This window comes from Halorubrum rutilum, assembly GCF_024494565.1.
The window spans coordinates 57,672-115,342 of the sequence record NZ_JANHDN010000006.1; the positions used below are offsets into that span (position 1 = coordinate 57,672).

At 56.9% G+C, this 57,671-nt stretch carries 51 protein-coding genes and 5 pseudogenes (2 of these 56 cut by a window edge); 26 read left to right on the plus strand and 30 right to left on the minus strand.

Annotated elements, in window-relative coordinates:
* From NO900_RS13230 to NO900_RS13245, 4 genes are all read right to left on the minus strand, one after another.
* On the minus strand, positions 1-300 hold the 5' portion of the coding sequence (locus NO900_RS13230) for a PAS domain S-box protein (RefSeq protein ID WP_256409691.1). 2,256 nt of this gene lie to the left of the window's left edge; the window shows 300 of its 2,556 coding nt (coding positions 1-300); the start codon lies at positions 298-300; its stop codon lies off the left edge, out of view.
* A 343-nt stretch (positions 301-643) separates the two neighbouring features.
* Positions 644-1,120, minus strand: coding sequence for an SHOCT domain-containing protein (locus NO900_RS13235; RefSeq protein WP_256409692.1), 477 nt, complete (start codon positions 1,118-1,120; stop codon positions 644-646).
* Positions 1,121-1,405: 285 nt separating this feature from the next.
* Positions 1,406-1,843 (minus strand): TRAM domain-containing protein, encoded by a 438-nt coding sequence (locus tag NO900_RS13240; RefSeq protein WP_256409693.1) that lies wholly within the window; start codon positions 1,841-1,843, stop codon positions 1,406-1,408.
* A gap of 101 nt (positions 1,844-1,944) precedes the next feature.
* Complete coding sequence (locus tag NO900_RS13245) at positions 1,945-2,238, minus strand: hypothetical protein (RefSeq protein WP_256409694.1); 294 nt, start codon at positions 2,236-2,238, stop codon at positions 1,945-1,947.
* A 197-nt stretch (positions 2,239-2,435) separates the two neighbouring features.
* On the opposite strand from NO900_RS13245, the gene NO900_RS13250 reads away from it, so the two are divergent.
* Positions 2,436-3,674 carry a hypothetical protein gene (locus NO900_RS13250; protein WP_256409695.1) on the plus strand — a complete coding sequence of 413 codons (1,239 nt, stop codon included), beginning with the start codon at positions 2,436-2,438 and terminating at the stop codon, positions 3,672-3,674.
* Between the two features lie 93 nt (positions 3,675-3,767).
* Here NO900_RS13250 and NO900_RS13255 read toward each other — a convergent pair whose 3' ends face one another.
* Positions 3,768-4,901, minus strand: coding sequence for a serine hydrolase domain-containing protein (locus NO900_RS13255; protein WP_256409696.1), 1,134 nt, complete (start codon positions 4,899-4,901; stop codon positions 3,768-3,770).
* Between the two features lie 190 nt (positions 4,902-5,091).
* Positions 5,092-5,322, minus strand: a pseudogene (locus NO900_RS13260) (7-cyano-7-deazaguanine synthase); the annotation flags it as partial.
* Between the two features lie 287 nt (positions 5,323-5,609).
* Between NO900_RS13260 and NO900_RS13270 the strand changes: the two are divergent.
* Genes NO900_RS13270 through NO900_RS13285 form a run of 4 tightly spaced genes read left to right on the plus strand, consistent with a single transcriptional unit; the run spans position 5,610 to position 9,176 of the window.
* The gene (locus NO900_RS13270) at positions 5,610-7,145 is read left to right on the plus strand and encodes a sodium:solute symporter family transporter (RefSeq protein WP_256409698.1); all 1,536 of its coding nucleotides are present in this window, start codon (positions 5,610-5,612) and stop codon (positions 7,143-7,145) included.
* On the plus strand, positions 7,142-7,306 hold the full coding sequence (locus NO900_RS13275) for a hypothetical protein (RefSeq protein ID WP_256409699.1): 165 nt from the start codon (positions 7,142-7,144) through the stop codon (positions 7,304-7,306). Before NO900_RS13270 ends, NO900_RS13275 begins: the two co-directional genes overlap by 4 nt.
* Positions 7,303-8,625, plus strand: coding sequence for an NRAMP family divalent metal transporter (locus NO900_RS13280; RefSeq protein WP_379792282.1), 1,323 nt, complete (start codon positions 7,303-7,305; stop codon positions 8,623-8,625). Before NO900_RS13275 ends, NO900_RS13280 begins: the two co-directional genes overlap by 4 nt.
* Complete coding sequence (locus NO900_RS13285; RefSeq protein ID WP_256409700.1) at positions 8,622-9,176, plus strand: P-loop NTPase family protein; 555 nt, start codon at positions 8,622-8,624, stop codon at positions 9,174-9,176. Before NO900_RS13280 ends, NO900_RS13285 begins: the two co-directional genes overlap by 4 nt.
* 73 nt (positions 9,177-9,249) lie before the next feature.
* On the opposite strand, the gene NO900_RS13290 is transcribed toward NO900_RS13285, so the two are convergent.
* Positions 9,250-9,600, minus strand: a complete 351-nt coding sequence (locus tag NO900_RS13290; protein WP_379792284.1) for a 6-carboxytetrahydropterin synthase — start codon at positions 9,598-9,600, stop codon at positions 9,250-9,252.
* Between the two features lie 410 nt (positions 9,601-10,010).
* Here NO900_RS13290 and NO900_RS13295 point away from each other — a divergent pair, with 410 nt between their 5' ends.
* From NO900_RS13295 to NO900_RS13305, 3 genes are all read left to right on the plus strand, one after another.
* Complete coding sequence (locus NO900_RS13295) at positions 10,011-10,193, plus strand: hypothetical protein (RefSeq protein WP_256409701.1); 183 nt, start codon at positions 10,011-10,013, stop codon at positions 10,191-10,193.
* 46 nt (positions 10,194-10,239) lie between these two features.
* Positions 10,240-10,476, plus strand: coding sequence for a hypothetical protein (locus tag NO900_RS13300; protein WP_256409702.1), 237 nt, complete (start codon positions 10,240-10,242; stop codon positions 10,474-10,476).
* 471 nt (positions 10,477-10,947) lie between these two features.
* The gene (locus NO900_RS13305; protein WP_256409704.1) at positions 10,948-11,697 is read left to right on the plus strand and encodes an HAD-IIA family hydrolase; all 750 of its coding nucleotides are present in this window, start codon (positions 10,948-10,950) and stop codon (positions 11,695-11,697) included.
* Between the two features lie 198 nt (positions 11,698-11,895).
* Here NO900_RS13305 and NO900_RS13310 read toward each other — a convergent pair whose 3' ends face one another.
* The 10 genes from NO900_RS13310 to NO900_RS13355 all read right to left on the minus strand — a co-directional run bounded on the left by NO900_RS13310 (position 11,896) and on the right by NO900_RS13355 (position 24,110).
* A complete protein-coding gene (locus NO900_RS13310; protein ID WP_256409705.1) occupies positions 11,896-13,800 on the minus strand; it encodes an ABC transporter ATP-binding protein in 1,905 nt (634 codons plus the stop codon).
* 425 nt (positions 13,801-14,225) lie between these two features.
* Positions 14,226-15,566: an ISH6 family transposase gene (locus tag NO900_RS13315; RefSeq protein ID WP_256409706.1), complete on the minus strand. Its 1,341-nt coding sequence runs from the start codon at positions 15,564-15,566 to the stop codon at positions 14,226-14,228.
* A 493-nt stretch (positions 15,567-16,059) separates the two neighbouring features.
* Positions 16,060-17,337: a Cdc6/Cdc18 family protein gene (locus NO900_RS13320; protein ID WP_236035664.1), complete on the minus strand. Its 1,278-nt coding sequence runs from the start codon at positions 17,335-17,337 to the stop codon at positions 16,060-16,062.
* 1,185 nt (positions 17,338-18,522) lie between these two features.
* Positions 18,523-20,688 carry a type B DNA-directed DNA polymerase gene (locus NO900_RS13325; protein WP_256409707.1) on the minus strand — a complete coding sequence of 722 codons (2,166 nt, stop codon included), beginning with the start codon at positions 20,686-20,688 and terminating at the stop codon, positions 18,523-18,525.
* A 325-nt stretch (positions 20,689-21,013) separates the two neighbouring features.
* Entirely contained in the window at positions 21,014-21,400 is a 387-nt protein-coding gene (locus NO900_RS13330) for a hypothetical protein (RefSeq protein WP_256409708.1), read from the minus strand.
* 17 nt (positions 21,401-21,417) lie between these two features.
* The gene (locus NO900_RS13335) at positions 21,418-21,834 is read right to left on the minus strand and encodes an HVO_A0114 family putative DNA-binding protein (protein WP_256409709.1); all 417 of its coding nucleotides are present in this window, start codon (positions 21,832-21,834) and stop codon (positions 21,418-21,420) included.
* 32 nt (positions 21,835-21,866) lie between these two features.
* Positions 21,867-22,184 (minus strand): toxin-antitoxin system TumE family protein, encoded by a 318-nt coding sequence (locus NO900_RS13340; RefSeq protein WP_256409710.1) that lies wholly within the window; start codon positions 22,182-22,184, stop codon positions 21,867-21,869.
* A gap of 128 nt (positions 22,185-22,312) precedes the next feature.
* Complete coding sequence (locus NO900_RS13345; protein ID WP_256409711.1) at positions 22,313-22,960, minus strand: ribonuclease H-like domain-containing protein; 648 nt, start codon at positions 22,958-22,960, stop codon at positions 22,313-22,315.
* Positions 22,957-23,271, minus strand: coding sequence for a DUF8156 family protein (locus NO900_RS13350; RefSeq protein WP_256409712.1), 315 nt, complete (start codon positions 23,269-23,271; stop codon positions 22,957-22,959). Before NO900_RS13350 ends, NO900_RS13345 begins: the two co-directional genes overlap by 4 nt.
* Before the next feature lie 2 nt (positions 23,272-23,273).
* Positions 23,274-24,110 (minus strand): P-loop NTPase family protein, encoded by an 837-nt coding sequence (locus NO900_RS13355; RefSeq protein WP_256409839.1) that lies wholly within the window; start codon positions 24,108-24,110, stop codon positions 23,274-23,276.
* A 695-nt stretch (positions 24,111-24,805) separates the two neighbouring features.
* Here NO900_RS13355 and NO900_RS13360 point away from each other — a divergent pair.
* Positions 24,806-26,083, plus strand: a complete 1,278-nt coding sequence (locus NO900_RS13360) for an RNA-guided endonuclease InsQ/TnpB family protein (RefSeq protein WP_256409713.1) — start codon at positions 24,806-24,808, stop codon at positions 26,081-26,083.
* Here NO900_RS13360 and NO900_RS13365 read toward each other — a convergent pair.
* Positions 26,082-26,447 (minus strand): annotated as a pseudogene (locus NO900_RS13365) (hypothetical protein); the annotation flags it as partial. The gene NO900_RS13360 and the pseudogene NO900_RS13365 sit on opposite strands and share 2 nt — an antisense overlap.
* A 446-nt stretch (positions 26,448-26,893) precedes the next feature.
* Between NO900_RS13365 and NO900_RS13370 the strand changes: the two are divergent.
* Both NO900_RS13370 and NO900_RS13375 read left to right on the plus strand, forming a co-directional pair.
* A complete protein-coding gene (locus NO900_RS13370) occupies positions 26,894-27,040 on the plus strand; it encodes a DUF2080 family transposase-associated protein (RefSeq protein WP_379792290.1) in 147 nt (48 codons plus the stop codon).
* A gap of 3 nt (positions 27,041-27,043) precedes the next feature.
* The gene (locus NO900_RS13375; protein ID WP_256409716.1) at positions 27,044-28,276 is read left to right on the plus strand and encodes an RNA-guided endonuclease InsQ/TnpB family protein; all 1,233 of its coding nucleotides are present in this window, start codon (positions 27,044-27,046) and stop codon (positions 28,274-28,276) included.
* Here NO900_RS13375 and NO900_RS13380 read toward each other — a convergent pair.
* The 3 genes and pseudogenes from NO900_RS13380 to NO900_RS13390 all read right to left on the minus strand — a co-directional run.
* The gene (locus NO900_RS13380; protein ID WP_256409717.1) at positions 28,242-28,787 is read right to left on the minus strand and encodes a hypothetical protein; all 546 of its coding nucleotides are present in this window, start codon (positions 28,785-28,787) and stop codon (positions 28,242-28,244) included. The genes NO900_RS13375 and NO900_RS13380 overlap by 35 nt on opposite strands.
* A gap of 2 nt (positions 28,788-28,789) precedes the next feature.
* A complete protein-coding gene (locus tag NO900_RS13385; protein WP_256409718.1) occupies positions 28,790-29,182 on the minus strand; it encodes a hypothetical protein in 393 nt (130 codons plus the stop codon).
* A 205-nt stretch (positions 29,183-29,387) separates the two neighbouring features.
* Positions 29,388-30,188 (minus strand): annotated as a pseudogene (locus NO900_RS13390) (RNA-guided endonuclease InsQ/TnpB family protein); the annotation flags it as partial.
* A 139-nt stretch (positions 30,189-30,327) separates the two neighbouring features.
* Here NO900_RS13390 and tnpA point away from each other — a divergent pair.
* Together tnpA and NO900_RS13400 are read left to right on the plus strand one after the other, a co-directional pair.
* Complete coding sequence (tnpA, locus tag NO900_RS13395; RefSeq protein WP_256409719.1) at positions 30,328-30,720, plus strand: IS200/IS605 family transposase; 393 nt, start codon at positions 30,328-30,330, stop codon at positions 30,718-30,720.
* 2 nt (positions 30,721-30,722) lie between these two features.
* Complete coding sequence (locus NO900_RS13400; protein WP_256409720.1) at positions 30,723-31,982, plus strand: RNA-guided endonuclease TnpB family protein; 1,260 nt, start codon at positions 30,723-30,725, stop codon at positions 31,980-31,982.
* A gap of 94 nt (positions 31,983-32,076) precedes the next feature.
* On the opposite strand, the gene NO900_RS13405 is transcribed toward NO900_RS13400, so the two are convergent.
* The 6 genes and pseudogenes from NO900_RS13405 to NO900_RS13425 form a co-directional block, all read right to left on the minus strand.
* Positions 32,077-33,105 carry a Cdc6/Cdc18 family protein gene (locus NO900_RS13405; RefSeq protein ID WP_256409721.1) on the minus strand — a complete coding sequence of 343 codons (1,029 nt, stop codon included), beginning with the start codon at positions 33,103-33,105 and terminating at the stop codon, positions 32,077-32,079.
* Between the two features lie 278 nt (positions 33,106-33,383).
* On the minus strand, positions 33,384-33,677 hold the full coding sequence (locus NO900_RS13410) for a hypothetical protein (protein ID WP_256409722.1): 294 nt from the start codon (positions 33,675-33,677) through the stop codon (positions 33,384-33,386).
* A 110-nt stretch (positions 33,678-33,787) separates the two neighbouring features.
* A pseudogene (locus tag NO900_RS17620) lies at positions 33,788-33,906 on the minus strand (AAA family ATPase); the annotation flags it as partial.
* An 82-nt stretch (positions 33,907-33,988) separates the two neighbouring features.
* On the minus strand, positions 33,989-34,489 hold the full coding sequence (locus NO900_RS13415) for an FKBP-type peptidyl-prolyl cis-trans isomerase (protein ID WP_256409723.1): 501 nt from the start codon (positions 34,487-34,489) through the stop codon (positions 33,989-33,991).
* 81 nt (positions 34,490-34,570) lie between these two features.
* The gene (msrA, locus tag NO900_RS13420; protein WP_256409724.1) at positions 34,571-35,182 is read right to left on the minus strand and encodes a peptide-methionine (S)-S-oxide reductase MsrA; all 612 of its coding nucleotides are present in this window, start codon (positions 35,180-35,182) and stop codon (positions 34,571-34,573) included.
* A gap of 252 nt (positions 35,183-35,434) precedes the next feature.
* Positions 35,435-37,339 carry an ABC transporter ATP-binding protein gene (locus tag NO900_RS13425; RefSeq protein ID WP_256409725.1) on the minus strand — a complete coding sequence of 635 codons (1,905 nt, stop codon included), beginning with the start codon at positions 37,337-37,339 and terminating at the stop codon, positions 35,435-35,437.
* Between the two features lie 658 nt (positions 37,340-37,997).
* On the opposite strand from NO900_RS13425, the gene NO900_RS13430 reads away from it, so the two are divergent.
* Positions 37,998-38,384, plus strand: a complete 387-nt coding sequence (locus NO900_RS13430) for a DUF8105 family protein (protein WP_256409726.1) — start codon at positions 37,998-38,000, stop codon at positions 38,382-38,384.
* 5 nt (positions 38,385-38,389) lie between these two features.
* Positions 38,390-38,719 carry a DUF8158 family protein gene (locus NO900_RS13435; RefSeq protein ID WP_256409727.1) on the plus strand — a complete coding sequence of 110 codons (330 nt, stop codon included), beginning with the start codon at positions 38,390-38,392 and terminating at the stop codon, positions 38,717-38,719.
* 359 nt (positions 38,720-39,078) lie between these two features.
* On the opposite strand, the gene NO900_RS13440 is transcribed toward NO900_RS13435, so the two are convergent.
* Positions 39,079-39,411, minus strand: coding sequence for a hypothetical protein (locus tag NO900_RS13440; RefSeq protein ID WP_256409728.1), 333 nt, complete (start codon positions 39,409-39,411; stop codon positions 39,079-39,081).
* Positions 39,412-40,084: 673 nt separating this feature from the next.
* Here NO900_RS13440 and NO900_RS13445 point away from each other — a divergent pair.
* On the plus strand, positions 40,085-41,032 hold the full coding sequence (locus NO900_RS13445; RefSeq protein WP_256409729.1) for a transcription initiation factor IIB: 948 nt from the start codon (positions 40,085-40,087) through the stop codon (positions 41,030-41,032).
* Positions 41,033-41,886: 854 nt separating this feature from the next.
* Here the strand turns inward: NO900_RS13445 and NO900_RS13450 are convergent.
* Positions 41,887-42,468 (minus strand): annotated as a pseudogene (locus NO900_RS13450) (7-cyano-7-deazaguanine synthase); the annotation flags it as partial.
* A 78-nt stretch (positions 42,469-42,546) separates the two neighbouring features.
* Here NO900_RS13450 and NO900_RS13455 point away from each other — a divergent pair.
* From NO900_RS13455 to NO900_RS13465, 3 genes are all read left to right on the plus strand, one after another.
* Positions 42,547-42,909 (plus strand): nucleotide pyrophosphohydrolase, encoded by a 363-nt coding sequence (locus tag NO900_RS13455; protein WP_256409730.1) that lies wholly within the window; start codon positions 42,547-42,549, stop codon positions 42,907-42,909.
* 155 nt (positions 42,910-43,064) lie between these two features.
* Complete coding sequence (locus NO900_RS13460; protein WP_256409731.1) at positions 43,065-46,019, plus strand: AAA family ATPase; 2,955 nt, start codon at positions 43,065-43,067, stop codon at positions 46,017-46,019.
* Entirely contained in the window at positions 46,016-47,374 is a 1,359-nt protein-coding gene (locus NO900_RS13465; protein ID WP_256409732.1) for a hypothetical protein, read from the plus strand. The genes NO900_RS13460 and NO900_RS13465 overlap by 4 nt, the downstream gene beginning before the upstream one ends.
* 117 nt (positions 47,375-47,491) lie before the next feature.
* Here NO900_RS13465 and NO900_RS13470 read toward each other — a convergent pair whose 3' ends face one another.
* Complete coding sequence (locus tag NO900_RS13470; protein WP_256409733.1) at positions 47,492-49,618, minus strand: phospholipase D-like domain-containing protein; 2,127 nt, start codon at positions 49,616-49,618, stop codon at positions 47,492-47,494.
* Between the two features lie 1,035 nt (positions 49,619-50,653).
* Between NO900_RS13470 and NO900_RS13475 the strand changes: the two genes are divergently transcribed.
* The 7 genes from NO900_RS13475 to NO900_RS13505 form a co-directional block, all read left to right on the plus strand.
* Positions 50,654-51,880: an orc1/cdc6 family replication initiation protein gene (locus tag NO900_RS13475; RefSeq protein WP_256409734.1), complete on the plus strand. Its 1,227-nt coding sequence runs from the start codon at positions 50,654-50,656 to the stop codon at positions 51,878-51,880.
* A 128-nt stretch (positions 51,881-52,008) separates the two neighbouring features.
* Positions 52,009-52,320, plus strand: coding sequence for a hypothetical protein (locus NO900_RS13480; protein ID WP_256409735.1), 312 nt, complete (start codon positions 52,009-52,011; stop codon positions 52,318-52,320).
* 369 nt (positions 52,321-52,689) lie between these two features.
* Positions 52,690-53,160, plus strand: a complete 471-nt coding sequence (locus tag NO900_RS13485; RefSeq protein WP_256409736.1) for a DUF7529 family protein — start codon at positions 52,690-52,692, stop codon at positions 53,158-53,160.
* A 169-nt stretch (positions 53,161-53,329) separates the two neighbouring features.
* Positions 53,330-54,994, plus strand: coding sequence for an ABC transporter substrate-binding protein (locus NO900_RS13490; RefSeq protein ID WP_256409737.1), 1,665 nt, complete (start codon positions 53,330-53,332; stop codon positions 54,992-54,994).
* Positions 54,995-55,060: 66 nt separating this feature from the next.
* Positions 55,061-56,080, plus strand: coding sequence for an ABC transporter permease (locus NO900_RS13495; protein ID WP_256409738.1), 1,020 nt, complete (start codon positions 55,061-55,063; stop codon positions 56,078-56,080).
* Positions 56,081-56,082: 2 nt separating this feature from the next.
* Positions 56,083-56,991 carry an ABC transporter permease gene (locus NO900_RS13500; RefSeq protein ID WP_256409739.1) on the plus strand — a complete coding sequence of 303 codons (909 nt, stop codon included), beginning with the start codon at positions 56,083-56,085 and terminating at the stop codon, positions 56,989-56,991.
* A 1-nt stretch (position 56,992) separates the two neighbouring features.
* A protein-coding gene (locus NO900_RS13505; RefSeq protein WP_256409740.1) for an ABC transporter ATP-binding protein crosses the window boundary here: on the plus strand, positions 56,993-57,671 show its 5' portion. Its footprint extends 452 nt past the window's final position; only the first 679 of its 1,131 coding nucleotides appear in the window; its start codon is at positions 56,993-56,995; its stop codon lies beyond the right edge, outside the window.

A 57,671-nucleotide genomic window follows, 5' to 3' on the forward strand; every position in this document is an offset into this window, starting at 1 on the left:
GCCCGCTGAGATTGCGTCGCTGGCGACTTCCTCACTCCCCTTGCCCGTGTAAAGAATGAACGGAAGGTCTGTGTGCCTCTCTCGGACGGCTCCGAGGAACTCAATCCCATCCTGCTCCGGCATATCGTAATCGGAAACCACGCAGTCAAAGTTGTCGCTGGCGAGGCGATCCAAGCCCTCACTTACGCTCGTCACCGTTTCAATTTCGAACCTGTCGTCTTCACGTTCAACAAAGGTCGCGACCATCTCGGCAAAATCAGGTTCATCATCGACGTGAAGAATCCGAATAATATCATCCATAGAAGCACCATTGATACACGGTAACACGAAAATCTGTTGAATTCAGCCACTCCATACTACGCTGAACTCAATCCTCTGTATCTTACACGGCGTTTCTAGTAGACTTCTGAGAAGTAGTCGCTGGGCGCGGTAGGTGTGTGACCCATACTGACTGATCACTCTCTCCCGTTGATCGGCCTCGGTTCGTATCTCATTCGCGCTCTGCATCCTGCATGTACCGAAGTGACCTACCGTGGACTTGCCGGAAGCCGGGTGTAAGATACAGAGCTCTATCATAGATGGCTGTTATTACTGCTTCTCCGAGACGATCAGGATTGATTTGTGCTTTCTCCAAAGAATCAGCTCAGTAGCTTTCCTCTTCGGCTAATTCTGACGAAGACGCAGAATCAGTTTGTGAGTGTGACACGTTCTCATTACGTTTTGATACCGATTTCGGCTGACTAACCCAAGAGATATCCTCGGTTTTAATTAACCGCTCCAGTTTGTGTTCAAACTCCGTGTCAGAGATATTTCCCGTTGCGTATTGCTGACGGAGGTTCTCAATCGGTGTGGATCTGCTGTCCGCCTCGGAATCAGCAGGATCGGCATTGACGGGGTCAAACTGTTGGCCGAGTGTGTAAACGAGAGATGCCGATATTAACACAGCAGTAATGCCAAGAGCCAACCAGTGAAGCCCATTTATCGGGACAACACGTGGGTCGGGTGTCTGAGTATATTGTGGAGTGCGTAGAAAGGTGTAAATCAACCAGACACCGAACACCGCACTAAGCGAAGCAGCGGCAGCCCGCGGCCGCGGGCTTTCAGGGGCCCAACCGAACATATGTCACAGATCAGTACAGTCAATAAAATATTTTGTGAATATCACGAATAGGTTTACGACCGGTAGCGGATGGCCTGTTGTTCACACGCCGAGTGCGACGAGCGTTCACTTACCTCTGGTCCGTCTGTAGTGTGCGCGCGCTCTTTAGCACGGCTCCAAAGCCATATCACTGGTTGAGGATTCGAACAAGTCTCCCCAATCCTGGTTTGGACGTGCTCTTCAGTGGTCGATTCCCTCTCAGGTGGGAGTCGTTTCGAAGAACTTGTCCATGCCCATTTCCGCGTCCTAGACTTCTACACGCGGTTTGCGATCAACGACGTCGGCGAACGCAACGTTTTCGCGCACCTGTCGCATCTCGACGGTGACACAATCTCCGATATCCGTCTCAGGGACAATCACAACGTAGCCGCGCTCAACTTTCGCGATCCCATCGCCTTGATCACCGAGGTTCTCGATTTCAACTTCTCGTTGTTCACCTTCCTCAACCGGTGGCCCGTCGTATTCTTCTTGCTCATTTTCTTGATCAGTAGGCTGGATGGTGTCAGTCGTCTCTGTATCGGTAGCCTCTGACGTTGACGTCGAAATAAGTGCAACACGGTATGTCTCACCCTCAGTAATTGTCCCAGTGGCTATCTCGCGGTCTGGTACTGTGATCTGATACGTTCCATCATCTTGCTCGACAGTCGCAGTGTACAATGTCTGGAGTGTCTCAGAAATTTCCATAAATTGTGTTTACCGTAATACGTGGTAGATAACTTGAGTCTAGTGTTCCCGACACTCTCGGTTGGTCACTCTCGTCTCAAGCGAGTGATCCAATAGACCGCTTAGGAATTCTCGCTGTGATCAAACAGCGCGGCGAACTCGTCAAGAAGCTCCTGTGGTGATTGCTCGCCTCCACGAGACGGAAGCGGGGCTTCCCAGCATTCGATCTTGAGTGTGTGCGCGTTCGATACCGGCTCAGGTTCGGTTGTCACGTTGAAGATACCGGTCTGATAAATCGCTAACAGCCGCTGATTGTGCACATCAACATAATCGACACCAACTCGATTCAATACGGCTGGAATGTCAGTCGGCTCAGACAGCGAGACGGAGGCGCTTGGTGCCGCCGAGTCGCACATACCGTTGTTTCGCATATCACACATATAAAACCCGCCTCAGAGTGGATTCATCCGTACTATCTAGCTCGTTACCCTGACTGATCTGTTGTCTCCCAGTGAGTGCTGCAGCTGGTAGTTTCATACACCTGTACTCCTTATCGTGATTAATTACCTGCCGCGCCCCCAACTATATCATCAACCCGCTGATGGACAGTACAATGGCAGTCACGCTTGCCGAGCCAACGGTGCTTGCTGCCGCGAAAGACACCCTATACCCGGATATCGACACAAGTCCGGATCAATATGCGGTCACGGAGACGCAGTTCACGCAATCGACATGGGGTGGGTGGACAATTCCTGATACACTTCGCGAGCGGCTCGCGCCGTACAACACGCTCCGACTCGCCGCCGGCGAGCCCGACTTACTCGGCGTCGGCATGCCGGCAACGGAGGTACTGAATGGTGATGCAGCGACGACGCCAGTGACGGTGGTTGAGGCGAAAGGCCACAACTCCGACCCGGGCGACGCAGATGTCGCTCGCGGCATCACGCAAACTCACGCCCATCTCCCAGAAGTCAACCTTGGATACGTTGCTGCGCCGGCCGCTAGCATTACCGACGCGGCACGTGCACATGCACGGAACCTGAACGTTGGTGTCATCGCCGTCGACGATACAGGATCAACACGTCTCGTCGAACCCGCCCGTGTTACTGGAGCTGGTGAGTTCTCCACAACAATCGATGCGGTGCGACTCCAAGCCACGACGCATCGACTCACCGATGGCAGCTTCCCAGTGAATCACCCGAAAAACTACCTCGGGTACGCACTTGCGATTGCCGCCGATGGTGACACAGACGTTGTCTACGCCGATAACGTTATCAACGCCATTTCTGATGGGCGGCGCGGCGCGATTCTGCTGAACCTCGTTGATGCCCAGCCAAACGGGGACTCACTCACACACCTCGGTGCTGAGGTTGTTCGCTTCGCTCGCGACCAACATGGAGGCGTCACAGCTGCGCTTGAGATCTTCGATAGCTGGACCGGTCGCTCAACCCGATTCACCGAACTCGCACCGCGATGGGCGCAACTCGCACGGTCAGTTGCGATTCAGTACGAACCAACTCGGCTGATTGTTGAGTCACTCGAACGACTCCACGATCAGGGGGTTCGTGATGCGACGATCGCTGATATGGCGCTCGAAGCAACCCATATCAACCAGCCGCTCGCTGTTGAGGTGTTTTTTACCCAGCATCGGCGGAACGATGTGCTCACCGCAGCTGGTGATATTGACGAGTCTGTGCTTACTGACCCGAGGATCTACAAATCGGGGATTCACTTCCAATTTAAGTATCAGTTGTTCCACCTCGGAGTGGTGACGACTGGTGGGACAGACGACAAAGAGGCAGTGTTGGATAACGAGTGGCGGTTGGAACACACAGTTGGACTTCCGACGTAGTTACTCCTTGTATTGACTTCAGTATGAGCCCCTCCATCGCGATAAAGATAGCCCGGAGATGCCGGTTCCTGGAGGGCCGACCGCTACGATACCTCACTCATAGAGCGCTAACCGGACGGCATCGGACATCCCACTAACGCGAGCGGCATGCTCCCACGATTCTTCGCGGATCCCGTTGGTGACGTATGCGAAGCCGACGTTTAGTTCAGGGTCACCCCAGCCAAAAATACTCCCGAGCCCGGCATGACCGAACATCCGCTCGCGACTGAACGATCCGAACATGTCATTCGCCAATCCGCCAGTCCAAAACCCAAGCGCATACCGGGCCGGTCGCGAGAGTGTCCCGTCCGAATCCGTTTCAGCGTGGGTCCGAGTCGCTTCAGCAACTGTCTCCTCAGCTAGCAGGCGTGTGCCATCGAGTTCACCGCCGTTGGCCATACATGCATAAAACCGCGCCATATCTCGCGCAGTGCCAATCCCGTTTGCTGCCGGGATAACTGCACGTCGAACGGCTTCAATGTTAAACGCGTCTGCGGATTCGGACGCTGGAATACCTAACCCTTCACCGGCATCCCGGCAGCGGTCGAACATCTCGAAGCCAGCAAGGGTAGCCACATCGTCATCTTCATCCGGGCTAAGTCCAATCGACGAGCGGTCCATTTCCAAGGGGTTGAATACGTGTTCGGCAACATACTCGTCGACGTGTTGACCGGATATACGGTGGATGAGCTCACCCACAACCCAGCCGTAATTGAACGTATGATACGCGGGTTGTTCACCCGGGTCAAACACCGGATCAATATCTTCCATGGCTTGGACAACTGCGTCCCAGTCACCCCATTTTTCGGGCTGGTCATCAAAGTCGCCATATGGGATACCGGCGGTGTGGCTAAGCACCTGCCGGATGGTGATCTCGGCTTTCTGTGTTCCGTCGATGGCGAACTCGGGCCAGTGTTCGACAACCGGGTCATCGTATGCCGCCTCGCCTCGCTCGATGAGTTGATGCAGGCCGACGCCGGCATATGGTTTCGTACATGAGAAAATGAGATGCCGCGTTTCTGCGGTCGTTTCGTCGCCGTCCGGCCCGGTCGTTCCGCCAGCAAAATCCACAACGAGATCCCCGTCAACGTAGACGGCGAGCTGGGCACCGTGATGTAGGCCGACATCGAGATGTCGATGGAATTCGGCTCGAAGTTGCTGTCGATCGCTCTTGGTGAGTGTTGGCATACCTCTACTTGAAAAGTATTGATGATAAGAATTGGGTAAGAGCGTACAACTTGCTGTCTACACGCTCTGTTTCGCGCACACAGGTCCTGACACGGGGTGAGTAGATTGAGGTTATACGTCTATATGTTATCCCCAGTGCTGACTGCATCAAAAGTGAATTATCAACTTCTGAATAAAATCGACTCCTGGGTTACGAAAACACCGGCCGCTCAGCATACGCGATCGGGTCATGTGACCCAGCGTTCCGAAACGCTTCGAGCCGGAATGTACACGCATTATACGTCCCACATGCCGGCTCTTCGTTACGGTAACACGACCAGGTGATGTCGTACGGCACTCCGAATTCTAGGCCGCGCTCTGCGATTTCTCTTTTCGACCACTCGACGAACGGCGGTTTCAATTCGACTTCTATCTCTGGTCTTATCCAGCTCTAATAATCGTCACGTACGTTGTTAATAGTGTGTCATCCTCTGGAAGCGGAGGAAGGCGTCGGTATCACTTTTGATTACTAAGTTGTATTACCAAGTTATAAGTAAGTGAATTACAGACATCAGCCATGGCCTTTACCGGCGAATTCGAACGGGAGGGTGCTACCGTCTGGTCACGGCGGCAACGGGGTCTGGAGCGACTGTTCCGGCGTACCGTTGAGCTGGAGTTCGACTTCTTTGCGGCAGCGTACAGTCAGAAGATCCCAGAGGGTAATCGGCGATGGTGACGACTAAGACGGTACTCGGACTCACTATCGCGACACTCGTCGTGTTCACCGCAATGGGGATCTACGCCTCCCGTGGGCGGTTTGATTCAGCCGAGTACCTCATCACTGCCCGCAACTCGGCCGGTGGAGGACAGCTGACCGCCACTCTGATCGCCTCGGTGATGGGCGTATGGATCCTGCTGTCGGCACCTGAGGCGGGGGCTTCCTTCGGTATCGCAGCAGTCGCCGGCTACGCGGTTGGGGAGGCGCTTCCTATGCTGGCGTATTCGAAGATCGGGCCTCGGGTTCGCGAAGTGATTCCCAACGGTCATTCACTCACGGAGTACACGTATGCTCGATACGGGAGTGCGATGTACACCTTCGTCCTCCTCGTGAGCGTGTTGTATATGTTCATCTTTCTCGCTGCCGAACTCACTGGGATCGCTCTAGCTCTCGCGCTCGTCGCCGACGTGCCACAGTGGTTGACAGCGGTCCTTGTCGGTGGGTTCGTCTTGGCGTACACGGGGTACGGTGGACTACGTGCGAGCATTCTCACCGACACAGTCCAGGTCGCACTCGTCCTCCCGCTGATGGTCATTGCCTTCACCGGTGCGGTCGTTGCCCTCGGCGGTACGGGTGCGGCCTACGACGGAATCCTCGCGGCCAATCCGTCGCTGCTTGACCCAATGAACCCGGACGGCGTCCGGTTCGGGGTTGCCATCGCACTCGCAATCTTCGGAGCCGAACTCATCAATCAGACGTGGTGGCAGCGTATATACGCAGGGTCCGATGCGAAGACGGTTGCGCGGGGCTTCCGAACTGCTACTGTTGCCAACGGGGTAATAGTCTTACTCGCTGCTCTGTTCGGCGTTGTCGCCGCCGGCAATGCGTCCATCGAGAACCCCTCCACAGCGTTTTTTGCTCTTCTCGGTGAGACGTTCCCGGAGTGGGCCGTGGTCGCGGTCACGCTTCTCGCACTTCTGCTCGTGATGAGTTCGGTCGACACGCTATTTAACGCGCTTTCAAGTGTTGTCACAGCAGATCTTCCGCGATTACTTGATGACCCCGACGACCGGACGCTCTCGCTCGGCGCGCGGGCGCTCACGATTGTTGTCGCCGTCGCGGCAATCTACGTCAGCCAAATGGCACAGAGCGTCTTGGCGCTCTTTTTATTTGCCGACCTCCTGGGTGCGGCTATTGCGGTCCCGTTCGTGTACGGACTTTTTTCCGACAGACTCACCGAGGGAGGCGCACTTATAAGTGGTATTGCTGGCCTCGCGATTGGGACAGCATTCTTTCCCTTTCCTCTTGGGATCGCTGAAGCGCTCCGTTCGATCCCGCTTATTGGTGCGATGTTACCGTCTCCTGACGGGCTCTATCTCACGTCGTTTGCTGGTGCCTTCGTGACCTCAACTGCGTGCACGCTAGTGTTCGCTAGACGCTCGTCACACCGGTATGATTTCGACAGGCTTGCGAGCGATATCCGACGGCTCGATGACCCTCAACCCGATGGCGGACGGGTCGACGACCAAGAGGTGAACAACCAATGACCGTAATTGGGTCGGCTGGATTCACGTTGTTACTCTGGGGCGCGGTCTTGGCCGTTTCTGTTGTGTTCCTCTATGAGGTGTATGCGATCGCCGACGAGTTCGGCTGGATCAGCGGCAAAGTAGGCCGCACAGAGAAGGGGAAACCCGGTGGTGAGTCATGAGCAACCAACGATCCGGACGTTTGTCCACCGGTGGCGGCACAGTACGTGAATACCTTGGTGAGATGGGCCCGTCGTGGGTGGCCGGTGCTATCGCCGCCGGGCCGGCGACGATGGCCAGCTTGATCGCCGCCGGTGCGAGTTTCAATTATACTCTCCTCTGGGTTGTTGTCTTGTCAGCGGCTGCGGGTGCGGTCGCACAGTTCCTCGCGATGCGGCTCGGGTTACTCACCGAACGCGGTATCGTGGGGGTCGTTGAGGCCCACCTTGGTGAGGTGTGGGCGGTTATCCTAGTCGTCGATGTTGTCGTCGTCGCGGGCGCGGCACAGTTCGTCATCATGAACACTGCCGCGTCGGTCTCGGCGTCGTTGACCGGCGTTGATCCCCGGATCTGGGGATTGATCTGGGGAGTCGTTCTTGCGGCGGGGCTTGCCGGTCGAGGCTACCGATTTATTGAACTTCTCTCTAAGGCGCTGGTGACGCTTGTCGTTCTCGCGTTTGTCGCGTCGCTGTGGGTCGTCCCCGTCGATTACGGGGCTGCTGCGACCGGCCTCGTACCATCGTTACCCACAGGCAGCGGGCTGGTCGCGGCTGGTATCCTTGGCGGCGCGGTTCACATCACGCTAATCACGATGCAGTCGTACACGATGCGAGCCCGAGACTGGACCTTCCGAGACTACAATCTCGCTACTCTCGATATTGGGATTTCGATGCTGGCGGCGTTTGGCGTCTATAGTGTCGCTGTTTTCCTTGTAGCCGCGAGTGTGCTTTCCGATCCGGAACTGACCGCGATCGGTGCTGCGGAGACGCTAGGTCCGTTGGTTGGTGACAGTGCTGGAACGCTGTTTCTACTGGGTTTGGGTGCTGCTGCTGTCTCCACACTCGGTGGTAATACTGCTGTTCCGCCATTTCTCGTCGCAGACAAGCTTGGCTGGGGAACGTCGGTTTCGGACACGCGATATCGCCTTCTGCTTGCGGGGTTCGCGCTGGGGTCTGTCGCCGGCGCGTTCATCGGTGGGGAGGTTATCAGTCAGCTTGTGCTCGTCCTTGCGTTGGGAACGCTGGGGACACCGTTTGCCATTGCGATCGTACTCTATCTGCTTAACAGCGACGCGGTGTCCGAGCCTTCTTCCACGCTCGCAAATGTTGGGGGACTTAGCCTGCTAGTCGTCTCCGGAACGCTCGCGGTGAATTTCCTTCGAGAGCAGATCGGAAGCGGCATTGACGTCCTTTCGGGGGCCGTCCTCGCATTTGCGCTCGTCCTCGGTGTTGCAACGGTCATCTTAGGCATCAATTACGTTCGGGAGGAGGTATTAGTATGACCAACACCCAAGTCCCGCTAACCGGACGGACACTGATTGTCGGGCCGTCTGGGATCGGGAAGACGAGCCTCACCGCACGGACACTCGCGAACTGGCTAGAAGACGGCCGGACACAAGAGGCGGTTGTCTTCGAGTTTGGTCCCGAGTTGGATCGAAGCGACCGCGTCGTCGGCCGCCGGTTGTGCCGGTTTGTGGAGATCCCCGACGAGGTCTGGATCGACCCTGTCGAAGCGAACGCCCCACGCTCACAGGGAAGCGAGACGTTAGACGCGCTCAAGCTAGCCCGTGAGAACGCTGAACGAGCCAACCGCCGGTTTGACAACGCACCACCTGATCCTGATGCCGTATTCGTCAATGACGTCACGATCGCATTCCAGCACGAGGTGGGAGACCTAGACGCCCTCATGCGGTACTGTAGCCAAGCCGATTGTGTCGTCATCAACGCTTACGAGGGAGACGAGTTCGGCAGCGACGACCCTGTGTCGCAGCGTGAACAGACGGTTTTACGCCGCCTCCGGAGCTGGACCGATCGAACAATTGAACTTACCTAACGCTTGCCGCTGTAGCCTCTTTCTCGGCCGTCTTGGACAAATTGGCGGGTGCGGCCGGAACGCGACATCCCAGCTAGTTGTCTCCACGTCCCGACACCGACAGGTCGGAGACTGTATCAGGAAATCCTTTAGCACTGTGCTGTTCAAGGCTGATGCTCATCATCTCCGCTGTTGGTAGGTGGTCCAACACAACGAGTACGTCACTATCGCTGGACGCCTCAAACGTGTTGACGAGTGGGCCGCCCTCCTCAACGAGGAACCGTAATCCCACGCATCGATTACGTCTGTGACATCCTTTTGTCGACGATCCACCCTCCTGGGTAAGGTTGACGGTCACTTCGACAGTAATCTCGCAGTTGTGGCCGTCCGGTCGCGAGCACTTCCCGTCGTAATGGTGGATTCGGTGGTCTGAATTTATTCGCATCGGGTTGTCGGCTCTGATTTAGAGTGTCCGTTGGCCTGCTTCGGCGATATCTATCGCTGTGAAATTATCTTTAGGTATGCATTGAAAAACATCTAGGGAATACCTACGTAACTAATAAGCCTTCGTTCACGCGTGCTTACGATGTCTAACGCTTGAAAAAAGCGTATGATTGCTGACTCGCAGGGGTGATCCAAGTGGCACTTCCCGGCCAGTGGGTGAGTCATCAATCTACCAGAGAACGCGTCGAGTGTTCGCAGCTCTGTTATCCCCAACAGTAGCAGATTCACCAACTCAGAGGATGTGAGTTGCCGGTCCACCGGACGGCACGAACGCACCTGAGCGCGGGTCCCAGCCGACACCGTCTGGTGTCGCCGGTGGGTCATTTACCTGTTGAGACCGTAGGGGACAGTATGGCGACAATCGACGCGGACAAAATGATGGTTCTCGCCGGGGTGCTGCTCAGCGCCCTCGCATTCCTGGACGTTTACTCAACGTGGAAAAAGACGCGACAGACCGTACGAAGCGAGGACGACCCCGATGCGGCGCTAGACACCGGAGAACAGGACCAAGATCCGACGATATCGGATGGGTGAACCGGCTGGGGCAAACGTCTTTACGGCTATAGTACCAACCAAACATATGGCTGACACAGACGATACAGTGGCCGATATCGCAGAGGATATCGACGCCGATGGACTAGGCACCGCAGTGATCGCGTCAATTGGCTCCGTCGCGCTTGCCCTGTACTTCTACTACGTCCGGGGAGACAAACAACGTGGACAGTTCGTCGGACTCTGGCCTACGACTATCCTCGCCGTGGCATCCTATTTCAAACTTGAGGAGATCCGGCAGAAGCTGGACGAGTTAGACGCGTAAACTGTCACTGCGGTCGGCAGCTAAATGTCCAAACCGGGAATCGCTTGAGAAAATGAGCCTTATTGTCAGTTCCGACTCGTAGTTCGCAGCTGTTACGAGCAATGTATTGGTAACTTAGTAGTGACCACCCGGCGGTTGGTCGACCCGCAAAATGCTGGACCAATTGCGTGACTTGGGATTGGTCTCTTAGCAGTCTCTTTAGCCTGATCGTTGTTACCAGCGCTTGAGCCTCCTGATGCGTCATGTTCCTGTTTTGAGCGTCGTCAACGATGGATCGAGGCGTCGAGAGGATCTTCAGGCTCTGTAGCATGGTTAGATGAGTACGATGTTCGGCCCACTACACTCGTCTCCGTGACGGGTTTGGACACGATTTGATTCGTGTCGCGAAGTTTCAAGTCCGCGGCGAACGCCGTTCTGATAGCTTCCTATATGCCTCATACGCAAGACCAACCCACCACGTGGCTTCTTGACATGGACGGAGTGCTGATCCATGAGGAGGTTGCCCTCCCAGGGGCGAAGGAGTTCGTTAGTCGCCTCCAAGAGCAAGACAAGGAGTTTCTCGTGCTCACCAACAACTCAATTTACACACGTCGCGATCTGTCTACCCGTCTTGCGGATGTGGGTCTTGACATCCCAGAAGAGCGGATATGGACCTCGGCCGTGGCCACGGCTCAATTTTTGTCAAATCAAGTCCCAGATGCGTCGGCCTACGTTATTGGTGAGGCTGGACTGAAGACAGCGCTCCATGAGGTGGGCTACACGCTGACCGATACTGACCCAGATTTCGTCGTTCTAGGAGAGAGCCGCACCTACTCGTTCCAGAATATCACACAGGCCGTCCAACTGATTGACCAAGGCGCCCGATTTGTTGCAACGAATCCGGATGCTACCGGACCCTCCCCTGAGGGTCCGATACCGGCTACCGGATCCGTTGCTTCGCTCCTTACGGAAGCCACTGGGCAGGACCCGTACTTTGTCGGTAAGCCCAATCCAGTCATGATCCGGAGTGGACTCAATCGGATTAGGGCGCACTCTGAATCGACGGCAATGGTAGGGGATCGTATGGACACCGATGTTGTGGCCGGCATTGAGGCCGGCCTGACTACGTACCTCGTACTTACTGGATCGACCGACCGCGACGAACTCACAGAGTATGCGTACCGCCCGAACGATGTCGTCGAGTCGATCGCTGAGTTGGTTGAGACGATATCCTCCGGCTGAAGCTACCGTCCGGGTCGGTGAATGGTGAACGGCCACGGTAGTGGGTTTCAGGTCACGTCGTCGGGGTCGGTAGGGCACTCGGCGCAACGGATCTTGCTCGGCCACGTGTTGTTGAGACGTCCGGTACTCGGGAGCACCCGAGACACGTCGAACCATCAATCGGCGCTGGTGCCACCGGTCGTAGGGCGAGATTGCTAGTCAGTCGTCGGCAGGAGAAGCCTCAGCCTGCCCCTGCCAGAGATTCGCATATGTTCCCTTACCTGCAACTAGTTCCTCGTGACTACCCTGCTCGACGATCCGGCCCTGATCCATGACAACGATCTCGTCTGCGTTCTGGATCGTCGACAGTCGGTGGGCAATGATGAACGCGGTCCGCTCCTCGACCAGCCGCTCAAGGCTTTCTTGAATCAGCTCCTCAGTCTCCGTATCAACATCCGATGTGGCCTCATCAAAAACGATGATTTCGGGGTCATTGAGCAGTGCCCGGGCAATAGCGAGGCGCTGCCGCTGGCCGCCCGAAAGTTTGATACCTCGCTCGCCGACTTGCGTGTCGTATCCATCCGAGAGATCCTCGATGAACTCATCAGCCGCGGCGGCCTCAGCCGCCCGCTCAACCCGAGCGCGGGCGCTCTTGTCAGGTTCTCCTGCCCACTCGGCCTCGAGTGTTTCGCGGTCGCCGTACGCGATATTCTCCGCGACAGTCCCCGAAAACAGGTATGGATTCTGTTCAACAATGGCGATGGCGTCTCGTAACGACTGCAGATCATACTCCCGGACATCAGTCCCGTCAACCCTGACTTCTCCGTCATCCACATCGTGGAACCGGGGAATGAGTTTCAGGAGTGTTGACTTTCCGGCTCCAGTCGCCCCAGCAAGGCCGATTGTTGTCCCCGCCGGCACATCAAGCGAGATATCATGAAGGACAGGTTCGCGGTCCCCGTAGGCGAACGTCACATCCTCAAACGTGACCTCCCCGTCAATCGACTCAGGAGTGTGCGGCGAGTCGGGGCTCGTAATAGTTGGCTCACGGCCGAGCAACCCGAACACGCGCTCGGCACTGGACTTCGCAAGCTGGTACTTATTTGCTGACTTCCCGACTCGGCGCATCGGCGAGTACAGCCGCCGCAACAGAAGGAAAAAGAGCGCGAACCCACCAAGGGTCAGCACCCCTGCCTCACCGGGAACGCCGGTGATGATATCAGTGCCACCGATATAGAGAACGAGGACGAACACGACGCCGGTTAACAGCCGTAGCGTCGCAAAGAATCCACGTCGGATTTGTAGCGCCGCAACCTTCTCGTCGTGGTACGCTTCGCTCTGCTCAGCGACCCGACTCTGCTCAAAGCCGTACCGGTCGAACGCCTTAATCACCGCAGCGCCACCCAGGTTGTTCTCAAGCCGCGTGTTCAGTCGAGCGACGGTCTCGCGAATCGATTTATACCGCGGCTCGATCCAGGTGAGAAACTGCCCACTAGCCAGTCCGATGACCGGGACGGGTCCGAGCGCGATAAGCGCCAACTTCGGCGAGTATGTCCACAGGATGATCGCAATCGCACCGACTGTTGCGACCACGCGGATGAGTTGTCGAAACTCCGTGTTCAGGAACTGCTCAAGCCGATTGATATCGCTGTTGAGGATCGACATCATGCCGCCGGTCTGATGATCGGCGAAAAAATCCATCGAGAGCCGCTGGAGATGGTCATACGTGTCGTTTCGCAGATCACGCTGAACCTTCTGTGCAGTCGCTTGAAGCAGATACCGGGACACAAACCGAGCGAGCGACCGGACCAGATACGCGAGCACCGCGATGAGTACGAGCTGTTCGAGCACTGCGAGGCGGGCCGCTTCGCCGGTGATCTCACCTGGCGGCAGCAAGCCCACGTCGGTCAACAGTCCCGCGTCGGCCGAGCCACGGATCGCCCGATCGATGGCCGCCGCGACGACAATCGGTGGGACCAGTCGGGCAAACCGAGTGAGAAACGCCGCAAGCACGCCGAGCGTGAGGGCCGGCCAGTAGCGTTTGGCGTAGCCGAGCAAACTCACCATCGGGTGGCCGTCAACGTTCTCCCGGACGTGTTCAAACCCGCCGTGGTCGTCTGTCACTACACTTGATAGCGTGCTTGCGCACAAGTATCCGATGACATGGACGTGTTGAACCGCTCAGCTGTATACGGAAGCATCGGCAAGCTCCGTGATTGACCGCCTCGTTGTTGCTACCGCTTACGTCACGCTCTGAGTTCACCATGTCCACCTGGGTGATCTACTCACCAATGCTGCGGGAACAATACCCAAGATGATCGAGTGTGGGGTCAGCGACCTCGACATCAAGACGCTTGAAATAGCGACCGTCGTTGAAATCGACGTGAGCAGGCGGAGTTACGGAGAATGATAGGGGCATAATCAGACAAGAGATCGCTGGCGTGTTCGTCGAGGACTCCAGCCGTAATCCGGTGGTATATGAAGTCGTTCGGGACCGCGTTGACGCCGAGGATGGAGATAACAATTTTTTGGTCGCGTCGCAAAGCGGTCTAGAGTTTGCCTCTGGTGCTCTCAGTTGAGAGGTCACAGCTCATTGCTGTTTTGGTCGATCGCTGGAGCAGTTCGTCGAGGAACGACTGGTAGTACTCTGGGTCAGCGTACTTCACCAGCCGAAGCTGGAGTATCGCCTCTAATCCCTCCGTTGTCCAGCGCATCCACTGGTTCTTGCACCGCTTGCTGACTTCGCCCATCAGCCGTTCGACGGGGTTCGAGGTCCACGGCACCTCGAACCCCTCGACAGCCTGCTCAGCAAACGTCACAATTGACGGCAGCCACCGCCGAAGATACCCCGCAGCCTTCTCTGACCCGTACTGATCCAACTGCCAGGCTGTCTTCTCGATACGCTCGGTCGTTCGCGCGATCCGCTCACGGATCGCCGCGAACTCCTCGTTTGGACGGTGCTTGGCGACCGAATTCTTCAGATGGAACATCTCGTCGATCACCTCCGAGACGATCTCGTTCCGCCGATCCAAGGAGAACACGCCGTCGTCCCAGAGGTTGTAGTCTAGCGTTCGGCCGACGTGGACGAGATCGAGCTGGTGATCGCGGTTCTCGTCAGTAAAGGCTGTGACGATGCCGTCATCCGCGTCACTGACGACCGTCGCGTCGTCAGTGACTGTGTCGATGTCATCGAGGTCAGCTGCTGTCTCGTCCCAATCAGCGTTCACCGAAAGATCCAGCAGGGATCGTGACTCCTCGGCAGTATCTTCGCCGAGCGTGGCCTGGACGGAGTGGTACGCGCGGTCATCGTCTCGGCTGTGACACTTCGTGCCGTCAGGAATGACGGCGTCGGCGTCTGTGTCAGCGACACAGTCTGGAAGGAACTGCTTGAGCTTGCTGCCGTATTCTCTGGCGCGGCGGTTAATCGTGGTCGGCGACGGCATCCTCTCGAAGATGCCGTCGCCGTGGTCAGCAGCGTCACGATAGCTGAGCGAGGTAGCGAGTTCGACGCTTTTGGCGGCGATGTCCTGCTGATAGCGGTTTTGCCCGTCGAAGTCGAGAACGTCTTCGACGGGCCGGAAATAGCTGGATTCGTCGTGGTCAGCAGCGGTATCTTCGACGTAGTGAAGGTCGAATTCGTGTTCACCGGCGGTTGTGACGGCTGTGCGGGTGTCAGTACCGGCGCGTCGGAATCGCTGATCACCATTGCCGTGAGCGTGTTTCTCACCACAGAGCGCCTCGACGCGAGCCGCGTCGAGGCTCTCGACCATCGATTCGAGCAGCACAGACTCGACGTTCTGCTCGGTAACGAACTCGGCAAGAGTGGCGAGCGGTACCGTTTTGTCCTCGTCGATGCTAATCGTGAACCGCACGTCGATTGTGGCGTGCATGGGTTGCCTCGTGGCTTGGACACCAGAGGCGACCCCTTCCTCAGAGGAGTCAGTTGCTACTGAACTCTAGAGGACTTTGCGACACGACCAAAAGTTCGTTCCCAGTATAAAGGCCCCGTCAGTCCCGACGAGTAGACGATAGTGAACCGTAGCTGGGTGTTTGTTCAGCGCAATTAGTAGCAGAGGACACACCCCAGAGTGTGAATGGATTCAACCCACCCCACACCCCTCAGTGTGAATGGGCCCGGTCAGTCCAAACAGGTAACACTCGGAGAGAAGATACCCACCCCACGTTTCCGTCGTAACTGGAGGTCGGTGGAGGGAACGCAGCCACGATCGAGGGGATCACACCCCCCACGTTTCCGTCGTTTCGTCACCCGGCAAAAGTCGAGTATTGGGAGTAGAAGACGATCTCGGATCACCCACCCCACGTTTCCGACGTATCGAGAGATACACTCGTGATCAGGGGTGTGGTCAGCGGCCGAAACGGGAGTTAGGCCAAGTCTTCCAACCGGCTGTCCCGGAGGACAGATTTCAACACGATACCGGTGTCCTGGACCAGCCGATGCTCGAGATAACTTCCTTCACCCCGGCCACCACCGGTCCGAGTTGATTCAACAACACCGAGGAACGCCTGCTCTTTCAACAGCTCATAGACGCGGTGCTCGCTGAGAGTCTTCGCATCGGCCTTCTCTGTCGTCGCTTGATACCGTTCGTAAATCCGGTTGGTAGAGAATCCATCCTCGTTCGGATTCTCTTCGGTGAGCAGCGCGAGCGAATAGAGGATGAATTTGACCTGGGTCGTCGACCCGCGTAGCAGCTCCTCGAACCGATCGATTTCAGCCCACTCCTGAGCATCACGAACGTGTTCCTCAACGACTGTGTCGACGTTTTCTCGTTCGGCTAGTTCGCCGGCGTGACGAAGAATTTCAATGGCCTTTCTGGCGTCACCGTGTTCTTGAGCGGCTAGTGCCGCCGTCAGCGGGATCACATCATCCGAGAGAACGCCATCATGGAACGCGTCCCGTCGGTGCTTCATAATCTCGCGCAGTTGATTCGCGTCGTAGGGTTGGAAGACGAACTCCTCCTCGCGAAGACTCGACTTGACGCGTTCGTTCAGCTGGTCGCGATACTCGATCTTGTTGCTGACGGCGATGACGCCCAGGTGGCAATCCGCTTTCCCCGATTCGCGAGCCCGCGAGAGCTGCATAAGAATATCATCGTCATCAAGTCGGTCCACCTCGTCGAGAATGATGATGACTGACTCGTAGGCAGTATCCAGAATCTCCCAGAGATAGTCGTAGTATTCACCGCTGCCAATCCCTGCGCGTGGAATATCGAGGTCAGTCTCGTCCGTCTCGTTGAGTGAACGAGTTACCGTCCTCGCGACGCGTGTCTGTGTGTTGTGCTGCGCGCAGTCGACGTAGACCGTGCCCACGGACACACCGTTCGACTCCGCGGCTCGGCGGGCTCGTTCTGTGACGTGGCGAGCAACTAGTGACTTCCCGGTTCCCGTTTTGCCGTAAATAATCACGTTGTTGGGCGGATCGCCACGAACGATTGGCCTGAGTTCAGCAGCCACGGCCTTGATCTCGCCATCTCGGCCAACGATACGTCCGCTTTCAGGGACGTGGCCAACCTTCAGCAGCTCCTTGCGAGCGAAAATGTTGGCTCGGTCGGGGTCGTCTTCATCAAAGTCAAAGAGGGGATCGTCAGCGGGATCCTCATATCGGCCGTCGAAGTCAGAGAGTTGGGACGGTTCCTCAGCCATCAATATCAGATATCGCGGATGGGACCTACTTAATGATTTGGCTACCCCGACCAGAGTGTAAATCGGGCTATGGTCGTCTTCTGATGTTTTGTCGCTGGCGTATCATCCTCACAAAGGGTCGAGTCGGTCCCGAGTGAAATCGGATTCGGAGCAAGCGTTACCGACGCAGATCGGCACCCCCAATCCAGAGTGAAAACGCCAGACTGGAGCGGGTTTGACACACCCCTGGTCAAGAGTGAATAGCCCTCCATCCGGGAGCAGCGTACTTGGTTGAGACGACACCCCCCGTCCAGAGTGTATCTCCCGAACCGGGTAATCAATCATTTCTATGAGAGAACACAACGGCGCTTGGCGTCTGACGCACGGCAGACACCCCTCGTCCAGAGTGAAAGCGCCGGTGTGACGAGCTGGAGTGGAGTGTGAACCTCGAGTGATGGTGACGAGCGTTTATCGGCACCCCCAGTCAAGAGTGAAGATGCAGGTCAGATCTCCAGCCGAAGCAAAGCAGGGTACAATCGGAACTGTCGGGATCGAGTATCTTGATTCCGATTGATGAGGGAGATCGGGAGATACCAATCTCGATTTCGGCTTCGATGCCGGTTCGCTGGTTGGCGAATAGTCAGAATAACGATTGTTCCTTCAACGTCTCATAATACGCGGACGATGGAATCGAACCCCCACACCCCTCGTCCAGAGTGAAACGCTACGAGAGTCCCTCGGTCGACCCGGCGGAAACCACACGACGAGTCGGTTGGGAAGTACCGAAATCACAAGACGTGAGACGCGTATCCCTTGAACAGCAGTCGGCACACAGTCGAAGCTCCTCTAAATATATCAGTTTACATAGTATTACCTAGAGGTTTTATTACTACCTACCTCCTACCACTCTCCAAGCGCATTTAGCACGAGGAAGAGGACGAAGGCGGCATTCGTCCGGGTGGTTTCGAACCGCTGCTCGTATTTGCTGTTCCATTTCTTCCGTGTTCTCCCGTCTGGGGCAGTCTTTCCGTGATTCTTGCTGATCTCCTCCCACGAGAACCCTCGTTTCCCGTGGCCCTCACCGCACTCTCCTGATTGGTTTTCACTCTGGACGAGGGGTGTGTGGGCGAGGTATCCTCTCCAGCTCCCTTCCGTGTCTCCACTCAGTATTAACCAACAACTCTCCCGATACCTCGATAGTGTTGGTTAACCTCTCTCAATCTCGGTGAAGGCGGCCAGATCCGTTTCCCGAGTTTCCGCGATCTCGCGTTGAATCTCCGTCCGATCCCAGCCAAGCGGTGCCAGCACACTCTCGACCGCTCTGACGAGTTGCGTCTCGTAGTACGACGCATCGTACGACTCTACCTCTTCGTGGGCCAACGCGACCCGCTCTCGCGAACTCTTCTCGTCGTTGACGACCACGTACTCGATGTCCTGTCCCGGGTGGATAGCGAGGTCCTGGTCCCGAGCCCGCTTCAGCGCCGCCACGTTCTGCGTGTTCTGCGTGTATCCTTCCAGCGGCTTGGAGACACGATTCCGTTCGACGAGCTGCTCGACCGGCACCGTCCCAGCGTGGAGGCGCTTGATTGCGTCCTGGAGACAGTCGAGTACGGTGTCCTGAGATTGAGTCGCATCGAGACGGTCGAGACAGTCCCGCTGGACATCCTCGATGAACGGCGGGGTCGAGCGCTGCCGGGCTTCGATGCCCCTGATCTTGAACTCGTCGTCGCCGGCGACCTTCCCGAAGTACTTCGTCAACGCGCCGGCGTCGCTCTCGCGCTGCGGCACGAACGCCACCCAGTCGTAGTGGGCTTCGTGTTCGAGCCGGATCTCGACCTCTTCCGTGATTGCCGTCGCGAGCGTCCCGAGGTCCTCGCGGTCATCGTCGTCGACGTCGGGGTCCGGCGTCACCCAGATGGAGTCAACGATGCCGTGGACGACGCGCCAGCCGCCAGCTTCCAGTCGCTGTTTCGCCGTCAACAGAATCTCGCGAGCGAACGCGTTGATTGCCTCGTGGCACTCGATGCGCCCGAACTTCGCGTTGCTGAACCCTTGATAGCCGAAGCAGGCGACGAGGATCCACTTCAGCGCTCCCGACCGTCCCTCGAGTTCCGCCAGCCGGTCCTCGTCGGGGTCGTCCAGATCCTTCTCGTGACGGATGGCCGCCTTGATCTCGTCGCGCGCGTCGATGATCGGCTGTAGCACGTCGACGAGGTAGCCCCGGTCGTCGCAGATCGAGTACCCGAGGCCGGGGACATCCTCCCGGTCGCTGTGGCAGTCACACCGGATGACATCCGGTGAGACGTTCCGGGTACAGATGATGTTCGGGTACAACGAGGAGAAGTCGAGTTCGTGAACGTTCTCGTGGAGGCCGACCTCGGGCGCGAAGATGAACCCGCCGCGGTCGGCGTCGTGGAGCGTCCCCATCGGCTTGTAGAACTCGTGGCGCCAGGAGTTCCACGGAACGAGGACACCGCGGTCGTGGGCTTCACAGATCTGGATCGCCGTGAGAACGTTCCCAATCGATGCCCACGCGAGCTCCTGGACGGGCTTGTTCGAGCGCGACACGAGGTCGAGGACGCCGTCGAGGTTCGTCTCTCCGTAGAAGAACGTGTTCGACTCGTCGATGATCGCCCGGCCGGGGACGTTGTACCGCGCCGGCGAGTGGCCGACGCGGCCGTAGCTCGAGTACGTCGACCGGCTCGCGAGCTGCTGATAATCGATGTCCGGCCACCGACTCAGCGAGAAGTCGTCGATGCCGGCGTCCGTCGCCATCTCGTACAGGGTCGGGACGATTTCGCTCGTCGAGCAGACCAGGACGTCCGGATCGTGTGCGTCGAGCGCCCCTTGGACGGCGGTCAGGAGATCCGTCGGCGAGCCGGTGACGGTGTCGCCGGCGACGGACAGTTCCTCGTAGACGTCGTTGCTCGTTTCGGTCACCGGAACACTGAGCCGGAGCGTCGACAGCTCGTCCGCCGGCGTCGGATCGGCGCCGGTCTCCAGGCAGTACCGGAACTCTCGCGAGAAGTCGACGTTGAAACAGGCGAGATCCCCGACTGGGTAGGCCGACAGCTGGCGCGCTTGCCGGGCGAGTTGAGTGACGCGATCGATGTGGGCAACGTCGACTGCGAGAACGGCCTCCTCGTCGCGTCGAAAGCCGGGGCGTCGCGCAACCAGTTCGGTCGCGACGACATCCGGGTGCTGGTCGTACACCGATTGGAGCGTCGTGAGGTCGATGTCGGACGCTGGGTCGCGAGCGGCGACGTAGAAGCGTGGGGTATAGTCATGGCGCTCGGTCGCGACGGCGCCGTCGGCGGTTGCCTCCCACTCGAGGATGCGGCCGTCGGCAAGGAAGTCGATGGTGAACGACATTTGTTATTCACCAATCCACTGGGCATCCGAATCCGATAAGCGACGGCGTGTCACTTCCGGGCTTCAGCAAACGGGCTCGAAAAGCGTCCTCAACGCCATATTCTAGCTTGTTGTCCGTCGTCGTCCGCTTCCGGAACGATTTCCGGAATCCGTTGGTCGACGTTAACCAACATATCCAGAGATACGCACCGAATGTTGGTTAAGACATAGCTACGCAACAGCTGCCGCGGATATGCTGTGAAAGCCGATTTTTTGACGAACCCCTTCGCTTCACTCTTGGCGACACACCCGCCACAATTGGACCACATACCGCTAGTCCCTGTCGTTAGACGCTATCAGATGATTCAGACGAACTCGAGGCGTTCCATTCGGCGACCCCGCCGTCGTAGAAGGAATCATCGCTTGGGAGATCATCCTTGAGTTCGGGTATGGCGGATGTCTGGTCAATCGATTCTCGGAGGAGTTTCAGGCGCATCGCTTCCTCACGACCGAGAATCGTTTTGACGGTATCGTAGTCGGTACGGCCGTCGTAGTAGGCATTGCTCAATCGCCGACGGAACGTTTCCTCGTTTGCGAGCTCGTCGAGTTTGTTTTCTAGAGCGTCGATGAGAAGCCGGGTTCGTGGGATATCGAGAACCTCAGCGACGGTATCGATGCGTTCGACGAGAGACTTCGGGGCGTCGAACTCGACCCGGGTTTTCTCTTCGGACATTGCTCTGCGTGCTGGGGCTACGCGCTCACCGATGCTCCATCCCCATCGATATCATTGACGAGCGGGTAGTCGATGTGCATCTCGATCCGGTCGAACGGGACGATGGGTTGCATTGCCCCGCCGGGGCCGCCTTCTTTCAGTTCAAGAACACCCAGCGTTTCCAAGTGCTTCAGATCCGAATGGACGTCGGACACATCACGGTCGACGAGGCGTGCGGCCTCCCGCATACTTTCGGGTGCGTGTTCGGCGATCGCCTGAATGAGTTCGAGACGGAGCGGGGTGAGGCTGTCGACGAGGTCGTCGTAGGTTCCGAACTGTAGTGTCGCCGCCCCGTCTTGGTCGTCGAGCGTGTCCGTCTCGGCGGCCTGGACGAACTGGAGTGCGTCCTCACGGACCTGTTCTCGGTCGCCAACGGTGATGTGGAGCGTGGTCATTTTTGAGTGTCGTGGTGGCGGGTGGTGTACGGTCAGTACGGCCGCGGCGGATCGCCGCCGACGGCCTCCCAGTACTCGTCTGCGCTCGCCCAGAAATCGACGAGTAGTTCCTCCATCCCGGGGAACGTGACGTCGTCGACGTCGCCGGCGGCGGTGTGGTGTTCGTGCCCCTTCGTATCTTCGTGGGCGTTATCGAACCGGACGAGCGTGAGGTCTTCGAGGGTGCCCAGATGGAGCGTGTACTTCCAGCCCGACGGGTAGGTCTCGGTCGCCTCAGTCGGCCGGAGTACGACGTTCTCGACGAGACCAGCTTCGACGTGTGTGTACTGGAAGACCGGCTCTTGGGCCATCCCTTACGTGTTGGGAAGACACCCAACACCATAAGACCAGCGGAGGTTCGTCGATACGTTACCGATCAACGGAACGGCGACTACCTGTGCTTCCGGTACAGAACTTTGGCCCCGAAAGAGTACTCCGCTCACGCCACTGGATCGAGTGATTTCATCGAGAAGTCAGATTTCGAGCAGTATCGCTCTGCTAGCCGCATCAAGGCTCGTGTCCGCCGGATATCCGCAACGTTGTGGCGTACGAGCGACTCAAAGTCCTCTTTTTCCCACGCGTGAACCGCTTCCTCGCTGTCTACGAACGGATCGAGTTCGGTTAATCCACTCCCGATGAGTTCCTCGTAGACGGCGGTCAAGGTGTCTCCCGACGTGTTGAACCGTGTCTCGAAAACGTCCATCGCGTCGATATACGGCAGTTCTGTGAACGGCCAGTCGATATCGTGGTAACAGAGCCGCGTACGGAGGAACGGGAGGTCGAACCCTCCGTTCCATCGTTCGCCATTGTACGCGACCAGCTTCACGTCCTGGTGAGTGAGTGTCGATTCGACGAACGCATCCATCTCGCTTAGCAAGGTTCGTTCAGTCTGCTGGACCGATATCGAGACTGAGCTCGCCAATTCTTCGTTGACCCGTGCTTCGAGATTTGACGGCGGTGCTCGCCCGTCCGTATTGAGGAAGATCCGGGAGCCAACGTCCGTGTCGAACCCGATGACAGTCAGCTGGTCGTCGACGTCAAAGCCAGTTGTCTCGATATCGAACGCAACCGTGTCGAGTCCCGTCATTCCGTGGCTCCATCCTGGTGATGCTCCCGCTCGTGGCTCGCTTCCCGTTGTTTGAGTGCCCGTTCGAGCTCCTGGAGGCGCTCTTCGTGGTCGTCGAGTCGAGCCTCCTGTTCGAGATCGATGCTGAGCAGCGCCGGCAGCAGCGGGTTCTGATGGTTCAACAGCCCGCTGGCGTCGGCGTGCTCGCGGGCGTATTCGAACAGCCGATCGAATCGCGGCTGGTCGCGACGCCGCAGTGCCCGGCGGAACTCTGACCAACGCTCTTCGATGGCCCGAAGCGCATCCCGGTAGGTTGGGTTCGTCCGCCCCATCGCTATCGGCCTCCGGTCCCGGTCGCCGTCCACGCATCGAGCAAGGGATCCGTGGTGGCCGCCACCGCCTCACCGTCAACGGTGACGCCTGTCCCGACACCCGCTGGGGTCGGCGACGACGGCGCCGGCGTCGCCGGTTCCACGCCGACCTGCGTGGCACGGGCCGCGAGCAGCTGCCGCCAGTACGCGAACGTCGTCTGGTAGTACGCGCCCTCGTCGACGGGATAAACGAGCGTCTCGAAGTCCTCGCCGACGACCCGTGGCCCCATCCGAGTTTGCTCGCACTCGAGGTGGTGGTCAGCGGCCGTCGCGACTGGCTCGGTGAACTCGTTTCGTTCGTTTCGCGTAACGAGCACCGGGATGTCGTACCCCTCGGCGTAGGTCGCCAACCGGGCGAGAGTTCGGGCCTGGAGGGTTTTCGCGTGGGTCTCGCCGAGGGTATCGTCGGCGCGGTACTGGGCGTCGACGGCCGGCGCGACGATGAGGGCGGGCGTGTGGGGCGACACTGTATCTGCTCTCTCTCTCGTGTGGAGACGCTCTGGTGGTGAGTCGACCGAGGCCTGAATCAGCGCATCAACCGCGTCGGGGAGGTCGGACACGGCTGCGTAGTGCTGGGCCGCTGTAAACCCCCGCGCAATGTGAATCCGATCCAGGAGCCGCCGGCTGGGGGCAAGCTGCGCCAGCGATGTCGTCGTTGCGTGGCCATTGGCGTCGATCCAGAGGGCAGGGCCCTCGTGCAAGAGTAGGTGGTCGAGCACCATTGACTGCAGGATAGGTACCCCTCGATCGCCGTCGATGTCCAGTAGTGTGATCCCATCTTCGAGCGAGGGCAGCAGCATCTTGTCAGTTGCGGGGTCGGCCCAGTTCGCTAGCTTCTCGTTTCGGTCTGTCCCCCACGTCGGCTGCTCGACAGCCAGTGAGTTCGAATCCAGAACCGGTGGCATACTCGATTCAACGGTGCCTACCCCCAAATGCCGTGCAGGGTAGTTTCCGGAGTTCTGGGGACGCGAGATTCGGTCGACTTTCGCCCGAAGGCCCGAAGCTGACACCTTGCGATTCGCGTTTCCGGGAAGATTCCGGAATACTCGTCCACCAAAGATTAACCAACAAATGCGGGCACTGCTCGTTCTGTTGTTAAGAAACCGATCTAGTTGTCCCTCGGGGCCTGAATTTTGGCGGAAATGCGATTTCTGCCCTTCAGTTAGATGTCAGCCGACATCACAACCCTGTATTCACGGCCCCGGCTGGCACCCCTTGCTTCAACAAAATTGCACTGGGCCATCTTCGACAGAGTCGCGGACGGTCCGTTGCGTTCGGGAATCGTCCACTTCCTCAGTACACTTCTGGTGAATCTCGGCGAGACTCAGGGTCTCCGGTGGTTAGGAGTGTCGTACACCACTCACTGGTGTGGCGAAAGTGCGTCAAGGCTCTTCTGCCAAATCTCGGTTCTGTGATGCACCTTCTGATACTGGTATTGCTGACCCTCTCCCTATATTAAAAAATATTAACAAGGAGAAGTACCACTGTGACGTATATGGCGTGGGAGGTGACTCGAACAGTCCGGGTGCGACTCGACGTACCTGACGACCGCACGAATGACCTCCACGCCACTAACAGCAAATTCCAGTACTGTGCCAATCGCACGGCAGAGTGGGCGTGGCGCTACCCCGAGGACGACTGTGTGACCAGCAAGAGTGAAGCCGAAGCCGCCATCTACGACGATCTACGGGAAGAAACCGACTATCTGCACGCAAACCTCGTCCAGAAAGCGATCAAACGCGCCACCGACGATATTGGCAACTGTGTAGACAGGCTCACTGAGGGTGAAAACACCAGCAGGCCGGAATACGATACGTTCAGTATCGTCTACGACAAGCGAGCCGCCACCTACTACCGCGACAAGGTGAGTCTCGCTACTGTCAACGGGAGAGTCGAATGCGAGTACGAGCTGCCCTACGACGTTGAAGCGACGCCCCACGGCGAGTATCTGCTGAACGACGACTACTCGTTCAGTACAAGTACCGTTCACTACGATAGTGAAGCCGACGAGTTCTACCTGCACGCGGCAATGAAACGAGAAATCGATGCGAGCAGTCCTGAGAAAGCTGAGCATTCGAAAGTGCTTGGCGTGGACTGTAACGTTGACGACCACATTGCCGTGACCTCAACAGGTCAGTTCGTCGGCAATGCAGACTATCTCAACCACAAGCGCCGCGAGTTCGAAAAGCGGCGTGCCAACCTGCAACAGACGGGGACGCGAAGCGCCCACCTGACCTTCCAGCAGATCGGTGACAGATTCGGACGCTGGAGTGAAGATTATCTGCATCGGTGCTCGAACGAACTTGTCGAAGAAGCCCGCCACCACGGCTGTACACATATCGCGTTCGAGGACTTGGAGCAAATCCGTGACCGGATCAGCGACGGCAAGAAGTTCCAGCAGTGGGCATTTCGCGAGTTACAGCGACAGGTTGCCTACAAAGCCGAGGAAGATGGCATTATCGTGGACACGGTGGAACCACAGTACACGAGCCAGCAATGCTCGACGTGTGGCTGTACCTTAGAGGAAAACCGCGACGGGCAACACTTCGAGTGTTTGGACTGTTCGTACACGGTAAACGCTGACTACAACGCGGCGAAGAACGTGGCGCGGAAACTCGTACTTAAACTCCAGCGAGGGCAGAAGTCTCCCGCTGGAGGGGCGTTCTGTCAGTACGCCCTGAAGTCGGGGATTATGACCGTGAACGCGACTGACGTGGCGTCCGACACGCCTGTGTCGGCAGAACGAGAGTCCACCGACAAGCCAACGGCTTAGCCGTTGGTAGCTGACAGACGGCGCCGTAGTGCTGGTAGACGGTAAATCCGCGTGCGACGTGGATTCGGTTGAGCAACCGTTGGCTGGGGGCGATCTGGGCGAGTGTCGTCGTCGTCGTGTGGCCGGTTGCGTCGACCCAGAAGGCGGGTCCTTCGTGCAGGAGGAGATGGTCGAGCACGAGCGACTGCAGGATCGGGACGCCGCGGCCTCCCTCGACGTCGAGCAACGTGATACCATCGTCGAGTGACGGCAGCAGCATCGCTTCTGTGGCTGGGTCGGCTTGCTCTGCCAAGCCCAGATTGCGGTCTGCGCCCCGTGTCGGCTTGTCGGCCGCCATTCGGTTCGATGGTGGGTGATCGCCCATACTCGATAACTCGTCACGCCCTCAATAAGCGACGGCGCGGCGCTTCCGGACTTCCAGAAAGGGGGGAGATAGAAGCAGAGCCTGGCTCAGTACCTGTCTTTTCTGAACCAATCGACCGTTTCCGAGATCGTTTCCTGAACCGCTATCGGTTCGTGTGACCCCATTTAACCAACATACCGTACTCTATCGGGTCCGATGTTGGTTAAGATCTGAATCACTTACGGAGATACTCTTGGCGTAATTGGGCCACATACTGTGCATCCCAGCCTTTGGTTTTAACCGGAATTAGGCGCTAAGTCCCTTTCCTCAAGGAGCAACGCAGGGAGCGAAGCGACCGAGTAGCGCAGTAGGGAGGGGATACAGCGCCGCACGATTCTCAAACACGTTCACCGCTCGGCCCACGGGCCGCCCCACCTTTATGTTTATCTAAAGTCTATACATCGTTGATGGATAGGTTTGAAATCGAAGGAGAAGAAGTCCTCGACGGAACCGCGAAACCTTCGGGGAACAGTGCCCACGTCATCGTCCCGAAACGCTGGCGCGGGGCCGACGTGAAAGTCGTCCACGTCTCCGAACCCAACCCAGACGAATAGTCCATGCACTACAACTACAAGTATCGACTCACCCCGCCAGAAGCCCTCGAAGAGGAGCTTCTGTACCACGTCGATACTTGTAGGCAACTCTACAACCACGTCCTCCACCTGCTCAACGAGGCAGACAATATTCCCGCCCGCTACGAGGTTCAGGGGCGACTCCCCGACCTCAAATCGTGGTGGAACGACCTCGGAGATGTCCACTCGAAAGTTCTCCAGATGGTTGTCAAGCGCGTCTACGACAACCTCTCTACGCTCAAAGCACAGAAGGAGAATGGACACACCGTGGGAATGCTCAAGTGGAAACCACCTCGGGAGTATCGGTCGCTCACCTACAACCAGTCCGGCTTTGAACTCAAGAATACGAGTGGTCGGCCCACGTTGTGGTTGAGCAAGATCGGCGAGATTCCGATTCGTCTCCACCGAGACATCCCCGAGAACGCGACCATCAAACAGGTCGCGGTCAAACGCGAACCCACGGGCGAGTGGTATGCCACGTTCGGCATCGACGTGGACGAGGATACACCAGAGAAGCCGCAGAATCCCGAGCGGGTCGTCGGCATCGACGTGGGAATCCTCAAGTACGCACACGACACCGACGGGTATGCCATCGAGAGTCCCAATTTCAGCGAGGAGCGTGAGCGACTCGAACGCGCACAACGCGACCTCACGCGGAAGGAACACGGCTCTACAAATTGGGAGAAACAACGGCAGATCGTGGCCGAATGCCACGCAGACCTCAAGCGGAAGCGTCGGGACTTCCTTCACAAGTTGTCGAACTACTACGCCCGCGAGTACGACCTCGTGGCGGTCGAGGACTTGGACGCGAAGGGCTTGATCGAACTGCCGGGCAACTCACGCAACCGGGCAGGAGCGGCGTGGGGGACGTTTCTCCGGATGCTCGAATACAAGTGCGAGCGCAAGGAGACGCACTTTGTTGTAGTTGACCCGAAAAATACGACGAAAGAGTGCGCGTCCTGCGGTGTCAAGACGGAGAAGCCGCTGTGGGTGCGCGAACACTCGTGTCCGTCGTGTGGGTTCGAGGCGGACAGGGACGCGAATGCGGCGTGGAACATCCGTTCTCGCGGTCTCGAAGACATAGGAGTGGGATACTCCGAATCAACGCCTGTGGAGACTGCGCTCCCTACGGACACCAATTTGGTGTCTGCAAAGCGCGTCGTGGAAACAGGAAGCCCCACCCTCAAGGAGCGAACCGCGTCAGCGGTGAGCGAGTAGGGTGGGGTAGTTCACCGTAGTAGCTGAGCGCAGCATTGACGTATTCGACGGGCAGAATTTCATGAGTTACAAGCGTACAGAGGATGTGTGGTGTCGTGAAGAGCGTGTTCCGGTCATCAAGAGCGAGATTGATGAAGAGGTAGTTGGTCGTATTGAATTCGTCCGTGATGAAGAGGTCTGCCTCCAACTCGTTGGCCAGCCAGACACCTTCGGCCTCTCCCTGATCAAGCCCATAGTTGATCGGCTCGTCAGCTCGGTCGTCGACGTCGTGTGTCGTTATATGATGGGCAGCCTGGAGGACGAGATCGGCGGCGGCAGCTAGAAGGTCATCATCCCCCGTGGCACCGGTTATCTCGCCGAGAACACTCGCTGGTATGTGGACGTCGTACCCCGTGAGGAGTGCTTTGAGCGGATCCCCGCCAGAGGGAGCCTTCGGCCGCCCGTCAACGACCGGCGTGGCGAGATTCAACAGGACGTTCGTATCGACGACGGCAACGGCACGCTCCGACATCGTCAGGCACGCGACTCGTCATCAGAATCAGCCGAATTTGACTCCGTCCATTCGGAAATCTCGCCGTCGTAGAAGGCATCGTCACTCGGGAGCCCATCCTTGAGTGTGGGTATGGCGGGCGTCCGGTCGATCGACTCTCGGAGGAGTTTCAATCGCATCGCCTCTTCACGGCCAAGAATTGCTTCGACGGTGTCATAATCGACCTGGCCGTCGTAGTAGGCGTCGCTCAGTCGCCGGCGAAACTCTTCGTCGTTCGCGAGCTCTTCGAGTTCGTCCTCAAGTGCGTCGATGAGGAGACGGGTACGAGAGATATCGAGAATTTCAACAACACTATCGGCGCGCTCGACGAGCGACTTCGGGGCGTTGAAATCGACACGGGCTTTCTCCTCAGCCATCACTTCATGTGTAGAATCTACACATACTTAGTTTCCTCGCTGTTCAAGCGACCGGATCGAGTGTGGCTGATGATCTCTCTAGATATGATATTCTAGAATATGATTATTCAGAATATTTTTGTCTGCCCACTAATTCAGCGCCATGACAGACTTCTTGACTTCCTCCTCGCCCTGAAGGGCGAGGATTCCTCCGGTGGGATGTTGGCTATGCCGTACCCACGGTGGCAACTTTCCCGTCGCCGGTACTCTGGTTTGTGCGCTCCTCGTTGGGACTTTCCCTTTCAGGGGAGTGTGGTATCTCCGACCAGTTTTGGTCGTCCCACTTGAGACGCACGGGCCGAGCCATCGACCCGACTTCGAGTTCGCAAGTCTGCTGTTCGAGGAATGTCCGAGACGCACACAGATCGGCGTGCGCTTCGTGGCCGCATGGACACCGGAACACGTCGCCGTCGCGATCGGTCTCCTCTTGCTCGCCACACATCGGGCACGTTCGGGTTGTGTCGGCTTCTGACTCTACCTCAATACTGATGCCGTATTCCTCGGCCGTGTACGAGAGGCGCTCGATGAACGTCCGGAACGCCCAGAACTGGTGCGTCTTTGCGTTCACTTCAGCACACCAGTGCGTCGAGAGGACATCCGTAAGATCTCCCACGTACACCGTCTCGACACCGTCGGCGTAGAGCCGTTCCATTAGGTCCCGGGCTAGTGCCTCCTGTGCGTGATCGCGCCGTCGTGTCCGTTTCAGATACAACCGCCGAATTCGGTTGCTACTGTATCGTCCCTCACGGAGCTTCGACTGTAATCGGGCAATTTCGTTGGTCGTCTCGCGGAAGCGATCGAACAGGTCCCGACCTTTGTAGAGGTACTGCTGGCCAGTCGTTGTGGTACAGGCGATGAGATTGTTTGCGCCCACGTCCAGTGCGGCTTCTTCCGAAGCCAGTGGTGAATCCTGTTGTGAATCAGGTACGGTAACAGGTTGAAAGGCCCTGAACGTGTCGTCTATCTTTTTTCAAGGCGAGAATCCCGCCGTTCACGGCGGGCGTGAAGCCGACAACTGCCTCACGTTCTACCGTCGGTTGCAGACCGAATACCACATGACTGCGAACCTTTATTGGAATTGGGTGTATAAAAATTGACACGGCCAAATGAGGTACAACCTCGAAAAAGGGTCGCACACGGTCTACGCGCTCCAATATCACTTTGTGACCGTCACAAAGTACCGCGCGGACATCCTCACCGACGAGATAGCCGAACGCATCGGTGAGATTGCCAGCGACATCTCCGAGGACTTTGGCGTGAGTATCCAGAACGTCAACGGCGGTTCCGACCACGTTCATATCCTGTTCACGGCGAAGCCAACGACCGACCTCACCAAGTTCATCAACTCGCTCAAGGGCGTCACGTCCCGCAAAATCCGTGACGAAAACCCCGAGGTTCGGCAGGCGCTCGACAAGGCGTTCTGGCAACCAGGGTACTTCCTCGCCACCACCGGCCAAGTGAGCATCGACGTACTCATGAACTACGTGGAGGAACAGTAGCGATGTCCACGACCGTCACGAAGACGTTGCAGGCGACGTTCGCGCCACCCACCGCGCACAAGCAGTCGAAACTCAACGACCTGCTCGAAACCTACCGTGACGGTCTGCAAGAGGCGTTCGACTCCGGGGCAAGTACCATGTCGGCGGTGAGCGACATCGTGACGCCCTACGACCTGCCGTATCAGGCGAAGGCTGCCCTCTGCAACTACGTCCCGAAACTCCACAAGACGTACAACGCCAAGGAGTTGGACGACAGCCACCCGATACGGCTCACGAATCAGGCTGCAAAGTTCGACCACTCCGACGAACGCGACTACGAGTTCACGTGGTGGGTTCCCCGTCCCGGCCGGGGAACGAACTTCTGGATACCGCTCCGTATCAACCCCGAACAGGAAGACCTCTGGCACGACCTCGTATCGGAGGACGCGAAGGCGGGCGAGATACGGCTTCAACAGCATCGGAAGAACTGGGTACTGCACGTCACCGTCGAGTACCCGGTCGAAGAACCAGCGACGGACGGTGACGCCACACACATCGGCTTAGACATCGGAGAAACCGCCCTCATCACGGGCTGTGCCCTCAAGGATGGTTCTCCGACTGACCCGTTCGTGTGTAGCGGAAGCAGAGCGAAGCATCTCCGTAAAGAGATGTACACCACCCTGAAACGACTCCAAGAGCGTGACGCATCCGAATGGCGTACCGACGAACGGTTCGACCACTACCAGAACGCGCTCACCGACATCGTGGAGAAGGCGTCTCGGGAAGCCGTCGAGTACGCCCAAAAGTTCGAGAACCCGGTGTTGGTGATGGAGGATTTGACGTACATCCGCGAACGACTCGACTGCGGGAAGTACATGAACCGCCGGCTTCACTCGTGGGCGTTTGCCCGACTGCAAGGGCGAATCGAGGACAAGGCGACGGAAGCAGGTATCCCGGTCGAGTACGTGAATCCGGCGTACACCTCGCAGACATGCCACTTGTGCCACCGTATCGGTCGTCGGGACTCTCAAGCCGAGTTCCGGTGTCCGCACGACGACTGCCACGTTTCGACGTTTCAGGCCGACATCAACGCTTCCGCGAATATCGCACGACGGGTTGACCCGTGGGGAGAGAGCGTCCCGCTTGACAAGGCGGAACGCGATGACTCGCCTCGGGATGGGAGCGGTAGTGACACCGCCACGACTCACCGTGAGAAGAGCGTACCAGCGCAGATGACGCTCACGGCGTTCCAAGAGCCGAAACCCTCTACCAGCGACGACTGACTGGTATTCCCCATGCGTGGGAAGCCTCGCCGTTTACGGCGAGGAGGATGTCACTAGGAAACAGTGTGACAACTCTGGTGGTGAACCGGCCAAATTACGAAACCGGCGACGCAGCTGCTGAATCAACGAGTGAGTACTCGCGATCTCGACTCGTGCCTTCTGCTTCGAGGAGGTTGTACTGTGCCATTTTCGAAAGGTAGGTCCGGACGGTGCGCTTCGTCCGCGGATCGTCGACCGCCTCAGTATAGTGGTCGTGGATCTCGCTGGGTCCAAGCGGGCCGTGGTCGCGAACAATATCGTAGACGACCCGCTGGTGTGGCGTGAGCGAGTCGAGACTCTTCTGCTTGATTTGGGCCCGAGCATCTTCAGCAGCGTCTAGAAGGATGTCGTTAGTGACCTCCTCGTGATTTTCGCGGTCAGCCGTGCTGGCTGCGCTGCGAAGCATCCCGATCGCGAGACGGGCATCACCAGCAGCGGCATCCGCGATCTGATACAACTGGTCGTCGGCGATGACACCGTTCTCAAGCCCCCACTTTGCTCGCGCACTCAGAATGTCGTAGAGTTGCTCGTTGTGGTACTTGTCCATCCGCACGTGCTCGCTGGAGCGCAGCCGACTCACGAGGCGATCGTCGACGCGGCTAAACAGCTCTTCTTCTTTGTTCGCGATACAGATCACCGCGAACTGCTCCATACTGTGGAGGTCGTAGATGACGCTTGGATCTTCGAGCTGGTCGACCTCGTCGAGGATGACGACGGTTCGCGGGCCGTCGTACTGTTGGAGCCGGTCGATAAGCTCGTCGTGGGGTGTCGACTGGCGATGGATGTCTATCGTTGCCCCGATGTCGTCGAGGATCTGGTACAGCGTTCGGAAGCGGCTGTAGTTTCGCCAGCAATTCACGTAGGTGGCCTCGACGTCGAGCACTTCCTCGCGGAGCCGCTCGGTAACGAACTTCGAGACACAGGTTTTACCGACACCGCTCGGGCCGGTGACGATAGCTGTGTCGGCTGGCTCGCCGTTCGTGATCGGTTCGAGAACGCTTGAGAGGTGGTTGACTTCGGCGTCGCGATGCTCGACTTCTCGAGGGACGAACCCGGCGCGGAGGACGCGAGCATCGCGGATCATTTGGGTCTGCCAGAGTAATTTCCGGTCTGGTTATAAAAACTTCACCGGGTCAGTTCCGGAAAGCTCCTCGTCGCCGTTGCATTGGTTCGTCTATCGTGTCGCTGTCCCCTGATTCTGATTGTGGAAACGCCCTGTTTCCGGAAACGTTCAGAAATCTAATCGACGGTGCGGAGCTCGCTCTCTACTGACCACAGGAGCTCGAGCTGGATGGACTTCATGGAGAGCACTCGCTGATGTACGCATCGCGATCGCTAGGTCGTAGATACAGACAGACAACTCTAGCTCTGATTGCCCCCGTCAAATACGGCGGCAAAGTCTTCGAGAAGCTCCTGTGGTGACCTCCCATCATCACGAGCCGGAAGTGGTGCCTCCCAGCATTTGATCTGGAGGGTGTGCGCATTCGATACCGGCTCCGACTCAGTTACCACATTGAAAATACCGGTGTGATAGATAGCAAGTAGTCGATGGTCATGAACACCGACATAATCGATACCAGCCTGATCCAGGACTGCCGGTATGTCAGTGGACTCAGATAGCGAGACAGAGGCGCTTGGAGACGCCGAGTCGCTCATACCTTGGCTTGGTCCATCGCGCGGATAAAGACCCGTCTCGGGAAAGGTCATACTCTCGATGATTAACCAACAGAAAGCAACAGCAGCAGGACTTTGTTGGTTAAGTTATCCGCGCCGCCAGGCCCGGTGACGATGGCGATGTTGGCGGGTTCACCGTTTGTGATAGACTTGAGGACGCTGGAGGACGGTTGATTTCAGCATCGCGGTGCTTGAGGCACCTGTCGAACACCCCTTGTTGCCGCTGTACATCGGCGTGAACTGGCTTTCTTGTGCGAGCGCTGATGCCGATTGTCGGAAAGTGTGTTCGACTGTTACTCGGTATGCTCTAGCTCGGCGTCTTCACCGTCGACATCAATGATTTCGATATCGAACGTCAGCGTCTCCCCGGCGAGCGGCGGGTTGAAATCTGCTCGGATGACAACCTCGTCGACGTGGATGACTTCGCCTTGGCTGCCGTCTTGGGCCTCAAGGTAGGCTCCCTCCTCAGGAAGCTGTCCACCGAGCATCTCTCGGAGCTCTTCTGTTTTAAACTCCTCAATATTCTCCTCGCTGGGCTGCCCATACGCCTTCTCAGGCGGAATGGTCAGTGTCTCTGTCTCACCGGTTTCCAACCCGACTAGCCCCTCCTCCATCCCCTCGATCACTTGTCCCCCGCCAACTTCGACCGTCAACGGCGTATACTCGCGGTCGGGCTGGGCCTCGGCAAGCCCCGCTTCTTCGGCAGTTGACTCCTTGGAGGTGTCGAACACGGTCCCATCGTCTAGTTTGCCAGTGTACTCAATCGTCACCGAATCGCCAGTAGTTATCGACATACCTACACAAGAAGTGCCAGACGGAAAGGCTGTGGCATCTGGAGATCTCAGCGATTCCACGTAAATCGATCCTCAGCGGGTTCACCCAGACGCCAGAGACTCTCTGACTACAGCTACATCGTGTCCAGCAGCGTATCCGTTCAGCTTGGCCGCGATCGGCGACTCACGTACCGCTTGGTCGTCGTATCCTGCTTCATTGAACGTGGCCATGAGCGATGAGACGGACCGGAGTTTGTACTTTTGATGATAGTCTTCAGCAAGGTAAAATTGCGAGAGCTGTTCGATGCGTGTGCTGATACCATCGGCTGTAAAGCCCTGTGCCGAAAGGAACTCGTTGAGAGTCGATTGCTGGGCCGCTGTCGCAGTCAGGATGACGTTTTGGTACTGCGTTTTGCTGGTCTGGTGGTGTGGGTTGTGCGACTCGAAGGCTAGGTTCAACAGCTTCCGGTAGGTGATGGTGTCGGGATCGAACTCGACCTGGAATACCTCGGTATGGTTTCCTAACGAGTGATACGTCGGGTCGCGTGTTGTGCCGCCGGCGTAGCCCACGCGGGTGCGGACCACGCCGTCAATTGCGCCGAACTGCGCATCTGGGCCCCAAAAGCAGCCAAGTCCAAAGGTTGCTGTCTCAGTCTCGTCGCTATCTCTCGCACGGCGGTCGTACTCCTTGATTTGGGTTTCTGTGAGGTCCATGGGGGTCACTCGTCTGTAGAGTCGTTTCAGAGCGGGTCGTGGATCGGGCCGCATCCACTCTCGATCAGGGGTTCTGGACGTATATGTTGAATGTTATCGTATCTTGTAGGTAGCGGTTAGATACGCTGATTCCATGCGAAGGCGAACGCTTCTACCCAATTTCCGGCGGAACTTGGATTGACACGACTCGTCCACCACCCGTCGAATCCGTCATCAAGCATGTTGGGGAATACAACAGGATCTAGCCGAGCGTCAGTCGTCGGCAGCAGCAGCCTCTGCCTGCCCCTGCCAGAGGTTCGCATACGTTCCCTCGCCCGCAACCAGTTCTTCGTGACCTCCCTGTTCGACGATCTCGCCCTGATCCATTACAACAATCTCGTCTGCGTTCTGAATCGTCGACAGTCGGTGGGCAATGATGAACGCGGTCCGCTCCTCGACCAAGCGCTCAAGACTTTCTTGAATCAGTTCCTCAGTCTCCGTATCGACATCTGATGTGGCCTCATCAAAAACGATGATCTCGGGGTCATTGAGTAATGCCCGGGCGATGGCGAGACGTTGACGCTGGCCGCCCGAGAGTTTGATACCTCGCTCGCCGACTTGCGTGTCGTATCCATTCGGAAGATCTTCGATGAACTCGTCAGCCGCGGCGGCCTCAGCCGCCCGCTCAACCCGATCGCGGGCGCTTGTGTCAGGCCCGTCTGCCCACTCGGCCTCGAGTGTCTCGCGGTCGCCGTACGCGATATTCTCCGCGACAGTCCCCGAGAACAGATACGGATTCTGCTCGACAATGGCGATGGCGTCCCGTAACGACTGCAGATCATACTCCCGGACATCAGTGCCGTCAACCCGGACGGCCCCGTCATCGACATCGTGGAACCGGGGAATGAGCTTCAGGAGTGTTGACTTCCCGGCCCCGGTCGCCCCGGCAAGCCCGATCGTTGTCCCTGCCGGCACATCAAGCGAGACATCATGTAGGACCGGCTCGCGGTCCCCGTAGGCGAACGTAACATCTTCGAACGTGACGTCCCCGTCAATCGACTCAGGGGTGTGCGGCGAGTCGGGGCTCGTAATCGTCGGTTCGCGGTCGAGCAACCCGAACACGCGCTCAGCACTCGATTTCGCAAGCTGGTACTTATTTGCTGACTTCCCGACTCGGCGCATCGGTGAGTACAGCCGCCGTAACAGGAGGAAAAAGAGCGCGAACCCACCAAGGGTCAGCACCCCTGCCTCGCCGGGCACGCCGGTGATGATATCAGTGCCACCGATGTAGAGAACAAGGACAAACACGACGCCGGTTAACAGCCGCAGGGTCGCAAAGAATCCACGTCGGATTCGCAGCGCCGCGACCTTTTCGTCGTGGTACGCCTCGCTCTGCGCAGCGACCCGGCTCTCCTCAAACCTGTACCGGTCGAACGCTTTAATCACCGCAGCGCCACCAAGGTTGTTCTCAAGCCGCGTGTTCAGTCGAGCGACGGTCTCGCGAATTGACTTATATCGAGGCTCAATCCAGGTGAGAAACTGGCTACTAGCCAGTCCAATGACCGGGACCGGTGCGAGCGCGATGAGTGCCAGCTTCGGTGAGTATGTCCACAGGATGATGGCAATCCCGCCGACCGTTGCGACCACGCGGATGAGTTGCCGGAACTCCGTGTTCAGGAACTGCTCAAGCCGATTAATATCGCTGTTGAGGATCGACATCATCCCGCCGGTCTGATGATCGGCGAAGAAATCCATCGAGAGCCGCTGGAGATGGTCGTACGTGTCGTTTCGCAGGTCCCGCTGAACCTTCTGGGCGGTCGCTTGCAGCAGATACCGAGAGATAAACCGAGCGACCGACCGGACCAGATACGCGAGCACCGCGATGAGCACGAGCTGTTCGAGCACCACGAGGCGAGCCGCTTCGCCGGTGATCTCACCCGGCGGCAGCAAGCCCACATCGGTCAACAGTCCCGCGTCGGCCGAGCCGCGGATCGCTCGATCGATGGCGGCCGCGACGACAATTGGTGGGACCAGTCGGGCAAATCGCGTGAGAAACGCCGCAAGCACGCCGAGCGTGAGGGTCGGCCAGTAGCGCTTGGCGTAGCCGAGCAAACTCACCATCGGATGGCCGTCAACGTTCTCTCGGACGTGTTCAAACCCGCCGTGGTCGTCTGTCACTGGATTCGATAGCGTACTCGCGCACAAGTATTCGATGACATCGCTCTGTGGAAGCACTCACCTACACACGGTCGCGTCGGCAACTGTGAACGGGCCGTTTCCTCAGTATATTGAGAGGATGGACTGTAGTGCTGTCTTTCCTGTACCGAACCCCCTCGGGCAATTTTGAGTGGGGTCAATCTCTCAAATTCGCGGGAATAGGTGTTTCTTTTGATGTGATCCGGGAGCGCGTGGCCATCCAGCGAGTCATTCTTGACACAGGGCTATTCGTGGCTCTCTTCAGTACTCCTCGAATTTGCCTCGCTTACCCCCCGGTCGAGCAATTCTAGTGAACTAGTGGTGGAGTAGTAGCTCGTCGGGGTATTTTCTACTGCCTCAAATCGGCCCGACGAGGATCTTCTGCAATTTGAGTCCGTTATTTCGCCTTGCATATCGCAGATTTCGTCCAAAGAAAGAGGCGATATACAATGTGCGAAGGCCGCCGGCTCTCTCCGGCCGAGGGGCCATCTCTGGGATCCTGACTTTCAGAATGTATCAGTTTGAGAGTACAATCTCGTCTCCTGAGCCACCGGGGTGATCGTCGTCCCACCGACCAGCCTGGGGTATCCGGTTTGCCTCGTTGAGAGTCCTGTCTGTGAGTCCGTCCCATGGGCCCCCGATGTTGATGACGGCGGCGCGCATCCTGTCGGATATGGACTGTCCCGCGTGTGGTGGGTCGGTCACGCTCGAGGTCGGGCCGGATCGACCGCCGTCGACGTCACTGTCCGACGCGGTTCTCGATGCGGCTGAAGACGAGCGGCTCAATGTCGGCCGGACGTGCTGGGACTGTGGGTGGCAAGAGGAGCGCCGGCTCCACGTGGAGGCAATCGAGACAACCGCCGGTGATGCAAACCCGATCGAGCGAGCCCGCCTTCTGGAAGAGATTACCGATGAACTCGCGGCCATCGAGGCGCTCGGGACGCTGGAGGACACGCTCGCGGAGGTTCGTCGACAGCGACGGCTGGAGCCAGCGGCAGAAGAGACGAGCGAGGACGTGACGGAGTAAGTATGATGACCGACGCTGAGCCCCTCTATGACGTTCGTGAGCGCACCGGGAACCCCGAACATCCATCAGTTGATGACGTCGTCGAACTCGTCCTCGAGCGAGCAGAGCATCCACGAGCGGATCATCAAGACGCCCACCTAGACGAAGTGATGGCGACTGTCGTCGACAGATATGGCTCGGAGACTATTCGGACCGTTATCCATCGGATTCTCGTTGAGGAGTATCCGTTTCGAACTGCGACGGTAGACCTCGACGTCGACACCATCGACGGCGTCCGAATCGGGACGGCGGCCGGCCAATTCCTTGTAGAGCTGAACGCGCGACAGGACGATTGAAATTGATTCCTGCCGCAGCGTCCGGGGGATGCTTCTGACAGTGCCGACGGTAGCGGTGGTTGTTAGCAAATCCTGTAGTGATTCCTATAGCCACGAATACGGCCATTCACCGCGATGTCCCCTGTCTTCGTCCTACAGCAGGTATGGGACATAGGGGCCGAAGGCAATGAGCAGCCCACTCAGTACGTGGGGCCACTCGTTCGACAGTTTCCAATTCTCGATCAGCAGATGCAGGTACCACATACCGACCACGAGCAGGAGGCCGGTCGTCTGGACGACGACGAACGGAAAAGGTTCGACCAGCTGGGGGATGACGACATCAATTAGGAGGCCAGCGCCGACACCGACGCCGAGAATGATCAGGAGTGCCCGTTCCTTGCTTTGGAGTGTCTGCCGGCTTCGAAACGAGATGTCGCTCGTACTGTAGCGAAGTGCGTAATCATCCCGGCGGCAACCCCCTTCAGTGCCATCACCAGCAACTGTCGGAGCTGCGTGAATCCGTCAAGCGACGCCAGAAGTTGATTCAAGGCCCGGACATCGACGAGCGCAATGAGGACGACGACGGAGCCAATCCCGAGCGGCCAGACGTGTTCGGGGTCGATGTACTCACTGTCGGCAGCCCACGACATAATCGCATCATACAGGCCAGACATTCGGGTGCCGATAGCCAGCCCGCAATTGTAAAGCATCATCGTCGAAAGCCCTCGGCCGCTCGACGTCCCGCGACCGCCGCTGCGCGCCTCGTGCCTGCGGTGCTTGCGGGGTCGGGGGACAATCGAGACGGCCTCGCCCTTTCTGAGTCCGCCAGGTAGTGGCCTGGTTCCTCATCGACGATATCGGCTGCCCGGTGTGTCTCCAACGGCTCGCGCCGCTCGCCGCTGCCGCCCTCCGCGTCGCTCGCGACCGACCATTCCGGGCGGTCTGCCTGCAGTAGCGGGCGGACTGCCGGGCTAAAGTGAATGTGCCCTCGGCGCCAGCGGGAAAGCACGGGGGGTTGCGCGGCGTGGCTGCTCACCCCCCACGCTTTCTCCGCTGGTCGCTCGCTCCGGGCGGGTCGGCGCGCGGCGCTGGTTGTGTCCCTCCGTGCGGGCGCGCTCTCGCTCGCGCCCAGGAGGGCGCTCGCGAAGGCGCGAGCGAGAGCGCGCAGACGGCTCTGTCGGTCGTGACGTCGAGGAAACCGCGGTTTGGGGCCGCGGTGTCGGGCGCTGTGGTGAGCGCCTTCGGGAAACTGCAATGACGAGTAACAACGCGAGCGAAAAGACGGTTTCGGACGGACAGAGTACGACCACCGAAGAACGCGGTCACGAGCCGACGGTCGAACACGAACCGTCGAGGCAGTCGGCCTGTCCGGAGTGTGAGGGCCAGGTGATCACCGAAGACGAGCAGTCGTTCTGCACGGACTGTGGGCTGATCGTCGCCGACGAGTGGGTCGACCTGAGCCCGACGCTGAACGACCTGGGCCTGGTCGGGGACGCTGACCAGAGCATCGAGACGGTGGACCCGCTGCGGACGGACAAGGGCCTGCACACGAAGATCGGGCGGAACACCGACGGTCGGGGTAATCCCCTGAGCAACGAGCAGTGGGAGAAGGTCCAGCGCCTCCGGAAGTGGCACAAGCGGATGCAGTTCGGCGAGAAGCGCAAGCGGACGAAGCGGCTCAACGAGGGCCTGCGGGACGTCGAGATGATCGGCGGCAACCTGGCCCTGCCGGACCACGTCATCAAGCAGGCAGCGCAACACCTCCGGAGCGCTTCGGAAGCGCGGCTGCCGGGCGGGCGGATGGCCTGGGAGGCACTCGCCGGCGGCGCCGTCCTCCTGGCCGCGCGAGCCTCATCGGTCAACCGGGACGAGATCGACGCCGCGGTCGCGACGCACACCAAAGCACCCCACGAGCGGGTGTGCGCTGCGGCGCGGAAGATCCGGTGTGAATGTGGGTTCGACGCGCCGCTCATCAGGCCCAACGCCGTGATGGCGGTCGTCGACGCGCTTGCTGACGACGCCATCCCTGGGGCGCGAGCGGTGCGGACGTGGCGGCTGGCCCAACACCTGATGAAACTCGGCGATCAGGTGCCGGTTGGGCCGAGGACGCCACGGTGCACCGTCGCGGCGTCGGCGCTGTACGCGGCGGATCGCCTGCTTTCGCACAAGCACCTCACCCAAGAGCAGGTCGCCGCGGCGGCGAGCACGATTGTGCCGACATCCCGGAATCGAATCGCGCGGTACAGTCGGGAGCTCGTCGACGCCTACGAAGCCAAACACGGCACCGACGACCCGGGTGTCGGCCTCGAGGCGGAACGGGACACCCTGCGCTGAGCGGGACACTCCCCCGTTTTTTGTGGCGACCTCCGCCCGTGGACGCCCCGCCACCCCACCCACCGCTCCGTGCTCGCTCCCTGCGGTCGCTGCGCGCGCAGCCACAACCTTGCTCACACCTGTATGAAGTCTCATCAACAGAGATGGAGACGGTGTGTGGTTTGTCGCGTCCAAGAGGGGCGGAGTGAGAGACGAATGAACGCTGTCCCATCGTACACGGTTGATAAAGAGACCGCAGCGACGCTTCGAGAATGGTTGTTCGAGCACGCTGTCGAGAAACACGGTGAGTCCGAGATCTCCGAGCCACTCGCCGAACTAGCAGCTGCCATCGACGGCGTGCTCTACGAGGGGGCAGCGGCCGTCGAACTCGGTGCGTGGGCACGGACCATCCCGACAGCTGACCAAGATGCGTCACTCGACGGCCGTACCCCAGTCGATGATCACCGAACCGATGCTGCACGCACACCGGCTGAGCCCACCGACCTCGATACGGACGTCAGTGGCCCAGATCGCATCCACGACACGTCTCCCGACTCGGCCTGGCAGCTCGATCACGATCCGTCCACGACGAACCGGGAACACTCCCCGACAGCAGCGTCTCATGGCACGACGACAGCGGCAGCGAACCCACACACACGACGGCAACAGCACCGTCCGTCAGTCCGGTATTGCACCGCGTACAAGTGCTCCGTGTGCAGCAGCGTTCGCGAGTTAGAAACCACGCTTCGAGTCTGTGCGTTCGTCGATGAGTGTCCCAGCTGCGGAGCGGTCGCTCGCTTTGCTGTAAACGGGATTCCCATGCCGCTCAGAAAGGATTCACAGTAGATAGCGAACCAAGCGTGCTGATTAATAAACTACGAGAACTCCGGCCGTTCCGCGTACGCAATCGGATCGTGTGACCCGGCGTTCCGGAACGCCTCAAGACGGAACGCACACGCATCACATGTCCCACACGCCGGCTCCTCGTCACGGTAACACGACCACGTCATGTCGTAGGGCACACCGAGCTCCAACCCCTGCTCGGCGATCTCCGTTTTCGACCACTCGACGAACGGTGCTTACAACTCGATCTGTGTCTCCGGTTTCGTCCCGACATCGATCACGTTCTGAAAAGCGTCGAAAAAAGCGGGCCGACAGTCAGGATACCCCGAGAAATCCTCCGAGTGCGCGCCGATAAACAGCGCCTCTAAGTCGGTCGCCTCCGCGTCCGACGACGCTATCGACGACAGATTCGCGTTCCGGCAGGCGACGTACGACGTCGGGATCTTGTCACTCCCCAAGTCCGCGTCAGCCACGTCCATCTCCTCGTCGGTCAAACTCGATACCCCCATTTGGGAGAGATGCCTTGTTTCGATATGGAGGAAGTCAGCCGCATCAACCTCCACAGCAAGTGCCTTCACGCACTCGTGCCTTTTGTCGCCAGACCGTGCGCGGTAGTCGAATCATCTCACCAGCGACTCTGATATGGAGGCAGTGCCCAGATTTGATACTCCTCCATAGGGGACTAGTGGTAGATGACTAGCTTCGACGAGTTCACTGAGCGATACAAATCATTTGTCGCGGACCGCGATTGGGACCAGTTCCACACACCAAAGAACCTCGCTGAAGCGATCAGCGTTGAAGCGAACGAACTGTTAGAACTCTTCCTTTGGCATGACAACCATCCATCTGAAACAGTGCAAGCCGACTCCGAACTCCACGGCCGAGTCAAAGAGGAACTCGCCGACGTGGTGATTTATTCGATTGCGCTTGCAACACAGCTCGACATTGATCTTGCTGACGCAGTGGATGAGAAAATGACCGCTAATGAAACCCGGTTTGATGAGGACACGGCTGCAGACATGACTGCGGAACTCGAATCCTGGCAGCGGGACTAACCCACAGACACAGCCGAAATACTCTCTTCGTTTCCCTGAGAGCACTACCACGTTCTAAACTGTTAGTTTGTGACCTCAGACGGTAGTTACTGGCTCCGAAATTTTGTTTAGCAGAATCATGTGTTATATGACATAGGCGTCGTAACCCATTTCTCATGAGTAATGGGTCTCCCGCCGACGGCAATCGTGAGCAGGCCGAACGCCGGGCGTGGGTTGTTGGGTTCAATAATGAAACGTGGTGTAACCTGTTTTTACGCGAAGGGAGCGTTAGCATGGGATGGTCGGACGTCACAACTGACATTTCTGCATTAACATCTCATGAGGCGATTATTGATGCGACGACGGCCCGCGACTCGGTGCACCCGCGAAACCCCGCAGTACAACTCCGAAAATTCGCACATGAAGCCCAGGTCGGCGATATCATCGTGCTCAAAAACGGGCTTCGCTACCGTTCCGATGACAAATGGCAGGGGAAGGCAACGATACGGGCAATCGGTGTCATCGACAGCGATTACACGTATCAAGACCCGAGTGACCGGTACGGCGAGCTCCCACCGACCGCACGAAATTCAGTCAACACTCACCACCGGGATGTTAATTGGATCCTCAACTTCGACGAACTGATCGGTGGAGCATTCACACCTGAAGTCCCAATCAATCGCTGGACCTTCGAAGAATTTGACGATTACCTGGAGCTAAAATCCCAGCTGCAATCATCCCGTGGGCTCACGGATCATTTCTCGGAACTCGAAGCGTACGCAGACCAAGCGAAAACACAACACCGCGACGACCAACCGACGGTCTGGATCGAGAAAAGCTACCACAACCGTGACGATCGCGACGTCGACGGATGGGGGCTCGGGGACGCATTATGGTGTCCACAAACCAGGACCGACGGCGGGAGCTCCGTGTACTACGACAACGCGACCGACGTGGAACCAGGCGACGTCATCTTACACCTTGACCAGCATCAACGCGCATTCACCGCCGCCTCACTCGCCGCAGCTACGTATGAGGAAACGACATGTCTCGAAGACACCGAATGGGATGACAAAGGCGTATCAGAAATGGGGTACAGTTCCGGCGAACGTCCCGCGTACCGGGTCCCACTCACCGAGTATGAGGAATTTGCGACCCCGCTTGACGTCGATGAGGTACTCACAGAAGCCAACGGAGACGTCCTCCATGACCTCCGTGACGACCACACCGTTGTCTACAGTAAGAACCTGAACCTCAATCAAGGCGCGTACCTTACCGAAGCTCCGCCCGCGTTCGTCGAACTCATCAGCGCTGCCGCACGCACCGCCATCGGCGACACACTTCCCCACCTCGACCGAGTGGGTTCCACTGAACGGATAGAAACTCTTCGGACAGACTCGACCGACACAGAGCCAGACGAGTCCGAACAGTTCGACCATCCGACCGACCCGTTAGTGCAGTACGTCCAAGCTGAGGAACCGACGATCTATGGATTGACCGCACCTGCAGACTACTGGGTGACGGCACTCAAGTACCGGGCCTTAGGTTTCGAAGACACACAGCACTCCCAGTGGGCGAATATGGACCCTGGCGATGTACTCATTTTCCACGCTGGCGGCGAACCAATGCATCCCGAGCTTTCACGGCCCGATGGCTTCGTCTTCGGCGTTGCGATCGTGGGCAGCCACTTCGAAACAGACGAGCAGTGGTGGTACGACGATATATACAACACCCGAACGTACCCGTACCGTGTTGCATTTGACCGACTTTTCCTCACCCCTGGGGCTGCTGTTGCGACAGATCTTCCAGACGCAACTGACTCTGTCCATGAGCTAACTGACGCCATCTCCCAACTACAACGAGAGAGTATTCCCATCGGCACCGTCAACGAACGCTGTGATGACGCGACAGGTAATCACTTCCCAAGCCGACAGTTCATCAGCATACTCGACGATGATGCCGAGTACGGGCGTGGTGAGGCAGTCATTGACCTCCTCGTAGCCACGACAGCTGAGTCGTCACCAATTGCAACGACAATTGAATTCTCAGGGACCATCGACCCGGATGCGTTCTCTGGTATCGTGTTTCCTGACGCGTACGATGTACCGTCTGCCAACGAACTTGCCGACCAGATTACGGCTGCTGTTCGCGCCGGCGACCACATCATTTTCACCGGCCCACCTGGCACCGGAAAAACCGAGATTGCCCAGCAAGTCACCGCCCACCTCACCCGCCACTACCCGCATCTATACAGCGGGTACCAGGTTACGACCGCCACTGCCGACTGGTCCACGTTCGACACCGTTGGCGGGTATATGCCGACCGAATCCACTGACGAGGAAAGAAGCGGTGACCTCGCGTTCACATCTGGGATCGTTCTCAACCGCCTCAAAAACACAAAAACGGGTGTTCAGGCCAACGAACCGATTATTATTGACGAGCTCAATCGGGCCGACATTGACAAAGGATTTGGCCAACTTTTCACCCTGCTCTCAGGACAACCAGTCCAACTTCCATACACGAAACACAACAACGAAATCGAGCTGCTCACCACCGATCATCTCGACGGCACCCCCGCGGATTACCAGTATCTCGTCCCTGACTCGTGGCACATCTTCGCGACCATGAATTCCTACGACAAAACGTCGCTGTACGAGATGAGCTACGCGTTCATGCGCCGCTTCGCGTTCATTCGGATCCCAGCGCCAACTCTCCCCGCAGGAACCGACGATGACGCACTCGACGCCCTTGATGACGGGATGCGGCAGTACATCGCTGCCTGGGATAATCTTGACCCGACACCCGAGGAACGACGCGCAGTCGGGCTCGTCTGGAAACATACCAACCAAGCCGTCGAGGATCGTGCAATTGGCCCCGCAATCGTCAAAGACATGCTCGGATACATTACCAACCACCACGACACTGGCAACGGCACCCTGCCAAACCGAGTTACCAATGCCGTTATCAGCTACATTTTCCCACAACTCGAAGGCGTCCCGAAACGAGATCAGATCGTGCGACACATTACTGACATCAACAGTCACGAGGAAACTGCCGATATGATTGACCGTGAACTGTTGGAAACAGCCGCACGTGATATGCTGCAAGTTACACTCGACAGTGATTCATGAACCGCGAGGCCCTCATCGACGGACTTACCCAAGATATTCTTGCATACGTTATGAACGGCGGGTTCCCCGAACGCGAACTCGCCAACTCACTCACATTTGACGGCCTTGACGAGCGATTCGAAGACTACGAGCTCCTCCTTGATTTGCATTTTATCCTCAAGCCCGACGTCGTCGAATTCGTTGAGGAGCTTTCACAGCGCTTGCGCAATGTCCGTACCGAGACCAAAACCGTGGCTCGGACGCAGCGTGGAGGGATTGACGGACACATTAACTGGGGTTCAACCGTCAAAGCCCGGTACTCAACGAATCCAAATGACCACTCACTCTTCGTCACCGAAAACCGTTCCGAGGACTACGACATTCCCGAGAATATCGTTCTCAAACGGCTCCTCTCAATCATTTACACAACGTTGCGTGACGCTGACGAATACCTGAAGGGCAACTACGATTGGGTCTCCGCTCGGTGGCAGGCGAACACCGACCTCATCGATGATGTGCAACGCACCGTGGAACGGAACGTCCACGTTCGGCGGATCCGTGACCCGAAAACGTACGAGCCGACCGAGCGAATGCTCACAACTGCGGAAAACTCTCGACAAGAAATCTACCGTGATGCTGCCGATCTTCTGCGGGATCGCCAGCGGCTCTTCGACGGGGATCCCGATGCGCTGCAGAGTCTCCTCAATCAAACTGCGATCACCCCAGACGATCAGGCGCGGCTCTTCGAGCTGTACGTCCTCTTCCGTTTCATTGGTACCCTCGAAGACCTCCAAGACACACCGCCCGTCTTTCAAACAATCAAGAGTGGACGACAAGAGATTGCTCGCATCGATGGCAGCAAAGAGATTGTGTTGTATCACGATACTTCCGCTAGTGATCGCGGTCTCTCTTTCCGTACAGATACCATGCCAGAGGACCGTGAACTCACTCGTGCCGAGCGCGTTCAACAAACTGCACGCGACGTTGCCAGTGCGTACTTCCAGAAGAATTTCCAAAATCACACGGGCCGTCCTGATGTCATTGTCCTCGAAGTCCAATCTGAGGACCCGCTCACGTATGAGTATCTCATCGCCGAAGTGAAGCATAGTACTCGCGAGGAAACCATCCGAACCGGGATCAAGGAGACGCTCGAATACCTTGCATTCCTTCGCATCAACGAAGACTACGTCTTTGGACGGGACACGAGTGATGAGGAGATTTTCGGGAGCGGGTGGAACGGTCTTCTTGTTGTACAGGATCTCGATCAAGAGACGCCGTCTGTGGATGCACAGGAAGACGAGCCGATAACCATTCTCCAGGCGGGGGAACTCGACGAGGCGTTGCCTGATATTCTGGAGAACGTATTGGATCAATAGCTCGTGTTTTATTACGTGTTTTTTACGTAATCAATACACGACGACATCTGTGAGCTTCTACAGTAGTCTATTGAGTCACTGCGGGTTTGGGGTTAGCTAATCGATGGATAAGACGAATTACCCCAGCAAGCGGTCGAGGAACCCTGGTGATGATTCGGTATCTTTGTTCTCACTCAGTTCAGCGAGGTCAATCCACTCTTCGAAGCCGTCTGGGTTCTTGATAATGATGCTCCGACCGCTCTTTTCTGGGCGCATTTTCGTCGGGAGGGTTTTCCGATAGCTGTAGAGTTCGTGTGGCTCAAGATCGAATTCGGCGATGAGTCGGTTTTCCCGCCGATCGAACGTTACGTCACCGCGTTCGTAGGCTTGCTTCCACTTGCGCTTGCCAATGTTGTACTTCCGGTTGGCCGGCTCTTTCGGGAAGAATCGCGGAACATTACGGTCAGCACGGTCGTAAAATTCGAGAAACACCTGGCGAACGTCATCGACAGTTCCGCCGGCGTCGAGATATCGCTCGTCGGTTAGGATGCGCCATGACACATACGAGAAGATCGGATTGCGGGCATCGAGGATTGTGTTGAGGTCTTCTTGCGCCTTGTAGAAGCCCTCATCCTCGGGATTCGATGGAAACGCGACATCGAAGTGAAGCATCTTCGCTCGGTTCCGGAACCAGTCATTCGGCCGAGAGTCGTTGCTCGTGAAGATGAGCGTCGGATACGCGACCTCATTTGATGGGTGCCACGAGTCTTGCCAGAAATTCCGCAGCGTATCGACACGCTCGATTTTTTGCTTGGAAATGTCGGAGACAACGTACGGGAACACCGTATCGATGTTCCGCAGCGATCGAATCTGGTTCTTACCGACATCGTCTGCGTCTGCGCCACCGCGAACGAGGTCATCAGAGATGAGCCGTAACACGAACTCCGTGAACTTATCTTTCCCTGCGTCAGACTCGCCAAAAATGTAGAGATATTGGAGCGCATTGTCGAGGGTAACGCTTCCGTAGAACTGCTCTGCGTACAGATTCACGAACGGCGCCCAGAGCCCGTAGAGAACGCCTTCATAGAGATGCGCCTTCACAGCTTCTGGGTTGTTCGTTTCACCCCAGCGGTCGATTGTCTTGATGTAGTTCTCGATATTCTCAAGGGCTGCGTCGAGGAGGTCTGGATTGGGATCGTGGTCTGCGGTCAAGATACGGTGATGTTCACCGTGTTGGAGATGGACGCGGTGATTCTCCTCGTCGATCCACATTTTCGGCACGTCATACCGCGTTTGAAGATAGTTAGTGTAGCCCTCAACGGGTGTTGTGATTGCGTCAGCGCCGACATCTGCGCCGCGGCGCTTAAGATCGGTTTCCATCTGGTCAAGATAGCCGTCGGTTTCGTACCCTTGCGTCGAGAGAGTGATTGAGTACTCTGGGGTTTTTGCTGCAGTAATGCCCTCAACTGGTTTTTCATCTGGTTGCTCGCCGTTAGTGTCTGTGTCGTCAGTTTCGATCTGCTCGGGATCGATGCTAACGACTTCATCTGCCTCTTCGGGGTCTTCGCTCACGCCCATAACCTGATCTACCTCGTCGCCTAACGCTTCGAGTTCTTGGCCAACATTGGAGTGGATCTCGCCTTGTTCTGAGAGCTGTGTGTTGCGATTGTCTATCCACAACTCAATACGGCGCTCAACCTCTTCTTCATCATCGAGTTCTTCCAGCTCCGCCGCGAGATCCTCCATGAAGATGGTATCAGCATACTCCTTGCGGTGGTGATCGATCCATTGTGTAAACTGTTGATCGAGTTGGCTCCCGACCTCTGTGTTGAACACGACAACGCTGTTGGTTTGGTTTTTCCAGCTGTTGTAGGATAGATTTGCGCTTCCAGCGATGAGCATCACTGTATCGTCGGCCTCAACGATTCGATACAGTTTGGAGTGGACGACTTTTCGATTTTTGAGTCTGACAGTCAGCCTGTCTTCCTCGTAGTATCGCTCAAGTCGGCGGGCTACCGTGGCATCATCAACGGCGGACTGGTACTCATCTTTATCGCCGACGAGGACGTCCATCGTCTCCAGACTGGAGCCCTCTTGATCAAACAATTCGAGGAGTAGTTCGGGTGACTCACAGTACGTGACTGCGTCGATATGGACCGCGTCATCGAAGAAATTTGTAAATGACTTCCAGCTCTTGACGGTTTGCCACTCCATCTGTGCGGAGTTACCGAACCCGCCGAGGTTGATCGTCGTGTCCCAGTCCATTTGTTGGTGGATTGGGAGGACTGGTAATAAGAATTGGCGAGGTGATTGGTCGGCTGTGAGGTGATAGCTGGGATTGACGCGCGATACCGTCACAGTTAACCAACAGATGGCGGTTCGATTGCCACTAGTTGGTTAAGATTGAAATCACTGGAAGGTGAGCCTAACAGGGACAGGGTTCAACACGGTCAGAGATATGTATAAAAAAGAATTCATGAAGAGAATGTATAATGTGAAAACAAACGGCGTTTCTACTGTGAGCGGACAACGAGAGATTATTTCGGTAGCTCTCACACCCCATATTCGATATGAAATCGGAGACTGGCGTAGCAGTTAGGTGACTTTCACACACCGTTTTCAATATGAATTTGGTTCTTCCACAGCGAAGATTGCTCTAAACCCAATTTCACCGTCTAATATGGCAGTATTAGTATTTTGTTCAAGCATTTCATCTCGAAGCACCTGCTGCTACTCCTCACGATGAGATCTCGTGGACGGGCTCGCACGCAGTGTTTTGGTATTTCATTTCGATGACGGGGTGTGTTGATAGGGCCAATTTCCGTGCTAGATGGTTTCATATCGACTGAGGGGAGCCCACTTCCAAGAAGATCGACTGCGGCCAGGGCTCGGAGGTGGGATTTCATTTCGAAGAAGGGGTGTCTGTCTTGGTATCTAAGATTTCATATCGATAGAGGGGTCTTCACTTCGAAGTCGGTGTATGATCACGGAATTGGGTGGGAAGACAGAGACACACCACTCTTGCAAGTGAAGACGAGAAACTGAGGTAGAGGGTGGAAGTAGAACAAGGCAGTCAAAGGGTCACGAATACTGATCTCAATACATAGAATCACTCTAAGTACAAACTACTACAAATCAATATGAGCAATACGTGTCAACGTTTTAGTTGAAACTGTGGACTGTTCCTTTGTTCAGTACTACTCGATTAGTATTTCACTTGTAACAGTGGTGTGTGTCTGTACCTTCACTTGAAACAGATGTGGGGGTGGTTTTATATGGCAAACACGAGAAAGTAGCGACATGCGTCGATTCGAGCGGAAGCAGAACATCTTCCGCAACAAGGACGCTCTTGGAGAATCCTACCGACCCGATCAAATCGAAGAGCGAGACGAAGAGATCGAGGAGTACATGGATGCACTCCAGCCTGTTGTGGACGGTTGGGAACCAAACAACATCTTTCTATACGGTAATACCGGTGTCGGGAAGACTGCCGTCACCGACTATCTTCTCGACAGGCTCAAAGACGATGTTGCCGACTACGACGACGTCGATCTGGCAATTATCTCGGTGAATTGTAAGACGCTGAACTCCTCGTATCAAGTCGCCGTAGAACTCGTGAATAAACTTCGTCCTGCTGGTGGTGAAATCAGCTCGACCGGGTATCCCCAGCAAACCGTCTTCAAAAAACTGTACGGGGAACTTGAAGCGATTGGCGGAACGATCTTAATTGTCTTGGATGAAGTCGACTCAATCGGTGATCGGGACGAATTATTATATGAACTCCCACGAGCTCGTGCTAACAATAACCTCGACTCGACCAAGGTCGGTGTCATCGGGATCAGTAATGATTTCAAATTTCGCGATCAGCTCGATCCTCGCGTTCAAGACACCCTTTGTGAACGAGAATTACAGTTTCCGCCATATGATGCGCCCGAACTTGAGAACATTCTCGAGTCCCGTGCTGAAGTTGCGATCGCCGAGAATGCCGTCGAGCAGGGCGTGCTGAAGTTCTGTGCGGCTCTCGCAGCTCGCGACAGTGGAAGCGCCCGACAGGCACTTGACCTCCTTCGCTTAGCCGGTGAGATCGCTGAGAATCGTGAGGTAGATCTTATTGAGCGAGACCACGTTGAGGCAGCACGCTCCCGTCTCGAACAGGAACGTGTGGAGGAGGGAATGCGCGAATTAACAACACACGGCCGTCTTGCGCTGTTAGCAGTCGTCTCGAAAGCTGCTAAGGAAGAGACGCCATCCCGAACCCGGGAGATTTACGAGGAATACACCGCACTCTGTGATTCCTCTGGAACCGACTCGCTCGCTCAACGATCCGTGCACAATCATCTGTCCGATCTTCGGATGCTTGGGATTCTGTCGGCCTATGAGAACCGCTCTGGGTCCCGTGGGAACTACTACAGCTACGAACTGGATGTTCCGTTCACGAGTGCGATTGAGGCAATGTCCGACGTTCTGCGATTAAACAGTGAGATAGAGACGATTCGGGATATCGCATCAATGAACAACGTCGTCTAGACACACCACTCTTTCAAGTGAAGCCACCAATGTCGAGTAATTTAGCCTCTTCACTTGTAACCGCGGTGTGGCCAGTTCTACTTGTAATCTCTTGTGGTCGTGGTTCGGTTCACTTGAAATAGTGGTGTGTGAGATGGGCAGAGATCTCAGCGTCGATCGGTATCTGCGTACAGATTGAAGTCCCCAATATTGATATCGACTTCCTAAACATCGGTGAGGCAGGTCATGTACTCCCACAGGTTTTCCTCGTTTTAGTGACCGTGTTCTCTCCAGAGACGCTCCGCGAGGTCGGGATAGTGTCGGAGTTGGAGGACTTGGTTTTTCGCGACGAACGCGCTATCGTGGTAGATGAGTACGATATCGTTGCGCTTGACGTTCCACCACGCCCCGGCTACGGAGTCCCTCAGATGTGGATGAGATCGTTGTCAGATGTCGTCTGAAATAGTTCGAGGCCCTAGTTATTGAGGTTGGACTCAATATCCTCAATTGGATAACCATCTCGGATGAACTGTTTGTAGTCCTCGAAGGCGTCGTCGCGACCAGCGGGGAGGATCACGATTCTGGTCATGCTTGAGTGGAAATCACTAGTGGGAAGCAAATAATTGGCTACAAGTTTATTTACTCTGTTGAAATCCTAAGGAACTGATAGGATTGGTGTGCAAGATACAGAGGATCTATTCAGCACGAGAACTGCGTTATTTCACCCAAATATATCCTGAATCGGCCGATAAAATGTGGGTGCATACAGAATAATCAGCAAGGTCTATTCGGATATCAAAGCTTTTTTTCATCGCCAACAGGGGGTCGGTATGAGTCGCGAAAAGATCAACCGCTCGAACAAGGCGCTGATTCACTGGGAAGACTTGCTTGACGACGTCAAGACAATTGCGTCGGAGTACGAGTCAGATGGCTGGGAAACGCTTGTACTCCACCCTGGTGATGTCTCGACGGTAGCTGAGGGCAACACTGGATTCCGGCTTGTAGTTCCAAAATCCGAGTTGGAAATGCTAGGGGAGGCTGTCGAAGGAGATGAGGAGAGCTTCAACGAATTTGAACTCCACCGTGCGCCCGCAGAAGACCTGTTCTTGTTCGTTGTTGTCGTGAAGTCGAGCGACCACAACCGGGCTATCTTTTTTCCGGCATATTACGATCCAGAAACCGACGAGGAGTTCGTTACGGCGGTCCGCGAACAGGGATCAGTTTTCTCAGAAATAACTAATCTGGATCAATCGCAGCGGTATTCGTTTTGCCATGATGACCCGTCCCTATTTCTCCCGTAGTTATTCATAATCCCGATTATGCTGGCCAGATTATATACTATGTAGCTAGGCCAGCCAGACGGCCTAATGTTAAATTCAAATGTTTTTATAGTTAATTCTTCTAATTTTGCAGACGATTAATTTCCCATTTGGAAAACATTTATTATACTTCGCGACACCAGACGTAGTCATGCGACCCGATAACACGGAACGTCGCAAGTTCCTAAAACTGGTTGGTGTAGGTGCGACTACTGTCGCACTCGCAGGGTGTACAGGCAACGATGACGCAGACGGAAGCGATGGTAGCGATGAGACCGATGGCGAAGACGGAAGTGATGGAGGGGAAACGGACTTCCACTTCATCGCGGGCCAGGTATTCGGCACCCTCGACCCAGCCGAGCAGGTAGACTACACCCAAGGGATGGCTGCACAGAATCTCTACGACGAGTTCGTCACGGTTGATCCGGACTCGCTACAGCCGACTGCCAACATCGCCGAAGAGTGGGATGTTGAGGATGGCGGTCAGACGTGGATATTCACCATCCGCGACGATGTGACGTTCACCGACGGTACAGACATGACCGCTGAGGACGTGGCCTACTCAATGAAGCGGATGCTGGAGATGGAGGCTGGTTACTCGTCCTTCTGGCTCAGTTATCTGAATCCAGAGGACGTGACCGTCCGCGACGAGCAGACGGTCGAATTCGGGTTCAACCAGGCTTACGGCCCAGCGCTGGCAACGCTAGTCCAATTCTACATCGTTAACAGCGAGGTAGTTCAGGAAAATGAGCAGGACGGCGATTACGGAAATGCCTACCTCCAAGACAACTCGGCGGGGTCAGGTGCCTACGTGCTTGACGAGTGGGAACAGGGTAATTCCATTTCAACATCAGCCTACGATGACTACTGGAAGGGATGGGATGACAACAGCTTCGACACGTTCCGGTCGACAGTCATCACCGAGCAATCGACTATTGTCAACACGATGCGTGAGGGCGGTGGCGACATGACTGACCAGTACATGGGGACCCAAGCCTACGAGGAGATGGACTCGTTCTCGAACGTTCGGGTACCAGAGGTCCCCCAACTCCAGTTGTTCCACCTGCCACTGAATACTCAGAAAGCACCGACCGACGATATCAACGTCCGGAAGGCGATCGCTTACGCATTCGACTACGAGAGCGCGGTTAATGAGATAATCGGTGGCGGCGCGGTTGCCGCGGGGCCAGTCCCACGAGAGATGGCAGGTCACAATGATGATCTCGAGCCAATGTCTCAGGACCTCGACCGCGCGCAAGAGTTCCTCGACCAGGCGGAGTACTCTGTTGACGAAATCAACGAGATAGGCCTCGAACATGTAGTCGTAGCCGGAACCGAGCTCCAGCGGCAAGTTGGGCTGCTCAACCAGTCTGGTCTGTCGGAGCTTGGTATTGAAGTGGAAGTCAATCCCCAGCAGTGGGCCACAATCACTGACCGTGCCACCGACCCCGAAGAGACAGCCCACATCACGAATATCTTCCACACCGCGAAGATGCCTTCGCCGGACAGTCACACTTACTTGATGTACCACCCTGAGTCGTTTGGGTCGTACATCTCCCAGTCGTGGTATTCGACCGACGAACTCGAATCAGTCCTCGAGGAGGCTCGCAGCACGCCAGACCTCCAAGAGCGCCTCGAAAAATATCAAGAAGCACAGGCACTGGTAGTCGAGGGGATGCCCAGCGTATTTATTGCGAACCCACCGTACCGCATCGGAATTAACGAGAATGTCGGTGGTTGGCAGTACCAAGGCGTGATGGCATTCGACTGGGACGTGCACTCGATGCACCGCGAAGGGGAGGGGCGCGCAGAATAGCGGCTGCCAGAGCCAACCCTAATTAAACACCTCAGATCCTATCACTTCCAATATTACACGCAACTAATGTCATACGTTAACTACTTGATTCGCCGTGCGCTCCAATCGATCCCGGTTATTTTTGGTTTGTCGATGCTGATTTTTGTCATTTCTCGGGTGATTCCGGGAGATCCGGTTCGGCTCGCGCTCGGCCCAGAGGCCAGCGATCAGCAGGTCGAGGCCCTCAAAACCGAAATGGGGCTTGATGAGCCAATCCCGGTTCAGTACGTCGACTGGCTGATCGGCGTAGTTCAAGGCGACTGGGGAATGTCTCTGCGGACGAATAATAACGTATTCAACGACATTATCGCCCGGTTGCCCGCTACGTTCGAGCTCGTCGTCCTGACACTGTTCTTCGCGGTGCTGCTCGCGATTCCGTTCGGCGTCATCGCGGGAACAAACAAAGATCACTGGCAGGACCATGTCTCTCGTATCACCGCGCTGTTCGGCGTCTCAATGCCACGGTTCTGGGTCGCTATTGTGCTCCAGATCATCTTTGTCGTCACCCTCGGGCTGCTTCCGCTATCGGGGCGGCTGAGCGATGGAGTTGAGCCGCCTCCAGACGTAACGCACCTCTATCTCGTCGACAGCCTGCTTGCGGGCCAGTTCGGGACGTTCGTCGACGCCGCGACGCATCTGATATTGCCGGCGTTCGCGCTCGGACTGGCAACACTAGCACAGGTGATGCGACTCATCCGATCGGACATGATCGACGAACAGCGCAAGGACTACGTGCTCGCTGCGCGGGCGTACGGCCTTCCGAACAACCTAGTCGAGTACAAATATATGCTGCGCAACGCGTTCACGAGCTCGCTGACGGTTATCGGGCTTTCGTTTGGCTTCCTACTGGGAAATGCGTTCCTCGTAGAGATCGTTTTCGCATGGCCGGGGATGGCCCGTTACGGCGTCGAGGCAATTCTGTATCAAGATTTCAACGCCATCATTGGAGTCGTCATGGTCGTCGGTGTCGGGTTCGTGAGTGCGAACTTCATCGTGGACCTGCTGTACGGCTACCTAGACCCGCGAGTTAGACTGGAGGATCAATAAATATGGCTACTGAAAAAAGCGACGGACGGTTTCTCAGTACAGAGGACACCGCTCGACAGGAGCGGCTTAAACAGCTCAAGAGGACCTGGAAGAGCTTTATGCAGAATAAGCTCTCTGTCGTGGGTCTGCTGATGATACTGACACTGGTGTTCGCAGCGACGTTCGCTCCGTTTATTGCACCGTACCCTGATGATGCCGGGGCAGGGGTCCATTTCGACCGCGCGAGCCAGCCGCCAAGTCTTGAGCACCCGATGGGCACGGACACAACCGGTCGCGACATTTTCAGTCGGGTGTTGTTTGGTGCACGTATCTCGCTGATGATGGGTGCAATCGTGCTGTCAATAGCAATTTCCATCGGCGTCACCCTCGGGCTAGTCGCCGGCTACCTCGGTGGGAAGACCAACTCGGTCATCATGCGCACAACTGACATCTTTTTGGCCATCCCGCCAACGCTGCTAGCGATGGCTGTTGTCGCGGCTACTGGGTCATCGTTATTTAATGTCATGGTCGCCATCGCGTTCTCTTGGTGGTCATGGTACGCGCGACTGACCCAAGGAGAAGTCCTCTCAATCAAGGAGGAAGAATTCATCGAGTCTAGCCGGGCATTAGGCTCGAACTGGCTTCGGACAACATTCAAAGAAGTACTACCCAATATTGTGAGTCCGATCACAGTCAAAGCCACACTAGACATGGGATTCGTCATTCTCGTAGGTGCAGGCCTGTCATTCCTCGGACTGGGTGCTCAGCCGCCGACCCCGACTTGGGGGGCAATGATCGCTCAGGGGCGTAACTACGTCACCACCTTTTGGTGGATCGCAGTATTCCCAGGATTAGCCATCTCATTCGCTGTGCTCGGGTTCAATTTCATTGGCGACGGCCTACGGGATGCCTTCGACGTAGAGGTGAACTGAAATGGCTGAGACTCTCTTGGAGGTACGAAACCTCCACGTCCAGTTCGATACATACGACGGCGTCGCGGAGGTAATCAACGGTGTCGATTTCACGCTGAACCGTGGCGAGACGGCCGCATTAGTCGGCGAAACTGGCTGTGGCAAGAGCGTGACTGTCAAATCTATTATGGGCTTACTCCCTGCAGCGGAAATCACCGCGGGCGAGATCATATATAAAGGCCAGGATTTGCTGGAGTTGTCCGATGCCGAGCGTCATGCACGTCGGGGGCGCGAGATTAGCATGATCATGCAAGATCCGATGACGAGCCTCAATCCCGTCCTCACAGTCGGTGAACAGATGATCGACGTGCTAAAATGGCAAGGCGAGCGCCGGCTATCTGTCACCGACTGGCTCCGGGATAAGGTCTCGAGAAGGTCAGACGCGGACCACCGTGAGCGAGCGATTGAAATGCTTGCTGACGTAGAAATCTCTGCGCCAGAGCGGGTGTTTAGCAGTTACCCTGTTGAGCTGTCTGGTGGTATGCGCCAGCGTGTGTTGATTGCCATCGCGTTACTGTCCGAACCAAATTTCCTGATTGCCGACGAACCTGGTACGGCCCTAGACGTCACGACCGAGGCAAAAGTGTTGGATTTGCTTGACGAACTAGTCGAGGATCGGAACACTAGCGTTCTGTATATTA

Coding starts and splice junctions, on each gene's coding strand:
- NO900_RS13325 (WP_256409707.1), bottom strand. CDS start 20,688: ATGTCGTTCACCATCGACTTCCTTGCCGACGGCCGCATCCTCGAGTGG.
- NO900_RS13370 (WP_379792290.1), top strand. CDS start 26,894: ATGGATAGGTTTGAAATCGAAGGAGAAGAAGTCCTCGACGGAACCGCG.
- NO900_RS13300 (WP_256409702.1), top strand. CDS start 10,240: ATGGCTGACACAGACGATACAGTGGCCGATATCGCAGAGGATATCGAC.
- NO900_RS13435 (WP_256409727.1), top strand. CDS start 38,390: ATGACCGACGCTGAGCCCCTCTATGACGTTCGTGAGCGCACCGGGAAC.
- NO900_RS13440 (WP_256409728.1), bottom strand. CDS start 39,411: ATGATGCTTTACAATTGCGGGCTGGCTATCGGCACCCGAATGTCTGGC.
- NO900_RS13315 (WP_256409706.1), bottom strand. CDS start 15,566: ATGCACGCCACAATCGACGTGCGGTTCACGATTAGCATCGACGAGGAC.
- NO900_RS13350 (WP_256409712.1), bottom strand. CDS start 23,271: ATGGGGCGGACGAACCCAACCTACCGGGATGCGCTTCGGGCCATCGAA.
- NO900_RS13290 (WP_379792284.1), bottom strand. CDS start 9,600: ATGCGAATAAATTCAGACCACCGAATCCACCATTACGACGGGAAGTGC.
- NO900_RS13470 (WP_256409733.1), bottom strand. CDS start 49,618: ATGGACTGGGACACGACGATCAACCTCGGCGGGTTCGGTAACTCCGCA.
- tnpA (WP_256409719.1), top strand. CDS start 30,328: ATGAGGTACAACCTCGAAAAAGGGTCGCACACGGTCTACGCGCTCCAA.
- NO900_RS13410 (WP_256409722.1), bottom strand. CDS start 33,677: ATGAGCGACTCGGCGTCTCCAAGCGCCTCTGTCTCGCTATCTGAGTCC.
- NO900_RS13305 (WP_256409704.1), top strand. CDS start 10,948: ATGGACGGAGTGCTGATCCATGAGGAGGTTGCCCTCCCAGGGGCGAAG.
- NO900_RS13380 (WP_256409717.1), bottom strand. CDS start 28,787: ATGTCGGAGCGTGCCGTTGCCGTCGTCGATACGAACGTCCTGTTGAAT.
- NO900_RS13500 (WP_256409739.1), top strand. CDS start 56,083: ATGGCTACTGAAAAAAGCGACGGACGGTTTCTCAGTACAGAGGACACC.
- NO900_RS13280 (WP_379792282.1), top strand. CDS start 7,303: ATGAGCAACCAACGATCCGGACGTTTGTCCACCGGTGGCGGCACAGTA.
- NO900_RS13320 (WP_236035664.1), bottom strand. CDS start 17,337: ATGGCTGAGGAACCGTCCCAACTCTCTGACTTCGACGGCCGATATGAG.
- NO900_RS13240 (WP_256409693.1), bottom strand. CDS start 1,843: ATGGAAATTTCTGAGACACTCCAGACATTGTACACTGCGACTGTCGAG.
- NO900_RS13295 (WP_256409701.1), top strand. CDS start 10,011: ATGGCGACAATCGACGCGGACAAAATGATGGTTCTCGCCGGGGTGCTG.
- NO900_RS13415 (WP_256409723.1), bottom strand. CDS start 34,489: ATGTCGATAACTACTGGCGATTCGGTGACGATTGAGTACACTGGCAAA.
- NO900_RS13360 (WP_256409713.1), top strand. CDS start 24,806: ATGGCGTGGGAGGTGACTCGAACAGTCCGGGTGCGACTCGACGTACCT.
- NO900_RS13355 (WP_256409839.1), bottom strand. CDS start 24,110: ATGCTGCTGCCCTCGCTCGAAGATGGGATCACACTACTGGACATCGAC.
- NO900_RS13455 (WP_256409730.1), top strand. CDS start 42,547: ATGACTAGCTTCGACGAGTTCACTGAGCGATACAAATCATTTGTCGCG.
- NO900_RS13345 (WP_256409711.1), bottom strand. CDS start 22,960: ATGACGGGACTCGACACGGTTGCGTTCGATATCGAGACAACTGGCTTT.
- NO900_RS13250 (WP_256409695.1), top strand. CDS start 2,436: ATGGCAGTCACGCTTGCCGAGCCAACGGTGCTTGCTGCCGCGAAAGAC.
- NO900_RS13385 (WP_256409718.1), bottom strand. CDS start 29,182: ATGGCTGAGGAGAAAGCCCGTGTCGATTTCAACGCCCCGAAGTCGCTC.
- NO900_RS13270 (WP_256409698.1), top strand. CDS start 5,610: ATGGTGACGACTAAGACGGTACTCGGACTCACTATCGCGACACTCGTC.
- msrA (WP_256409724.1), bottom strand. CDS start 35,182: ATGGACCTCACAGAAACCCAAATCAAGGAGTACGACCGCCGTGCGAGA.
- NO900_RS13405 (WP_256409721.1), bottom strand. CDS start 33,105: ATGATCCGCGATGCTCGCGTCCTCCGCGCCGGGTTCGTCCCTCGAGAA.
- NO900_RS13490 (WP_256409737.1), top strand. CDS start 53,330: ATGCGACCCGATAACACGGAACGTCGCAAGTTCCTAAAACTGGTTGGT.
- NO900_RS13340 (WP_256409710.1), bottom strand. CDS start 22,184: ATGGCCCAAGAGCCGGTCTTCCAGTACACACACGTCGAAGCTGGTCTC.
- NO900_RS13465 (WP_256409732.1), top strand. CDS start 46,016: ATGAACCGCGAGGCCCTCATCGACGGACTTACCCAAGATATTCTTGCA.
- NO900_RS13255 (WP_256409696.1), bottom strand. CDS start 4,901: ATGCCAACACTCACCAAGAGCGATCGACAGCAACTTCGAGCCGAATTC.
- NO900_RS13495 (WP_256409738.1), top strand. CDS start 55,061: ATGTCATACGTTAACTACTTGATTCGCCGTGCGCTCCAATCGATCCCG.
- NO900_RS13245 (WP_256409694.1), bottom strand. CDS start 2,238: ATGTGCGACTCGGCGGCACCAAGCGCCTCCGTCTCGCTGTCTGAGCCG.
- NO900_RS13460 (WP_256409731.1), top strand. CDS start 43,065: ATGAGTAATGGGTCTCCCGCCGACGGCAATCGTGAGCAGGCCGAACGC.
- NO900_RS13275 (WP_256409699.1), top strand. CDS start 7,142: ATGACCGTAATTGGGTCGGCTGGATTCACGTTGTTACTCTGGGGCGCG.
- NO900_RS13400 (WP_256409720.1), top strand. CDS start 30,723: ATGTCCACGACCGTCACGAAGACGTTGCAGGCGACGTTCGCGCCACCC.
- NO900_RS13485 (WP_256409736.1), top strand. CDS start 52,690: ATGAGTCGCGAAAAGATCAACCGCTCGAACAAGGCGCTGATTCACTGG.
- NO900_RS13475 (WP_256409734.1), top strand. CDS start 50,654: ATGCGTCGATTCGAGCGGAAGCAGAACATCTTCCGCAACAAGGACGCT.
- NO900_RS13375 (WP_256409716.1), top strand. CDS start 27,044: ATGCACTACAACTACAAGTATCGACTCACCCCGCCAGAAGCCCTCGAA.
- NO900_RS13430 (WP_256409726.1), top strand. CDS start 37,998: ATGTTGATGACGGCGGCGCGCATCCTGTCGGATATGGACTGTCCCGCG.
- NO900_RS13335 (WP_256409709.1), bottom strand. CDS start 21,834: ATGACCACGCTCCACATCACCGTTGGCGACCGAGAACAGGTCCGTGAG.
- NO900_RS13285 (WP_256409700.1), top strand. CDS start 8,622: ATGACCAACACCCAAGTCCCGCTAACCGGACGGACACTGATTGTCGGG.
- NO900_RS13235 (WP_256409692.1), bottom strand. CDS start 1,120: ATGTTCGGTTGGGCCCCTGAAAGCCCGCGGCCGCGGGCTGCCGCTGCT.
- NO900_RS13330 (WP_256409708.1), bottom strand. CDS start 21,400: ATGTCCGAAGAGAAAACCCGGGTCGAGTTCGACGCCCCGAAGTCTCTC.